Source organism: Aminobacter sp. Piv2-1 (assembly GCF_037625995.1).
GTDB lineage: Bacteria > Pseudomonadota > Alphaproteobacteria > Rhizobiales > Rhizobiaceae > Aminobacter.
This window is the reverse complement of the sequence record NZ_JARKMU010000004.1, coordinates 1-57,671: the sequence shown is the minus strand read 5'-3', so window position 1 is coordinate 57,671 and position 57,671 is coordinate 1. Positions and strand designations below refer to the sequence as shown.

At 64.8% G+C, this 57,671-nt stretch carries 49 protein-coding genes (1 of these 49 running past the window's edge); 24 read left to right on the top strand and 25 right to left on the bottom strand.

Annotated features, from left to right (window positions below):
• The 5 genes from AmiPiv_RS08580 to AmiPiv_RS08560 form a co-directional block, all read left to right on the top strand.
• On the top strand, window positions 1-336 hold the 3' portion of the coding sequence (locus AmiPiv_RS08580; protein WP_340036956.1) for an ABC transporter ATP-binding protein. The gene continues 1,263 nt to the left of window position 1, outside the view; 336 of the gene's 1,599 nt are visible here — the last part of the coding sequence; the start codon falls outside the window, past its left edge; its stop codon occupies window positions 334-336.
• Window positions 337-369: 33 nt separating this feature from the next.
• Window positions 370-1,959 carry an ABC transporter substrate-binding protein gene (locus AmiPiv_RS08575; protein WP_340036955.1) on the top strand — a complete coding sequence of 530 codons (1,590 nt, stop codon included), beginning with the start codon at window positions 370-372 and terminating at the stop codon, window positions 1,957-1,959.
• Between the two features lie 83 nt (window positions 1,960-2,042).
• Window positions 2,043-3,203: a M24 family metallopeptidase gene (locus AmiPiv_RS08570; RefSeq protein ID WP_340036954.1), complete on the top strand. Its 1,161-nt coding sequence runs from the start codon at window positions 2,043-2,045 to the stop codon at window positions 3,201-3,203.
• Between the two features lie 447 nt (window positions 3,204-3,650).
• Complete coding sequence (locus tag AmiPiv_RS08565; protein WP_340036953.1) at window positions 3,651-4,373, top strand: GntR family transcriptional regulator; 723 nt, start codon at window positions 3,651-3,653, stop codon at window positions 4,371-4,373.
• 518 nt (window positions 4,374-4,891) lie between these two features.
• A complete protein-coding gene (locus AmiPiv_RS08560) occupies window positions 4,892-5,443 on the top strand; it encodes a 2-oxo-4-hydroxy-4-carboxy-5-ureidoimidazoline decarboxylase (RefSeq protein ID WP_340036952.1) in 552 nt (183 codons plus the stop codon).
• Between the two features lie 122 nt (window positions 5,444-5,565).
• On the opposite strand, the gene AmiPiv_RS08555 is transcribed toward AmiPiv_RS08560, so the two are convergent.
• From AmiPiv_RS08555 to AmiPiv_RS08495, 13 genes are all read right to left on the bottom strand, one after another.
• Window positions 5,566-6,927, bottom strand: a complete 1,362-nt coding sequence (locus AmiPiv_RS08555; protein WP_340036951.1) for a serine hydrolase domain-containing protein — start codon at window positions 6,925-6,927, stop codon at window positions 5,566-5,568.
• A 39-nt stretch (window positions 6,928-6,966) separates the two neighbouring features.
• On the bottom strand, window positions 6,967-8,295 hold the full coding sequence (locus tag AmiPiv_RS08550) for an amidase family protein (protein WP_340036950.1): 1,329 nt from the start codon (window positions 8,293-8,295) through the stop codon (window positions 6,967-6,969).
• Complete coding sequence (locus tag AmiPiv_RS08545) at window positions 8,285-9,097, bottom strand: hypothetical protein (protein WP_340036949.1); 813 nt, start codon at window positions 9,095-9,097, stop codon at window positions 8,285-8,287. The genes AmiPiv_RS08550 and AmiPiv_RS08545 overlap by 11 nt, the downstream gene beginning before the upstream one ends.
• A 355-nt stretch (window positions 9,098-9,452) precedes the next feature.
• Entirely contained in the window at window positions 9,453-10,421 is a 969-nt protein-coding gene (locus AmiPiv_RS08540) for a transporter substrate-binding domain-containing protein (protein ID WP_340036948.1), read from the bottom strand.
• Window positions 10,418-11,185, bottom strand: coding sequence for an amino acid ABC transporter ATP-binding protein (locus AmiPiv_RS08535; RefSeq protein ID WP_340036947.1), 768 nt, complete (start codon window positions 11,183-11,185; stop codon window positions 10,418-10,420). Before AmiPiv_RS08535 ends, AmiPiv_RS08540 begins: the two co-directional genes overlap by 4 nt.
• A 4-nt stretch (window positions 11,186-11,189) precedes the next feature.
• A complete protein-coding gene (locus AmiPiv_RS08530; RefSeq protein WP_340036946.1) occupies window positions 11,190-12,188 on the bottom strand; it encodes an amino acid ABC transporter permease in 999 nt (332 codons plus the stop codon).
• Window positions 12,189-12,765: 577 nt separating this feature from the next.
• Complete coding sequence (locus tag AmiPiv_RS08525; RefSeq protein WP_340036945.1) at window positions 12,766-13,698, bottom strand: ABC transporter permease; 933 nt, start codon at window positions 13,696-13,698, stop codon at window positions 12,766-12,768.
• On the bottom strand, window positions 13,695-14,765 hold the full coding sequence (locus AmiPiv_RS08520) for an ABC transporter permease (RefSeq protein ID WP_340036944.1): 1,071 nt from the start codon (window positions 14,763-14,765) through the stop codon (window positions 13,695-13,697). The genes AmiPiv_RS08525 and AmiPiv_RS08520 overlap by 4 nt, the downstream gene beginning before the upstream one ends.
• Window positions 14,762-16,297 (bottom strand): ABC transporter ATP-binding protein, encoded by a 1,536-nt coding sequence (locus AmiPiv_RS08515; protein WP_340036943.1) that lies wholly within the window; start codon window positions 16,295-16,297, stop codon window positions 14,762-14,764. Before AmiPiv_RS08515 ends, AmiPiv_RS08520 begins: the two co-directional genes overlap by 4 nt.
• 77 nt (window positions 16,298-16,374) lie before the next feature.
• Window positions 16,375-17,406, bottom strand: coding sequence for a BMP family lipoprotein (locus tag AmiPiv_RS08510; RefSeq protein ID WP_340036942.1), 1,032 nt, complete (start codon window positions 17,404-17,406; stop codon window positions 16,375-16,377).
• A gap of 91 nt (window positions 17,407-17,497) precedes the next feature.
• Window positions 17,498-18,544 carry an adenosine deaminase gene (add, locus tag AmiPiv_RS08505; protein ID WP_340036940.1) on the bottom strand — a complete coding sequence of 349 codons (1,047 nt, stop codon included), beginning with the start codon at window positions 18,542-18,544 and terminating at the stop codon, window positions 17,498-17,500.
• Between the two features lie 96 nt (window positions 18,545-18,640).
• Entirely contained in the window at window positions 18,641-19,642 is a 1,002-nt protein-coding gene (locus AmiPiv_RS08500; protein ID WP_340037305.1) for a PDR/VanB family oxidoreductase, read from the bottom strand.
• Between the two features lie 145 nt (window positions 19,643-19,787).
• Entirely contained in the window at window positions 19,788-20,843 is a 1,056-nt protein-coding gene (locus tag AmiPiv_RS08495) for an aromatic ring-hydroxylating oxygenase subunit alpha (protein ID WP_340036939.1), read from the bottom strand.
• A gap of 214 nt (window positions 20,844-21,057) precedes the next feature.
• Here AmiPiv_RS08495 and AmiPiv_RS08490 point away from each other — a divergent pair, with 214 nt between their 5' ends.
• Window positions 21,058-21,960, top strand: a complete 903-nt coding sequence (locus AmiPiv_RS08490) for an AraC family transcriptional regulator (RefSeq protein WP_340036938.1) — start codon at window positions 21,058-21,060, stop codon at window positions 21,958-21,960.
• Window positions 21,961-22,076: 116 nt separating this feature from the next.
• On the opposite strand, the gene scpB is transcribed toward AmiPiv_RS08490, so the two are convergent.
• Window positions 22,077-22,793 (bottom strand): SMC-Scp complex subunit ScpB, encoded by a 717-nt coding sequence (gene scpB / locus AmiPiv_RS08485; RefSeq protein ID WP_445206929.1) that lies wholly within the window; start codon window positions 22,791-22,793, stop codon window positions 22,077-22,079.
• A gap of 35 nt (window positions 22,794-22,828) precedes the next feature.
• Complete coding sequence (locus AmiPiv_RS08480; RefSeq protein ID WP_340036936.1) at window positions 22,829-23,782, bottom strand: DUF1403 family protein; 954 nt, start codon at window positions 23,780-23,782, stop codon at window positions 22,829-22,831.
• Between the two features lie 125 nt (window positions 23,783-23,907).
• Between AmiPiv_RS08480 and AmiPiv_RS08475 the strand changes: the two genes are divergently transcribed.
• Both AmiPiv_RS08475 and AmiPiv_RS08470 read left to right on the top strand, forming a co-directional pair.
• Window positions 23,908-25,146: a site-specific integrase gene (locus tag AmiPiv_RS08475; protein ID WP_340036934.1), complete on the top strand. Its 1,239-nt coding sequence runs from the start codon at window positions 23,908-23,910 to the stop codon at window positions 25,144-25,146.
• Between the two features lie 197 nt (window positions 25,147-25,343).
• Entirely contained in the window at window positions 25,344-26,510 is a 1,167-nt protein-coding gene (locus AmiPiv_RS08470; protein WP_340036933.1) for an ATP-binding protein, read from the top strand.
• A 3-nt stretch (window positions 26,511-26,513) separates the two neighbouring features.
• Here AmiPiv_RS08470 and repC read toward each other — a convergent pair whose 3' ends face one another.
• The 4 genes from repC to AmiPiv_RS08450 all read right to left on the bottom strand — a co-directional run bounded on the left by repC (window position 26,514) and on the right by AmiPiv_RS08450 (window position 30,842).
• The gene (gene repC, locus AmiPiv_RS08465) at window positions 26,514-27,722 is read right to left on the bottom strand and encodes a plasmid replication protein RepC (RefSeq protein WP_340036932.1); all 1,209 of its coding nucleotides are present in this window, start codon (window positions 27,720-27,722) and stop codon (window positions 26,514-26,516) included.
• Between the two features lie 259 nt (window positions 27,723-27,981).
• On the bottom strand, window positions 27,982-29,037 hold the full coding sequence (repB, locus tag AmiPiv_RS08460) for a plasmid partitioning protein RepB (protein WP_340036931.1): 1,056 nt from the start codon (window positions 29,035-29,037) through the stop codon (window positions 27,982-27,984).
• A gap of 10 nt (window positions 29,038-29,047) precedes the next feature.
• Window positions 29,048-30,289 (bottom strand): plasmid partitioning protein RepA, encoded by a 1,242-nt coding sequence (gene repA / locus AmiPiv_RS08455; protein ID WP_445206928.1) that lies wholly within the window; start codon window positions 30,287-30,289, stop codon window positions 29,048-29,050.
• A gap of 313 nt (window positions 30,290-30,602) precedes the next feature.
• Window positions 30,603-30,842 (bottom strand): WGR domain-containing protein, encoded by a 240-nt coding sequence (locus tag AmiPiv_RS08450; RefSeq protein ID WP_340036928.1) that lies wholly within the window; start codon window positions 30,840-30,842, stop codon window positions 30,603-30,605.
• A gap of 188 nt (window positions 30,843-31,030) precedes the next feature.
• On the opposite strand from AmiPiv_RS08450, the gene AmiPiv_RS08445 reads away from it, so the two are divergent.
• Window positions 31,031-32,356: an NAD(P)/FAD-dependent oxidoreductase gene (locus AmiPiv_RS08445; RefSeq protein ID WP_340036927.1), complete on the top strand. Its 1,326-nt coding sequence runs from the start codon at window positions 31,031-31,033 to the stop codon at window positions 32,354-32,356.
• A gap of 23 nt (window positions 32,357-32,379) precedes the next feature.
• Here AmiPiv_RS08445 and AmiPiv_RS08440 read toward each other — a convergent pair whose 3' ends face one another.
• Window positions 32,380-33,624 carry a S41 family peptidase gene (locus AmiPiv_RS08440; RefSeq protein WP_340036926.1) on the bottom strand — a complete coding sequence of 415 codons (1,245 nt, stop codon included), beginning with the start codon at window positions 33,622-33,624 and terminating at the stop codon, window positions 32,380-32,382.
• A gap of 288 nt (window positions 33,625-33,912) precedes the next feature.
• Here AmiPiv_RS08440 and AmiPiv_RS08435 point away from each other — a divergent pair, with 288 nt between their 5' ends.
• The 15 genes from AmiPiv_RS08435 to AmiPiv_RS08365 all read left to right on the top strand — a co-directional run bounded on the left by AmiPiv_RS08435 (window position 33,913) and on the right by AmiPiv_RS08365 (window position 51,593).
• Window positions 33,913-35,103, top strand: coding sequence for an aminotransferase class V-fold PLP-dependent enzyme (locus AmiPiv_RS08435; protein WP_340036925.1), 1,191 nt, complete (start codon window positions 33,913-33,915; stop codon window positions 35,101-35,103).
• A 55-nt stretch (window positions 35,104-35,158) separates the two neighbouring features.
• A complete protein-coding gene (locus AmiPiv_RS08430) occupies window positions 35,159-36,124 on the top strand; it encodes an HpcH/HpaI aldolase/citrate lyase family protein (RefSeq protein WP_340036924.1) in 966 nt (321 codons plus the stop codon).
• Between the two features lie 13 nt (window positions 36,125-36,137).
• Complete coding sequence (locus AmiPiv_RS08425) at window positions 36,138-37,322, top strand: malate--CoA ligase subunit beta (RefSeq protein ID WP_340036923.1); 1,185 nt, start codon at window positions 36,138-36,140, stop codon at window positions 37,320-37,322.
• 11 nt (window positions 37,323-37,333) lie between these two features.
• Window positions 37,334-38,233 carry a succinate--CoA ligase subunit alpha gene (gene sucD, locus AmiPiv_RS08420; protein WP_340036922.1) on the top strand — a complete coding sequence of 300 codons (900 nt, stop codon included), beginning with the start codon at window positions 37,334-37,336 and terminating at the stop codon, window positions 38,231-38,233.
• 152 nt (window positions 38,234-38,385) lie between these two features.
• Window positions 38,386-39,354, top strand: coding sequence for a 2-hydroxyacid dehydrogenase (locus AmiPiv_RS08415; protein WP_340036921.1), 969 nt, complete (start codon window positions 38,386-38,388; stop codon window positions 39,352-39,354).
• 26 nt (window positions 39,355-39,380) lie between these two features.
• The gene (locus AmiPiv_RS08410) at window positions 39,381-40,652 is read left to right on the top strand and encodes a glycerate kinase type-2 family protein (protein ID WP_340036920.1); all 1,272 of its coding nucleotides are present in this window, start codon (window positions 39,381-39,383) and stop codon (window positions 40,650-40,652) included.
• A gap of 177 nt (window positions 40,653-40,829) precedes the next feature.
• The gene (locus AmiPiv_RS08405) at window positions 40,830-41,561 is read left to right on the top strand and encodes a helix-turn-helix domain-containing protein (protein WP_340036919.1); all 732 of its coding nucleotides are present in this window, start codon (window positions 40,830-40,832) and stop codon (window positions 41,559-41,561) included.
• A gap of 338 nt (window positions 41,562-41,899) precedes the next feature.
• Window positions 41,900-42,796, top strand: coding sequence for a class II glutamine amidotransferase (locus AmiPiv_RS08400; protein WP_340036918.1), 897 nt, complete (start codon window positions 41,900-41,902; stop codon window positions 42,794-42,796).
• Window positions 42,797-42,800: 4 nt separating this feature from the next.
• Complete coding sequence (locus tag AmiPiv_RS08395) at window positions 42,801-43,538, top strand: GXGXG domain-containing protein (RefSeq protein WP_340036917.1); 738 nt, start codon at window positions 42,801-42,803, stop codon at window positions 43,536-43,538.
• Window positions 43,539-43,546: 8 nt separating this feature from the next.
• Window positions 43,547-44,875, top strand: a complete 1,329-nt coding sequence (locus AmiPiv_RS08390; protein ID WP_340036916.1) for an FMN-binding glutamate synthase family protein — start codon at window positions 43,547-43,549, stop codon at window positions 44,873-44,875.
• 26 nt (window positions 44,876-44,901) lie between these two features.
• Window positions 44,902-46,245 carry a type III glutamate--ammonia ligase gene (gene glnT, locus AmiPiv_RS08385; protein ID WP_340036915.1) on the top strand — a complete coding sequence of 448 codons (1,344 nt, stop codon included), beginning with the start codon at window positions 44,902-44,904 and terminating at the stop codon, window positions 46,243-46,245.
• Between the two features lie 81 nt (window positions 46,246-46,326).
• A complete protein-coding gene (locus tag AmiPiv_RS08380; RefSeq protein ID WP_340036914.1) occupies window positions 46,327-47,580 on the top strand; it encodes a sarcosine oxidase subunit beta family protein in 1,254 nt (417 codons plus the stop codon).
• 17 nt (window positions 47,581-47,597) lie between these two features.
• Window positions 47,598-47,906 (top strand): sarcosine oxidase subunit delta, encoded by a 309-nt coding sequence (locus AmiPiv_RS08375; RefSeq protein WP_340036913.1) that lies wholly within the window; start codon window positions 47,598-47,600, stop codon window positions 47,904-47,906.
• Window positions 47,907-47,908: 2 nt separating this feature from the next.
• Window positions 47,909-50,968 carry a sarcosine oxidase subunit alpha family protein gene (locus AmiPiv_RS08370; protein ID WP_340036912.1) on the top strand — a complete coding sequence of 1,020 codons (3,060 nt, stop codon included), beginning with the start codon at window positions 47,909-47,911 and terminating at the stop codon, window positions 50,966-50,968.
• Window positions 50,961-51,593 carry a sarcosine oxidase subunit gamma gene (locus AmiPiv_RS08365; RefSeq protein WP_340036911.1) on the top strand — a complete coding sequence of 211 codons (633 nt, stop codon included), beginning with the start codon at window positions 50,961-50,963 and terminating at the stop codon, window positions 51,591-51,593. Before AmiPiv_RS08370 ends, AmiPiv_RS08365 begins: the two co-directional genes overlap by 8 nt.
• Before the next feature lie 85 nt (window positions 51,594-51,678).
• On the opposite strand, the gene AmiPiv_RS08360 is transcribed toward AmiPiv_RS08365, so the two are convergent.
• The 5 genes from AmiPiv_RS08360 to AmiPiv_RS08340 all read right to left on the bottom strand — a co-directional run.
• Window positions 51,679-52,119 carry a TetR/AcrR family transcriptional regulator gene (locus AmiPiv_RS08360; protein WP_340036910.1) on the bottom strand — a complete coding sequence of 147 codons (441 nt, stop codon included), beginning with the start codon at window positions 52,117-52,119 and terminating at the stop codon, window positions 51,679-51,681.
• A complete protein-coding gene (locus AmiPiv_RS08355; RefSeq protein ID WP_340036909.1) occupies window positions 52,116-55,256 on the bottom strand; it encodes an efflux RND transporter permease subunit in 3,141 nt (1,046 codons plus the stop codon). The genes AmiPiv_RS08360 and AmiPiv_RS08355 overlap by 4 nt, the downstream gene beginning before the upstream one ends.
• 11 nt (window positions 55,257-55,267) lie before the next feature.
• Entirely contained in the window at window positions 55,268-56,482 is a 1,215-nt protein-coding gene (locus AmiPiv_RS08350) for an efflux RND transporter periplasmic adaptor subunit (protein ID WP_340036908.1), read from the bottom strand.
• A gap of 82 nt (window positions 56,483-56,564) precedes the next feature.
• On the bottom strand, window positions 56,565-57,152 hold the full coding sequence (locus AmiPiv_RS08345; RefSeq protein WP_340036907.1) for a TetR/AcrR family transcriptional regulator: 588 nt from the start codon (window positions 57,150-57,152) through the stop codon (window positions 56,565-56,567).
• 398 nt (window positions 57,153-57,550) lie between these two features.
• The coding region (locus AmiPiv_RS08340) for a formate--tetrahydrofolate ligase (RefSeq protein WP_340037303.1) at window positions 57,551-57,671 on the bottom strand (121 nt) is incomplete at its 5' end.

Below are 57,671 nucleotides of genomic sequence, written 5' to 3'. Positions count from 1 at the left end.
GGAGGTCAACGGCAGCGCATTTCGATTGCACGCGCCCTTGCCATGGAACCGGAAATATTGGTGGCCGACGAGGCTGTCTCGGCGCTCGATGTCTCCGTCCAGGCGCAAGTGCTGAAACTGATCGACGACGTCCAGAAACGCTTCAATCTCGCCATCCTGTTCATCACCCACGACCTGCGCGTCGCGGCCCAGATCTGCGACCGCATCCTCGTGATGCACCGGGGAGAACTGGTCGAGGAAGGCAGCGTGCGGGCCGTCTTTGCTTCGCCGTCACACGACTATACGCGCCGCCTGCTGGATTCCATCCCCGGGAGGCAGGCTGCAGCAACCGCCTGAGGCGGCACAAGAATCCAATGGGAGGAACTGCACATGCTGACAACTTTGAAACGCACCGGCCGAGCGCTTCTGGCCTCGGCATTTCTGATCGCCGGAATGGGGATCGCCGCTGCGGAGACCACGCTCCGCTTCGTGCCACACGCCGATCTCCAGGCGCTCGATCCGATGGGCTCCACGGCCGACATCGTCAAGATGCACGGCTTCCTGATCTACGACACGCTCTACGGGCTCGACGAGAATTTTGTCCCGCAGCCGCAGATGGTCAAGGAGATGAAGCTGTCGGAGGACCGCAAGACCTACCGCTTCACGCTTCGCGACGGCCTGAAATGGCATGACGGTCAGCCGGTCAAGGCCGAGGACTGCGTCGCCTCGCTCAAGCGTTGGGCTGCGCGCGATGCTGCCGGCCAGCTGATGAACCGCGTGCTTCTGGAAATGAAGGTCGTTGACGACAAGACCTTCGAACTCGTCTTCAAGGAGCCCTATGGGCTCGTGTTGGAGTCGTTGAGCAAGGTCGCTTCCAACATCCCGTTCATGATGCCCAAGCGCATCGCCGAGACAGACCCTTTCAAGGAAATCCAGGAATATGTCGGCTCCGGACCGTATCGCTTCGTCAAGGAGCAGTGGGTTCCCGGAAACAAGGTCGTCTATGAGAAGTTCGCCGACTACGTCCCACGTTCGGAGCCGGCGAGCGCTTTTGCAGGCGGCAAGGTGACCAATGTCGACCGCATTGAATGGCTGGTCATCCGTGACCAGCAGACCGCACTCTCCGCCTTGCTCGGCGGCGAGGTCGACATCTGGGAAAACCCGTCGCTCGACCTCCTTCCCGTGCTGAAGAGCGCGCCGGGCATGGCGACCGAGACCGTCAACAAGACGGGCAGGCAGGCGCTGCTGTTCTTCAATCACCTGAACCCGCCCTTCGACAATCCGAAGGCACGGCAGGCGATGTTCTGGCTGACGAACCAGCAGGCATACCTGCAGGCCATCAACGGAAACCCGGACTTCTTCCGCACCTGCGCCTCCTTCTTCATCTGCGGCACGCCGATGGAGACCGAAGCAGGGCTTGATGCGCTGAAGGCTCCAAATCCGGAAAAGGCCAAGGAACTGTTCAAGGAGGCCGGCTGGGACTTCTCCAAGCCGATCGTCATTCTCGATCCGACGGACGAGTCGATCGCGCATCCGGCGACTGTGGTGACCGTGCAGGCAATGCGCGACATCGGGCTCAATGTCGATGTCCAGGCGATGGACTGGGCGACGGTGCTGAAGCGCCGCAACTCCAAGGAACCCACGAGCAAAGGCGGCTGGAACCTCGTCCATTCAAGTGCAGGCGGTCAGGTCGTCTCCACCCCTGTGTGGAGCATCACCTACTCCGCCGCATGCGAGAAGGGCATCTTCGGCTGGCCCTGCGACCAGCAGCTCGAGGACCTTCGCCTGAAGTGGGCGATGGCCGACGGCGTGGAGGCAAAGAAGGCGGTGGCTGCCGAATACTCGACCCGCGCCTTCGAGACCGGTCATCACGTGCCGCTCGGCCAATGGACGACCTATCTCGCGCATTCCGACAAGGTGTCGGGCATGCTGGTGACGCAGGACGTGCCGGTGTTCTGGAACCTGAAGAAGGCGGACTGAGACTTCGCCTTTACAGCAAACCCGATAGTGGCGGCGCCTGGCGCGCCGCCACTCCCTTCCCTGATTGATTTCGAGACAGACAGATGACCGAGAATTTCGACCGGCTCGCCTTCAGCCCCCAGGAATACCTGGCACGCCGCGATGCGTTGCGCGCGATCATGGCCGGGCGCGGCATCGACGTGGTGGTGCTGACGTCGACCGAAAACACTTACTATCTCACGGGTTTCGGTTCGCTGGCCTATGGCGCCACCGCGCTGGTCATGCGGGCTGACGGCAAGGCGATCTGGGTCATGCGGCGGACCGAGCTCAGCAATGTCCGAGCGCTCGCCGATCAGCTTTGGGTGAACGAAGGGCTTGGCGTGGTCGACGGCCAGGACTTCTCCAAGGTGCTCGACGGCGCCATCGCCGATGTTGGCGGTCCCAACGCCGTCCTGGCGGTGGAGTTCGCGGCAACACTGCCTTCACTGCGCGGTTTCCTCGGTCCGGTCGCAGGCGCCCGCAAGGTCGTGGACGCATCGGGCCTGGTGGAGCATCTGCGCCGCATCAAGAGCCCGGCCGAAATCGCCCTGCTGCGCAGGGCCGGCGCGATTGTCGCCCGGTCCTGCCGAGATGGCTTCGAGGCTCTTCACGAGGGCATGACCGACAGTGCGCTGGCCGCGGTCGTGACCGACAGCCTGCTGCGCAACGGCAGCGGGCGCGTCGCCCAGATGCCCAATGTCTGCGCCGGTCCGCGCACGGCACGTGCGCACGTTACCTGGTGCGGCGCGCCGATACGGCGAGGCGAGGTGATCAACGTCGAACCGGCAGCGTCGGTACATGACTACCATACGCCTTTGTACCGGATCTATTCGATCGGCGAGCCACAGGACCTCGTTCGCCGCATGTTCGATGTCTGCCGCGACGCGTTGAACGAAGGTTATGCGCGCGTGCGTCCCGGCATGACCTCGCACGAGGCGGCACGCGTCTTCGAAACCGTCGTCGAAAAGGCCGGCTTTGGCGAATACATGGTCACGCGACCGGCCTACAGCATCGGCGCGTCATTCCCCCCGGGTTGGGGAGAGGACAATGTCATGGCGATCCGCGCCGGCAACGAACAGGTGCTGGAGGAAGGCATGTGCTTCCACATCTGCTCCTGCCTCTACATGGACGGAATAGGTTGCGTCCCCGCAAGCATGCCGTCGGTGTTGACGAAGAACGGCTTCGAACCGCTCGCCGACGACGAGGTGGTGTTCGGTGTAAAGTAGCATCCAGGATGCGTGCCGCGATGCTCGAACTTGTTCTGTCGCGACGGCCAAGTTCTTGCCACGACCCGATGACGAGCCCCTTCGACGAGTTGTTCCCGCTTTGCCCATGTTTCGATAGGAACACCGCAGCTGGTTCCCCAAAACTGGTCTAGCGAGGGCTTTGGACGGCGATCTATTGGCGGAGTGCCTTGACGGCGCGATGGAACAGCGCATCGTCGATGCATTCGGCCTCGCGGCCAGTTCCCGGCACGCGCACGCCTGAACACGGTTCGCCCCCGCCCTCCCCCCGGCGCGGGGCCCGGGTATGGCGCCTGCAAAATGGGACCGGCGTCGTGACTGTGGACCGGATACGGGGCGCCTCCGAGCTTCGCCGGTTTGAGATGGTGCAGCTGTAAATAATACAATACAGAGCACAATCGATCCGTTCGAACCTCCTGGGGAGACCTCATGCCTTCATCTTCGGGCGCCGACGCCAAGCGGCCAGCTGCAAAGGCGCGCGCTGAAAGGGTCGATGTGCGGATCCATGATGAGATCTATGCCGCGATTGTCCATCATCAGCTCCAGCCCGGGACCCCATTGCAGGAAGACGCGCTGGCAAGTGCCTTTGGCATTAGTCGCACCATCATCAGAAAGGTGCTGCAGCAGATGTCTCATGAAAAGCTGGTCGAACTGATCCCCAACAAGGGCGCCATCGTTGCACGTCCGTCGGTGGAAGAGGCCAGGCAGGTATTTGATGCGCGGCGCGCGGTGGAGGGGCTGCTCGTCACGCGGCTCGCGCCGACCATCACCGAGCGGCGGATCGAACGGCTGCGCAGCGCCGTGGAGGCTGAACGCAAGGCGCAAGAGCGGGGCGACAAGCGAAGGCAACTGCAGCTTTCAGGGGATTTTCATCTCGAACTTGCCTCATTCGCCGGAAATGACGTTCTACACGACTTCGTGCAGGAATTGATATCGCGATCGTCCCTTATCATTGCGCTCTACGAGTCGCCCGGTGCCGTTCCGTGCTCCTGTGAAGAACACGAGCAAATTGTCGATGCTCTGGCGTCGCGCGATCCTGGCCTTGCTGCTCGGCAGATGGAGAACCACCTGCATCACATCGAGGCCCAGATGGGCCTTTCAGATGTCCCCGCGCGCGTTGACTTCAAGGCTCTTTTCAAGCCGCTCACCTAGTTGGCGTATCATGCCTGGTGCTAGGCAGCGGGCTTGACGGTGGAAGGCCTGGCAAGCGGATCACCCGGTTTGGATGTCCGTTGCCCCATCCCAGCCAATGCCTCGGCAACTCACGGCAGAAGGTTCGCCCCCGCGCCCGTAGACAACGGCACTCACCAGAAGGCGCCCATGGTCCTGAATGCCTATGCCCCCTCGGCGTAGCTGCAGAACCGCGTCGCTATATCCGTTCGGCTGGGTGGCCGACGCGAGCGCTCGGCAGCACTTCATTGTCTACTAAGGCGCGCAGCCTCGGGTCGACCGCGGACGACGACGCTGAAATTTTACGTCAGGATGGATGTCACAATCTGTATCCAAAACTTGCAATTTTCGTATTTCAAATAGCGTACCATTATGGTATCCACTTTTGTATACGATTTACGAGCCGAACCCAAGAGCTCTCCAATACGGAGCCAGCCTCTCCGCGTACAGGCAACGGCCAAGCCACTGGATGATCAAGCCCGTCCAGTGCCTGGCATTCAATGCAACGCATCGGCAACAGCGGTTTTCAGCCCTATAAACATCGGAAAAATGGAAAAATGAAGCGAGATGTACTTGCGTTTAACAGGGACGAATTTGTAGGAAGGTTCAGCAATTGCTTTCGCGATGGGAAGCTGCTGGCAGAGCGGGCATATGACCATGCGTATGCACCGGTGTTCGACAGTGCGGGCGTCTTCATAGCGCTCAGATCGCAGTTTCGCGCGGCAGGCAGCACCGAAAAGCTGGCAATTCTCAAGGCCTACACGCCACTCGATCCAGGAGTTCGGGCTGCGCGGATCGTCTCGGATGAAAGCCGATCGGCAGGCCTTGGCGCAATGACCGCCGACCAGCAAACCAGGCTGCTTTCATTGCTGGCCTCCTATGCCGGGAAGTTTGGTTTCGGCGCGATTTTCGTGGTTCGCAATTACACCACTGCCGAACTGCTGGCGTCCCTTGAAGTCCGCCTCGCGTCTGACAACGAAACAGAGATGCTGACCACCTATCGCGAAGTCGAACGGCTGGCGGAAATCCAGGTGGAGGCGTGTTTCTCATAGCGGTTCTGGAAATACAAAGCAGAGCAACACGGGATGCCGGCCCTTCGACGCGGCGCCTTTGCTTGGAACCGCGGCAACGGCCCGTCCCCGTTGCCACCAAAGTCCGCGAACAGATGAAGCCGTCATATCCACGGCCTCGGGGTCTTCACGCTGGCTCGCATCCCGTTGTGAATGTATTGGCGCGTGGAATCGTCAGGATGCCGAAGGAAATGGAACTCCTTGGTGGCTGACCTGAACGAATGCTGGTCAACCTTCTTGAAGGTGTCGGTGGTATTTGCGCCGCGTGGAGCGTTCCGCCCGAACCAGTTGGTTTCATCCTGGGGTGAGGATATCTCGCCGACGACGAGCTCGTCGTTTGAGGCTAGCCGCACCATGATGGTGGAGTTGAGGCGCACATAGCTGCCCGAAAGCTCTGCATTGGACGGCAAATGCCATGCACCATAGGCTTCCAGTGCGTCGCTGCGGCGCTCGATGGTCGGTCGGGTCTTGTCGCCGCATAGCCTGCTCGTGATCGACTCTGCCAACATGCCGACATCGGAGGCTGCCCAAACGGCATTCGTCGTGACAACAACCGTTTCAGGCCCCTCGTCGGAGAGGCGCACTGCGCAGGCCTGGCCAGATGTCGTGCCGTCATGCCCCCAGCAAAGGCTTCCATCCGCGAGCCGATAGCGGGCCATCCCCAGCCCCCAGCCCTCGTATCGCCAACCGATGGCTGGCACGACCTGACCGGAGCCATGGCCTGTACCCAGTTTGAGCCTCGACCGAACCGCTTTCATGAGCCTGGCAAGGTCTGATGCCGTTGCCACCAACCCCCCGCCCGGAGAAAGCGCCAGAGGCGCGTACCATCGAGACGCGGGCACCGGTGCATGACCCGGCACCGGATGCTTTTGGTATCCAGTCGCCGACGGCTGCAAGAGAATGTCTTCCGGTCGTGCTGAGACCGAATGGTCGCCCAGATATCGAGCGACCGTCTCGCGAACGGTTTCCTCCCAGTATGATTTAGCCAACAGGTCGACCAGATAGCCCGCCAGAACAAATGCCGGCCCTGAATATGAGAACAGTTCCCCCGGCCGGGCGATGAGAGGAGTCGCCGCTATTGCCCGGGCAGCCTGCCGGCGAGCGCCATCGCCTCGACCCAGATCCACCCACCACTGGGAATCGAGGCCACTTGTGTGGGAAAGCAGGTGTCGAATGGTGATGTCGTGAAACGCCCGCTCGTTGCTGGCCTCCAGATCCGGCGCGAGTTCCACCACAGGCGTATCGACGGAGGTTCCCTTCTCGGCCAGAGTTTCCAGCAGCACGAAGGCAGTAATGACCTTGGACACGGAGCCGAGCTGGAAGGCCGTTTCCTCACCCACCGGAGTTCGTGTGCGGAGGTCGGAGACGCCCTGGTTGAAACAGCGAATTTCATGGCCATCGTCGATTGCCACCGATACGCCGGGCGCCCCGGTCCGCTCCAGCCATGCCGTCAACTCATCAATCATAGCGCAGGGCCCTCCTCGAAATTTCCCGGGCAACATGGCTCACCTCGCACGCGCTTCGGGGTGCGGCAGTTCGAAGTCCCGGGCGCAGGACAACAGGCGCGCCAGCGGAACGGTAAGGCCGTGCAGCATGACGGAGCGCGTCCAACCCTCGGGCGATCGCTCCACCGGAACGGAAAGGCTATCCAGGTCGTAGATGTTCGATATGGCGGTGAAGCGCCCACCCTCCGCAGAGAGTTCACGCGGGCTGCCGGCATCCTTGCGAATGTCGGGCCATGGGATGCTGGGGGTCAGCAGGATATCAACCCGGGCGGTACGGGCCAGGTCGAAGATTCGTTTCCGTTGGCCGGCTAGCCGGCGCCGGGCCGCGGCGGCTTCTCGCGGTTCTATTGTCTCGCCCGCCCGCATCACGCGATAGACGGCCGGACTGTAGATTTCGGGATGCTCCGCCATCAGGGGCTTGTGGAACAGCCAATTTTCGAAGCTCATTACAAAGAAGAAATCGTCCTGGGCGTCCTGCGTCTGCCACATGGGTGTCGACACCACTTGGTAGCCCATTTTTCCAAGGCGAGACGCGCACGACCTCAAGGCCGCCGCCGCCGCCGGAGCGACATTGGCCCATGAGATGTCCGGAATGCCGATCGTCGGCCGATCCTTGTCGCAGGTAGCCCTGTCATTTGGCTCGGCATGCAAGGACGGGCATCTCGCCAGGATCAACGCGATGTCGGCCGCGCTGCGCGCGATCAGGCCGGTGCTTTGTCCCGACAATGAGCCGTTGATCTGGCCGTCATCGGAAATCGAGCCCTTTCTGGGCCGTAACCCGGCAACGCCTGCCAAGGCTGCGGGATGCCTGATGGAGCCTCCGGCGTCGCTTCCCAGTGCCAGCCGCGTGAAGCCGGCTGCAACGGCAACCGCACCACCGACCGTCGACCCGCCGGCGAAGTACTCCTTTCCACGAATGGCTTCCGTCGGTGCTGGCCCGGCGCTCGAACAGAACTGATTTGTCGCCTGTTTCGCCACTATGACCGCGCCGGCATCCTGAAGTGCGGTCACTGCCGGGCTCTGCGGCAACTGAAGGATTTGCCCGATATCTCCCAGCGTACCTGCCTTTGTCGGCAGTCCCGAAACGGCAATCGTATCCTTCACCCCTACAGGGAGTCCAAACAGGCCCGGCCTCGACTTGGGATCTGGCAGCGATCCGATGCGATCGAGCTCGGAGCTCAGCCATTCCCAACTTGGCTCGCACAAGGACTGATGGGTGGCATCCCGGCGTTCGATTTCAGCGAACAGCATCGCATAGCGCTCGCGCAGTCGTTCCGGTTGAGCGGCGGCCTGTTCCACAAGGGTTTGAAGCGGAGTGTCAAAGAACATCCAGATAATCCCCCAGTTGCTTGCCAGGCGCGATCAATCCGCCAAGCTCCAGCGCTTGCGACCATCGTTTCACCTGATCGAGTTGCAGGGCGCTGGAAGCGGCCCAGAGATCGAGGCTCTGGTGCAGCTCGACAACTGCTAGGAGCCGCTGGGGACTGGAATGCGGAAAGAAGGGGGCCACGGTGCGGGCGATCGTCGCCGCCGTCTCGCCCTGCAGCCATTTCTGGCTGCGGTCCAGCGCCGTGGTGAACCGCTCCACGAGTTCGCGCTTCCGTTCGAGGTTCTGCCGGTCCGCCATGTAGACGCTCCATGGCAGGCGGCCGGCCTTTCGGCTCACGGGCAAGGCTATCCGCAGGTCGTCACGCAGGGCTGTATCGCCATCAATGAAAAGGACATCGCCGACGCCACGAACGAACTCGCTGATCGCATCTTCCGCCGTGTAGCCGAAGATCAGCTTGACGTTTCCGAGGGAGAGGCCGCTCTTGGCCAGCGCATAGGTGAATGCGGCCCACGCCGTGGGTGCGTGGCCGGGATAGACGACGATGACCTTGTCCCGTAAATCGGACCATTGCAGATCGCATGGGCAGTTGGCCCGCTGGGCCAGCACGTGGCGCGTCTGCTGATTGCTCTGCGCCACGATGACGGGGGTCACACCCGTTTCGGCCAACCTGACGCCATACAGGCAGGTGCCCAGCAGAAGGTCGACGTCGCCGCGATTGATGGCCCCGACGGTGCCTTCGAAAGTGCCGTCGCTCTTGTAGAACTCAAGCTGAATCGACTGCTCCGAGAAGAGCCCAGTCAAGATCCCCGCATATTGCGGAGCATACATAACATCTTGGGCGCAAGATATCCTCAGGAGGTCCACGGCTCATCCCGTCTCGTTTGCTTTGAAGATTGCTTGGATGGCGCCAAGCAAGGTGCGCCTTGTGATCTCAGATCAGCAAAAGGCCGCGAGCGCCGATACCAGGGCGTCCGGTCCTGCCAACTGTCGCCACATCGGGTTGCCCCGATGTGGCGACAGTCGTCTTGCAGTCTCGGGAGAGAGACGCCTGTAAGCTGCAAGTTAGTTGACGCGAACACTCCACCGAGATCGTGCCCGGCCGTTACGGCGCTTGTCGGTTGGGACCGTGGTCATCGCCGCGATCTGACGCTTGACGTCAGTCGATCGCGCCCAGGTTGCCAGCCGGCTCCGGCTGGTTCACCACAATGTCATCGATGATGACGTCCGGGTAGCCATAGTGCTCGGCGATGGCATTGAGGGTTCCCTCTGCCTTCGTCGCCTTCAGGGCGACTTCAATCGCTTTGGTCAGTTCCGTTTCGGCCTTCAGTACGCCGAAACCGCCATTGGCCAGCTTCCATCCGCGCGGGCTGTTGTCAGGCTTGATGATGCGGAATTGACCGCCGTTCTCCTTGCTGTTGACGACGGTCGTTGCCGAAACGAGGCCGGTGATCTCGGTGTCCACAGACCCGCTCTTGACTGCAAGCAGAGCGGCATTGGGATCGGGGAATGTCCTGACCTCGATCTTGCCTTTCCCAGCCTGTTCGCATTTCGGCTGCAGCTTTTCCTCCACCCACGGACCGAACACATCGCCATTGATCCGGCTCACCGACTTGCCGCACAGATCCATGAGGCCATTGATCGACTTGTCGCTGTCGCGTGCGAGAATGACGAGGCCCAATGTCGTATAGTTGATGAAGTTGAGAATCTCTTCGCGCTTCTTGTTGTCGCCCATGCCAGCCGCGATCACGTCGGCCTTGCCGGCCTGGAGGCTGGGTATGACCCCTTCGAACTTGATGTTGTCGAAGGTGATTTTCACACCCATCTTGGCGGCGACGGTCTTGACCACGTCAATTTCAATGCCCGTCAGTTCGTTCTTGTCGTCGAAAAACATCCAAGGCGCATAGGGCGCCGATACGACGAGGCGAAGCGAGCCGTTGAACTTGGCCGGCACGAGCGCTGCGGCTTCCTTGTCCTTGGTGATCGTCTTGCCCAGAACGACTTGATCCGTGTCCGATTGGGCGAGTGCGGTGCCGCCATAGGCAGCGCACGCAAAGGCGGCAGCAGCGAACGAGGCAAGCAGTCTTCTCTTGATATGCATGCTTGTACCTTTCTGTTGGGCGTTCAAAGGAGCCTACGTAGAAATTCCCGGGTGCGTTCATGCTGCGGATCGAGCAGGACCTTCCCCGGTAGCCCCTGCTCGACAATCTCGCCGTCAGCCATGAAGACCACGCGGTCGCATACCTCCCGTGCGAACCCGATTTCATGGGTGACGACGATCATTGTCATTCCTTCCTGCGCCAGCGTGCGCATGACCTCGAGCACGTCGCCGACCAGTTCAGGATCGAGCGCGCTGGTCGGCTCATCGAAGAGCATCACGCGAGGCTTCATGGCCAGGGCACGAGCGATTGCTATGCGCTGTTGCTGACCGCCGGACAGTTGCAAAGGGTAGTGATCGGCCCAGTCGCCGAGGCCGACGAGGTTCAGCAAACGCCTGGCTTGCTGCTCCACCTCGGGACGAGGGAGCTTCAAGACGCGGATCGGTCCTTCCATGATGTTTTCGAGGGCGGTCATGTGCTGGAACAGGTTGAAGCCCTGAAACACCATTCCGATGCTGCGTCGCTGATGGGAGAGGATCTTGTCGGATGCCTCGTGCAACTCGCCATTCTTCAGGACGTAACCGACCGGCTCACCGGCAACCAGGACGCATCCGCTATCCTGGCCCTCCAGATGGTTCATGCAGCGGAGCAACGTGCTCTTTCCGGAGCCGCTCGGTCCGATCAGCGCAACAACCTCGCCCTCGGCGACGTCGAGATTGATGCGCTTGAGGACAACTTTGTTACCGTAGGACTTGGTGAGGGTCCTGACGCTGACGAGAGGCTGCGCAGCCATGGGGTCAACTCCTTCCGCCAGTTGGGGTCACGCTGCGCAGCCGCATGTTCCAAAGGCGGCTCTGCTGACGGCGGACACGCGGACGAGCCACGGACTGCCCGAACCGTCGCTCGAGCCATGATTGCGGGATGGTCAGGAGGGAGACCAGGATCAGGTACCAGATACTGGCCACGATCAGCAGGGGGATGATCTGGAACGTTTGCGAATAGACGTTCTGCAGATTGGTCATGAGGTCGTTGCCGGCTATGACGGAGACCAGCGACGTGCCCTTCAGCATGGCGATCACCTCATTGCCCATCGGGGGAATGATCACCCTCAGCGCCTGCGGCATCACGACTCGTCGAAATGCCTGGAACCGCGTCATGCCGACGGATCTCGCGGCCTCGACCTGCCCCCTCGGCACGGAGAGGATGCCGCTTCGGACGATTTCCGCCGAATAGGCGGCCGCGTTGAGCGACAATGCCAGTATTGCGGCGACCATCGGGGTGACTACGTCTGAGGTCGGAACCGAGAAGAGGGTGCCGATGCCCGGCAGGCTCAGCGAGATATCCGGCGTGAAGATGCCGAGATAGCCCCAGAAAATGAGCTGTACGAGAAGCGGCGTGCCTCTGAAGATGGAAATGTACAGCCGCGCCAGGCTTGACAGCACGATGTTGTCCGAAAGGTGCATGATGGCGAGCAGAATTGCACCGGCAATGCCGGCCACCATCGATACGGCCGTCAGGTAGAGTGTGACACCCACACCTCTGAGCGTCACATCCTTGAAGAGATATTCCAGGATGACCGCCCGATCGACGACCGGGTTCTCCAGGAACCGCCACAACAAGAATGCAAAAATGGCAACACAGAAGACTGCGGCCACCGGAGTCCACGGCTGGGGGCGAGGGATTAGCGGTGCATCGTCGGGCAAGGTTGGGATTTCCCACCCTTGCAGAGGCATGACGCCATCGACCGCTGCGGCCTCGGGACAATCTCTCATTGAGGGTTGCCGCCGCTTCGTCATGCGAAGCTCCACACGACCGCCGCAGGCGCTCCCGAAGATGTCGAGCTACTCAGCCCGTCATCCAGCGTTGTCGTCGACAGCTGGGCTATTTTTGCGCACCTGCATCGACCGCCCGACGATCGCCGGCCCGCCATTGCTTGCGCTCCGCCGACAGCTCCCAGGGAGCATTGCTGCATCACGACCCTCCCAGTCGATGTTGCAAGTTGTCGACCAGATTGGTAACGCGACATGTCTAGACATGTCAACGGTATTGTTCACAATGATGGATACAATGAATTGAATGCTGTGCAATTGATCCGGGCGCTGCAGGTCGCCGACCTGCCAGACCTCGCGTGAACTTGTCAGACTTTTAGCGCCAAAATCGCCACAATTGGCCTTTTTGCGGTTCTCTGCGGTCCGAGTCGAAATTGACGCCGAAGATGTATCGTATACATCGATGTACATCATAATGTGGAAATCCAGGTCATGAGCGCCTGATTTCCAACGTGCCCGCCGGTACCGGACAGATGAACTGCCGGTCGAAGGTCGGCACGGCTGACTAGGGGATCGGAGGCGCGCCCGAGCCGATGACCGGGAGCTACTCCCGCGCATATGGAACGCCGAGCCTGGCCGGCTGGCCCGACCTGAAGCGCAGGCCCATGAGCAAGCCGATCGATGCGATGTAGGGCAACGCCAGGAGCAGTTGGTGAGGCACCTGCGCTCCAACCACCTGCAGATGCGTGGCCAGCGATTCCAGGAATGCGAAGGCCGTCACCGCGATCAGAACGCCCCTCGGCTTCCAGTTGCCGGCTATCAGCGCGACGACGACGATCCAGCCACGCCCCGCGGTGAAGTCGGCGAGGAAGCGGTCGGAGAAACCGAGCATGAGAAAACCGCCGCCGAGACCGGTCATGGCACTACCTAGCATCACTGCGGCGTATTGCCTGGCCGAGACGCTCAATCCCTTGACATCGAGCGCCTTGGGGTTTTCCCCGAGGCAGCGCAGTTCCAGCCCGTAGCGGCTGCGGTAGAGCAGGAACCACACCGCCGGCACGGCAATCAGCGCGAGATAGGTGAGCGCCCGCTGCGAAAACAGCACCGGGCCGACGAAGGGGATGTCGGAAAGCAGTGGTATCGCCACATCCTGAAAGCCGGAAAAGGTCGGCTGGGCGCGGCCCTGGATGTAGCCCTGGAACCAGTAGAGCGTGAGACCGCCCGCAAGCAGGTTGAGGCCGAGGCCGGCAATGAAGTGGTCGACACGCAGCGTCGCCGTCATGAAGGCGATGACGATACCCATCAACGCCCCGGCGACGATGGCGGCAAGCACCGCCAGCCAGAGAGAGCCGGTCGCAGTGGCGACGAGATAGGCAGCAAAGGCGCCGGTCAGCATGGTGCCCTCCACGCCCATGTTCCAGATGCCGGCACGCTGGGTGATGAGTTCGCCCATCGAGGAGAACAACAGCGGCGTCATGATGCGGATTGTGGAGGCAAGGAGGCTGACGATGATCGCTTCCTGGAACAGCTGGCTCATTGGACGGCAACCTTCATCACGACACGGTAGCGCGCCATGACGCCGGCGCAGAGGAAGAAAAACAGAGTGATGCCCTGCATGGCGGGCACGAGCGAGGCCGGCACGTCGCCGAGCACACGCATGTAGACAGCGCCGCTCGCCAGCCCGCCAAAGAACAGGCCCGCGAACACAGTGCCTATTGGGCTCAGGCCGCCGATCATGCCCACGATGATGCCGGCATAGCCGAGGCCGAGCAGGTTGTCGGCGCGCAGCCGATGGGCAACGCCGAACAGTTCGATTGCACCGGCAAGAGCCGCGAGCGCGGCACTCGCCACCATGATCACGGTGACGGTGCGTCCGATATTGACGCCCTTGTGGCGCAACGCTTCGGGGTTGTAGCCGAGGCCACGGATCTCGTAGCCGAGCGGCGTGCGAGACATCACCAGCGCGCAGATGGCGGCGGCAAGGAGAGGCAGGAGCACGCCGGCATGCAGGCGGCTGCTGCCGAACAGCGCCGGCAGAAAGGCCTCCTCAGGCAGCATAGGCGACTGTTGATAGGAGATGGTGCCGCCCGTCTCGCCCCAGGGACCACCCTGCAGCAGCCAGGACAGCAGATAGACCACGAGATAGTTGAGCATCACCGTCGAGATGATCTCGTTCACAGCGAAGCGGTTCCTGAGCACCGCGGCGATCCATCCAAGCCCCATGCCCGCGGCCATGCCGAAGGCGAGCACGCCGGGGAAGAACAGCAGCGGCGGCAGGCCGGCAAGCAGCTGCGCCCCGAGATAGCCGCCCATGGCGCCGGCCAAGACCTGCCCCTCCTGGCCGATGCTCCATATCTGGGCGCGGAACGCGATGACGGTGGCAAGCCCGGTGAGGATCAGCGGCGTCGCCTTGACCAGGGTAGTCGCCAGAGCCTTGGGTGAACCCGCAGCGCCCTGCAGCAGGGCAGCGAAGACCTGCAGGACATCCGCGCCCGTTGTTGCAATCAGCGCTGCCGAGGCGGCAAGGCCGGCGGCGACGGCCATGGCGAAGGAGACTGCGGTCCAGAGCGCGTTCGCCTCTGTCCTGCGTTCGAAGCGGATCATGCCGAAACCCTTTCCTTGCTGGCCGCAGCCTCGTTGCGGCGGCCGGCCATCATGACGCCGACTTCGGCGACCGTGGTCGCCCTCGGATCGACGATGCCCATGATCTCGCCCTTGAACATCACGGCGATGCGGTCGGCGAGGTTGAACAGGTCGCTCAGTTCCTCCGACGCGAGCACGATGGCGAAGCCCTCGGCGCGCTTCTTCAGGAGTTGCGTCTGCACATATTCGATGACGCCGACATCAAGCCCGCGCGTCGGCTGGTTGGCGAGCACGAGGCCAGAGGCGTGCAGGAATTCGCGGGCGATGATGATCTTCTGGGCGTTGCCGCCGGAGAGCTTGCCGGCGGCCACCTGCTCGTCGCGGGTGGCGATCTGGTACTCGGCGATCATCTCCCGCGCCAGCCCGCCGATTGCCTGGCGGTCCATCAACGGGCCGTTGCGGTATTTGGGGCTGCGCTGCCAGCCGAGCACCACATTCTCGGCGACGCTGAATTCGGGCACCAGCCCTTCGCGGAACCGATCGTCGGGAATATGCCCGACGCCGCGATCCATCATAGAGCGGGGTGACATGCCCGCCACTTCCTCGCCCTTGAATCGGATCGAGCCTGCCGCTGGCCTGCGAACACCGCACAGCACCTCGAACAGTTCCTTCTGGCCGTTGCCGGCAACGCCTGCGATGCCAAGGATCTCGTGCCGCGCGACCGAGAACGACACGTCCTTCAGCACCGGATCGCCCCAGAAGCCGCGCGCAGACAGGCCTTCGACGGCCAGCACGGTCTCGCCCGGCTCCAGTTCGGGCTTGGTGACGGTGAAGGAAACGTCGCGGCCGACCATCAGCCTTGCCAGCTCATCCGGTGTCGTGTCCGGCGTATCGAGCGTCGCCACCACCTTGCCCTTGCGCAGCACGGTCACCCTGTCCGACTGCATGACCTCAACCAGCTTGTGGGTGATGAGGATGATCGACATGCCGCGGGCGCACATCTTGCGGACGATGTCGAACAGGATGCGCGACTCGCCCGGCGTCAGCACCGCCGTCGGCTCGTCGAGGATCAGGATCTGCGCATCGAGATAGAGCGTCTTGAGGATCTCGACCCATTGCTGCCGGCCGACCGGTAGCTCCCAGACATAGGCGTCGAGATCGAGGTCGATACCGTAGCCGTCACAGATCGCCTTGAGTTTCTGCCGCGCCTCGGCGGCATTCAGCCGCCAGCCCGAGCGCTGGGTGCCGACGATGATGTTCTCGAGCACGGTGAATTCCGGCACCAGCACGAAATGCTGGTGCACCATGCCGATGCCATGGCGGATCGCGTCCATGGGCGAGGCGATGTGAACCGGCTGGTCGCGGAGCAGAATCTCGCCCTTGTCGGGGCGATAGAAACCGAAGATGCAGGACGAAAGCGTCGACTTGCCGGCACCGTTTTCGCCGAACAGGCAGTGAATCTCGCCGGGGCGAAGGTCGAAGTCGACATTGTCGTTGGCGGTGACCCCGGCGAAACGCTTGGTCAGGCCCTCGACACGCAAGGCAGTGGACATGGCAGGCACCGATTATCGAGTGAGCTAAGGCCGCGGCAGGCGGAAACGCCCGTCGCGGCCGGGCTGTCAGGACCGAACTATTTGGCCTTGGGGTCGGAGGCGTCGATCGGCACTTCGAAGCTGCCGGCCATGATCTTGGCCTTGAGGTCCTCGATCTCGGCCTGGACATCCTCCGGCATCTTCGCCTGGAGTTCGGGATTAGGCGCGAGAGCCGAGCCGCCGTCCTTCATGCCAAACCAGCGCTTCTCAGTGTTGCCGGCATAGGGCTTGCCCTCGGCTTTGTGCGCCCACCATTCGTCGACGATCCAGCGGACATCGGGATCCCATTGCGCCACTGCGCTCGACAGCACCGTCGAAGGCGAAAATGCCTTCTGGTCCTGGAAATTGCCGAAGCACAGGATCTTGGCTTCCTCGCAGGGCTTGAAGTTGCCGGTGAGCTGGAAGATCAGGTCGGCGCCGGTGGCGATCTGCGCGTTGGTGTATTCGCCGGCCTTTGCCGGATCGTACCAGGACTCGATGAAGGCGACGCTGCGCTCGACCGCCGGGTTGGCCGCCTTGGCGCCGGCGAAGAAGGCATTGATCTCGTCATTGACGTCGTCGGCCGGAAAGGTTCCCACCGCGCCGAGCTTGTTCGACTTGGAGAGCTTTCCCGCAGCATAGCCGAGCAGATAGGCCGGCTCATGCACGCGCTTGTAGACCCAGTACTGGTTGCCCCCGAGCCCCTCGTTGCCGGACCCCACGACCACGAACAGGATTTCGGGAAACTCCTCGCGCAGCTTCTTGACCTGGTCGGAATAGGTGCTGTGGGCCCAGATGATGTCGTATTCGCCGCTTTCGGCGAACAGCCGCATGGCGTCGCCGGCATCGTCGCCCCACAGCGGATCGGTGTATTTCCAGGTGATTTCGAGCCCGTGCGGCTTAGCGGCCTTCGCACGTTCGAGCGCCTCGATCAGTGTGCCGTCCCAGGCATTGTCGATGCCGGCCGACAGGATGACTGCGATATTGAGCTTGTCCGGTTCGGCTGCCGCCGACCGTTCAGAGCTGCCTGCGATGGCAGCGACGGCGAGCATCGCCAGCACCGCCAGCCTTCTGGCGAGATATGCGAACATAGGATTGTACCTTTCCCTCTGGTGTCATTGTCTGGGTTGCATCCCGTCTGTTCTTGTTGTCAGCCAGCCGCCTCTCCCGGGCGGCTTCATTTCAGTTTCCGGCGTGCACCTCCTCCGGCTCGGCCAGCAGGCGGTCGATCTCCTTCGACCATTCCGCGCGCCAGTCGCGCCTGGTGCTGTCGTCGAGCCAGGCCGCATCGAGCGAGTTTAGCGCCAGCCTTGCCAGCGTCCCGCGATCGAGCGACATGGTTTCGGCAAGCAGCCGATATTCCTTGGCGAGGTCGGTCTGCAGCATCGGCGGATCGTCGGTGTCGACGACGAGCTTGAGACCGGCGTCGAGCATCGTCCTGATCGGATGGTCGACGTCCGTGAGGTCGCGCCAATGGGTCAGGATGACCGTGGAACTCGGGCAGACGGTGAAGGCGATGTCCTCGGCGACGCACCGCGCCACAAGCTTCGGGTCTTCCATCACGCGATAGCCGTGATCGATGCGCTCCACATGGAGCAGGTCGAGCGCGTCGCGCACATTGGCAGCGGGACCGCCTTCGCCTGCATGGGCGGTGAGCCGCATGCCGGCCTTCCTTGCCTTGTCGTAGACCGGCTTGAAGGGAGCCGGCGGGAACGGCTCCTCGTCATAGTCGAGGCCGATGCCTATCACCTTTTCCGAACGGAACGGCAGCACCAGATCGACAAATTCGAAACTGCGGTCGAGGCTGAGCTCTCGGTTAATCGCGGGGATCAGCCGCGACACCAGGCCGAAGTCCTTTTCGGCATCGTCCATCGCCTCGATGATGCCCGAAAACATCGTCTCGTAGCTGATGCCGGCATCCTGATGCACCTGAGGGCTGAAGAAGAACTCGACATAGCGGCCGCCGGCATTGGCGACATGCTCGAGCGCCTCGTAGGTTATGAGGTGGAAGTCGTCGGCATCGACGACCGAGCGCGCGACGAGATCGTAGATTTGCAGGAAGTCGACCAGGTTGTCGTAGCGATAGAGATCTTCGATGTCCTGGAAGGCAGGCAGCGGGACATTGTTCTTGCGCGCCAGCTTGAGAAAGGTCTGCGCCTTCACCGCGCCGGCGAGATGCAGATGCAGCTCGGCCTTGGGCAGTGCGCGCACGAATTGTTCCAGATCCATCTTGTTCCCCTTGGTGGCTTCTTCTTGTCCGGGGCACCTGCCCCGCCGGTCGCTGCCTGGTCGTCGCTTGGTCTCGCGTCCGCTTCCTCCCTGCCGCTAGAGATCCAGCACCAGTTCGGCGCTTCGCGCTCGCGAGCAGCACGGCGTCATGTGGTCGACACGCTGCTTGTCAGTCAGCACCAGGTCGCGATGATCGGGCTCCCCCAAGATGACCCGGGTCACGCATGTGCCGCAGATGCCTTGTTCGCAGGACACCGGTATGTCGATGCCGTTCTCGCTCAGCACCTCGACGATGCTGCGCCCCGGCGCCACCTCGAAGCTGCGGCCTTCGCGCGCGAGCCGGACGGTGAACGGCTGGTCGCCAGATGATGGCTTCGGGGCGGTGTTGGCGAAATACTCGCGATGCACCGCCTCCGCCGGCCACGCAGGCTTCGCCCTGGCGATGACGGCATCGAGGAAGCCGGACGGACCGCAGGCATAGAGATGCGCGCCCTCGGGCCGGCGTGCGAGCAACCTGTCCAGATCCAGCAGTTGCGCAGTCGGGCCATCGTCGAGGTGGAACCGCACCTTGTCGGCAAACAGCGTGGTCTCGATCTCATTGCGAAAAGCCATGCGGCCGGCGCTGCGCGCGCAGTAATGGAACTCAAAATCTTGCCCAAGGGCCGAAAGTCTGTGAGCCATGGCCAGGATCGGCGTGACGCCGATGCCTCCCGCCAGCAACAGCGAGAACGGCGCCGTCTCGTCGAGCGCGAAGGCGTTGCGCGGGAGGCTTGTCTCGATGAGGTCGCCGGCATTCAGCCGGTCGTGCACGCAGGCCGACCCGCCGCGTCCGCCGGGCTCGCGCAGAACCCCGATCGCGTAGCGGTGGCGCTCGCGCGGGTCGTTGCGCAGCGAATATTGCCGCGTGAACCTGCCGGGCAGGTAGAGGTCGATGTGCGAGCCGGCCGTGAAGGCCGGCAGTTCGGTACCGTCCGGCGAGACAAGGTCAAGGGCGGCGATACCCTCTGCGCAGATCCGCTTGCTTGCGATGTGCAGGCGCAGTCTCGCGTTGGCTTTTGCCGCAGGGGCGGGCACGAGCCCGGTCGTCGGAACGGCCATGGTCAAGACGCACGCTCCCACTGCTGCGTTGCCCGGCTTGGCTGCGCGCCGGATCGAACGGACGCCAGATAGCCGGGGAATGGGTTTTCAAACCGGACGGACATGGTCACTTCCTGATGTCTCCAGTTGCGATGGCGGCGCGCGATCAACTCGCAATGGGCGCGCCGAGGCCGAACCTGCGGACGAGCCCGCGGCGATATTCGAGCGACATCCGGTCCGACGGCACATGGATCTCCTCGGTGAGGTCGAGCGGCAGGTCCTCCGGGTGCTGCTCCTCCACCATCGGCTTGTCCTCGTCGTTGATGAGCAGGGCGTCCTTGATCCAGTAGTCTGCGTCCGGATCGCCGGTTGTGTCGGTCATCAGCTGGAAGATGCGTGTTTCACGCGCCGACACCGGGCAGACCGTGTCGGCGAAGTAGACGACATAGTCGGAACCCTGCGGCGCGATCTTGATCAGCGTCGAGAACGGATAGGTCAGCTCATAAGTGTAGACCACGTCACGCTCGTCACCCCCGACCCCGTCGTCGAAGCGGTTGAAGCCTTCGTGGTAGGGCAGTTCGAAGCGCAGGCCGTAATCGGTCTGCTCGACATCGTAGGGCGGGATCGGATCGGCCGTGCTGCCGCCGAAGCTCTGGGTATGCACCCAGGGGAAATGGGCGACATCGTTGAAATTCTCGACATGACGGCTCGCCGCCGCGTACCAGGTGCCCTCCGGTACATATACCTTCCTGAGATCGGGATTCGAAATGCCTTCCCATTCCGGGAGCTGCCATGTCGCCTTGCCCTTGAGGCATGCCCAGACGATGCCGTAGCGCTCGAGCGAGGCATAGGTTTCGAGCCTGAGCTTGGGCGGGATGCGGCCTTCGGAGTTAGCGATCGACGGGATCTTCGAGCAGGCGCCGTCATGTCCGAAATGCAGCCCGTGCATCGGGCAGACGATCTGGTCGTCGGCCATCCAGCCCGCACTGATGCGCGTGCCGCGATGCGGGCAGAGGTCGCGCGCCACCGTGATGCCGGCCGACGTCCGGTAGATCACCAGGTCGACGTCGAGCAGTTTTGCACGCACCGGCTTGTCGGCGATGTCGTGGGCGAAAGCGACGGGATGCCAGAAGGAAGCGAGGATGTGCCAGTCGCCGGCAGCGAAGGTGCAGCCGCGCGGAAGGTCGTTTCTGGTCTTGGAATGATCGGCTGGCAGAAACACGTTTTCCCTCCCGAAGATGCGTCTTGCTGGCTTGTCCGAGCTGAACCTCTCGGTCGTGCCCGGTGATGGAGAGAGTATTCCGCAGCCCCCATTTTCGCGGAATGCCTCCAGCGGCCGAATGCATATCTGCAATTAAGATCATGCTCATCTTGCCTTTGACCGGCGGTTCGAGCGTGCTAGGAAAGGACGTGGATCAGCAAGCGGGATCCCGGCTATGCACCCATTCATCGATAGTGGTCGCGGCTTCGCATTCGGCGAGGCGATTTACCCGGCAGGCGGCGTCTACGGTCCTTTGAAAGACCGCTACGTCACTCTGCTCATCATTCACGAAGGCAAGGCGCGCGTCTTCTCGGACGACAGCGAAACCATGCTGGGTCCGCGCAGCTGCGGCTTCTTCCGCAACGAACACCGCTTGTTCATCGAATATGCCGAGGGTCGCAACACCCGCGTAAGCTGGTGCGAAGGCTATGCCGGGGAAGTCGCAGAAGCTATCGCTATGCGGCTGCGCTCGCTGCCGTCGCGCATAGCGTTGTCGCAACGGATCGAAGCCCTCCAGCGACTTGGCGTGGAGCTCGGCGCTGGCTCAAGCTCCAACCTTAATCTTTTGCGCAATGCGCTGGGCGAAACGATCTTCCTTGCCTATTTCCACGAGGCCCAGATGTCCGAGCAGGAGCGGCTTACGCCGCGCTCGGTGCTGCGTGCGCGTTTCTACATGGACGAGAATTACGAGAAGGAGATCACCGTCGACCGCCTTGCGGCGCTCGTCGGGGTGACGCCCCAGCATCTGGTCTCGTCATTCCGAAAACATGTCGGTGTGACGCCCGTCCGCTACCTGTGGCAGGTGCGGGCGGCGCGCGGTCATTTCCTACTGTTGCAGACAGGGCTGCCCATCTCCGATATCGCCTACCAGTGCGGCTACAAGAACCCGTTCCACTTCTCCCGGCAGATATCGGAGCAATTCGGCATGTCGCCACGCCAGGTGCGTGCGAACAAGGGCTACCGCGTGGCGAGCGATGTCGCCGAGGGCGCCGGCGACACCGCCTATGGCATGGCGCTGTCAGGCACAAAGACGATCCTGCAGATCGCCGATGGCCAAAGTCATGAAATTCAGCGATGAGGTATCGCTGATCTCCGACCGCCGGCCCGGCAAGTTCAGCGTGAACGAAACCATGCTCAGCGGTGATGGATTGCACCTGCAGCTGCTCCGCACCTGATCGATAAATCTACCCGGCGTCATGTACGCTCTTGCAGATCTGCATCATCCGCCGTCTGCGACAGGTTGGAGGCAGTGTTCTCATCCACGTCGCCATCCGCCATCGCAACCGGCATCTCGCCGCCCGGCAGCCTGTCCCTCGAGAGCAGACCGGCATCCTCGAGAGCCTCGAAATCTGGCAGGTCGCGCAGCGTCTCGAGACCGAAGGCCGACAGGAAGTGCTTGGTCGTCACATAGGTGTAGGGCGCGCCGAGCTGCGGCGAGCGCGGGCCCGACGCGATAAGGTCCAGTGCCCGCAGGCTGGCGATCAGGTCGCGGCTGACCTCCTTGCCGAACAGGGTGGACAACTCGGCGCGGGTGATCGGCTGGAAGTAGCCGATCGCCGTCACCACCAGCGCCTCCAGCTGCGACAGCGGCCGGAAATCACGCGTCTGTCCGCTGGCGGCGCGGATGACGTCGGCAAACGCCTTCTTCGTCCGGTGCTGCCAGCCACCGGCCACCGCCACCAGTTCGTAAGGCCTGCCCGCAAGCTCGGCGCGAATGTCGTCGATGACGAGGTCGAGGTTGCAATCCTTGCCGACCACCCGCGCCAGCACCTCGCGCCCCACCGGTTCGCTCGATGCAAAGATCACCGCTTCGACCCGCCCCATCCATTCGCGCCAGCGCAGCTCCGCCGGAAGGTGCTCGAGCTCGTTGTCCAGGAGACGGCCATGTGATCCACGACCGCCCGGCCGCATGTGTTCCCCATTCTGTGTCGGGCGGTCGGACATCGTCAGAGCCCGTAGAGCTTGAACGCCGGTCGGCCAGAGAGCTCCCTGACCGCCTCGAATGCCGTGAGCCGCTCGAAGAGCCGACGCGCCGCAAATCGCGACAAGCTTTTGGTCGAAAACGTTCCGGGCACGGCATCATCGTCGAGCAGCCTCGCGATCGCGTCCGCGGCCCCCTTAGCGCGCAGTTTTGGCGCCACGCTTTGCAGCCGCTCGGCCCGTCGGGACATGTCTGCCGCCAGCCGGCCCGATTCGGCGGCCGCTTGTGCCAGCGCCAGGCACAGCGCTCGCTCGAAGTTCTCCTCGCCCGGCTTCAGCCGACTGCCACGCCCGTCGGCAGCGCGAAATGCCGGGGAAAAGGCCTGCGCCATCAACAGCGGCACCGGCCGCGGCCAGTGCAGCTTTGCCGCCACCATCACATCGCCCAGCCACCAGGCCAGCAACTCCGCCATGGGCGCGCTTTCCAACACGTGCCGCATCATCGCCGCCGCCGCAAACGGTGCCGCCGGTCCGGTCCGGGTCAATTTGGCGAAAGCCTTGGGGATGTTGGCGAAAGCGTCCTCCCAACGCAGGCCGAGGCGCTCCACCACCCAGGCCAGGCCGTCCACATCAATCGCCGCCGGCCGCGCCGCCAGCTGCCGAAAGGCAGCCAGGATGGAACCGCCGGGACCGGGATCGTCATTCCCCTTGCGCAGGTGCCAGGCATCGCGCAGGGCCGCCTCACCCTCGCCGCGGCCCGCAAGCCGGCAGGCGCTCGCGGCACTTTTCAGCGCCAGGCGCTGGCGCCAGCCACCGGCCCAGGCCGGCGCCGACCGCACCAGCTGATCGAGCGACGCCAGCGCAGCCCCGGCCAGGAACGCAACCTCCGCCGCATCGTCGACCGGCCCGCGCGGCGTCGCCCAGGCGGGCACGGCGGGTGGCTGGAGTGTTGCGACAGAGGCTGTAGAGGGCCGACTCATATGCGCAAGCGTATTTGGCTCGTGCGGTTTTGACCAGCACTTAGCAGCCAAAACGCACAGCTTGTCTTGTCCCTATAATGACTGATAATGTTGCCTTATCGTTCATTATTTGATTCATGCACGAAATGGCCGCTCCCATCGATCAGAACCCCGAAAACCGTCCCGTGCAAGGCTCGGCTCGACGACAGCGTGCTCCCGAAAACGCGTTTCGGGACGAGAAACCCGCCGTCGATCGTGCCACCGACCTTCCCGACATCGTCGACGTAGTGATGGCGATGGGCAGGGATCCGTTCGAAAGTGTCCCGGAGACGACGGCTCTTGATGCCCCCTCCCCTCCCCTGGTGGCAGGAGAAGCTGGAACGTCCGCCCGTATCCCGACCATGCCGGCCCATCTGGAAAGCCTTGCCGAGCGCGCCCGCGGCTACGTCGAAGCCGCAAGTTCGACCAATACCCGCCGTGCCTATGCCGCCGACTGGAAGCATTTCAGTGCCTGGGCCCGCCGTCAGGGCTTTGCCCCACTGCCGCCGGATCCCGAAATGATCGGGCTCTATGTCACCGCCTGTGCCTCGGGCGACGGCACCGGCCGCAAGGATGCCGTGTCGACCATCGAACGGCGCCTGTCGTCGCTGTCCTGGAACTATGGGCAGCGCGGCCTTGTCCTCGAACGCAAGCACCGCGCCATCGCGACGGTCATGGCCGGCATCCGCAACAGCCATGCCCGGCCACCCCGGCAAAAGGAAGCGATTCTGCCCGAGGACCTGATCGCCATGCTGGAGACCCTCGAGCGCGGCACTTTGCGAGGCCTGCGCGACCGCGCCATGCTTTTGATCGGCTTTGCCGGCGCCCTGCGCCGCTCCGAAATCGTCGGCCTCGACGTCGGCCGCGACCAGACCCAGGATGCTTCGGGCTGGATCGAGTTCTTCGAGAAGGGCATCCTGGCAACGCTGCGTGGGAAAACCGGCTGGCGCGAGGTCGAAATCGGCCGCGGCTCGTCCGACGCCACATGTCCCGTGGTGGCGCTGGAAACCTGGCTCAAATTCGCCCGCATCGGCCACGGCCCCCTATTTCGCCGTGTGACCGGCCAGGGGAAAAAGGTCGGCGCCGAGCGGCTCAACGACCAGGAAGTGGCGCGTTTGGTCAAGCGCACCGCCCTCGCCGCCGGCGTGCGTGGCGACCTGGCCGAGGGCGAGCGCGCCAAAAGTTTCGCCGGTCATTCGCTGCGCGCCGGCCTCGCCTCTTCGGCCGAGGTCGAAGAGCGCCACGTGCAGAAGCAGCTCGGCCACGCCAGTGCCGAAATGACCCGCAAGTACCAGCGCCGCCGCGACCGGTTCCGCGTCAACCTGACCAAGGCGAGCGGTCTCTAGACAGGAACTAACTCAAGCGGTTTCACTCGAGGAACTCTTCGGTGCCTCGGGAAGCAGTCTGTTCGGAATTTGCTGGCCGCCCTCCCCTGCCGGTTCGAATCCGACGGCTGAACCTGTTGTACCCGTCAACGGCCTGTTGACGACTCCGCAATCTGTTTTTCCTTGCAAATCTGGAACTACCTTCCATAAATGCAAGGATGATCACGCGCAGAATAGCCCCTGAAGTCCTCGAATTGCTCGACATCTCGCCCGCCGTGGCCCTGCTCGGCCCGCGCCAGGTCGGCAAGACCACGCTGGCGCTGCAGATCGCCGAGACACGACCGTCGATCTATCTGGACCTCGAATCCGATGCCGATCGCGCCAAGCTGGCCGAGCCGGAACTCTATCTGACCAGCCATGAGGACAAGCTCGTCATCCTCGACGAGGTCCACCGCCTTCCTGGCCTGTTCCAGAACCTGCGCGGACTGATCGACCGTGGCCGCCGCAGCGGCCTGCGGACAGGACGTTTCCTGCTGCTCGGTTCCGCCTCCATCGACCTGATGAAGCAGTCGAGCGAAACGCTGGCCGGCCGCATCGCCTATCTGGAAATGCATCCGCTCGACGGTCTCGAAGTCGTCCCGCAGGAGGTTTCCTCACTATGGGTGCGCGGCGGCTTTCCGGAAAGCTTTCTTGCGCCGAGCGACCGGGCCAGCCTGCGCTGGCGGCAGGATTTCATCCGCTCCTATCTCGAGCGCGACATCCCGATGCTCGGGCCGCGCATTCCGGCCGAAACCCTGCGCCGCTTCTGGACCATGCTCGCCCACCACCAGTCAGGCCTGCTCAATGCCGCCGAATTCGCCCGTGCGCTGGGCGTCGACGGCAAGACGGTCGCCGCCTATCTCGACCTTCTCGTCGACCTGCTGCTCGTCCGCCGGCTCGAACCCTGGCAAGCCAATGTTTCCAAGCGGCTGGTCAAGTCGCCCAAGATCTATGTCCGAGACAGCGGCCTCACCCATGCGCTTCTCGGGCTCGGCACGCAGGAACAGCTCCTCGGCCATCCCGTCGCCGGCGGCAGTTGGGAAGGCTTCGTCATCGAGACCCTGTCGGCCGCTGCCCCTGAAGGCACGCAGATAAATTTCTACCGGACCTCGGCCGGCGCCGAAATCGACGTCCTGCTCACCCTGCCCGGCTCGACCGTCTGGGCAATCGAAATCAAGCGCAGCCTAGCGCCAAAGGTCGAAAAAGGATTCCATCTAGCGGCCGAAGACATCAGGCCGGACCGGCGCATCCTCATCTATCCCGGCACGGAGAGCTACCCGCTGCCCCACGACGTCGAGACCATGCCGCTGACGGCAGTCGGCGCGGAGCTTGCAAGGCTACGCTGACGCCTATCCGGCCTTGGACTGGGCCCCTCCCCTGCCTCGCAGCAGCGCCATGAGCACCGGGCCGATCGAGAATTCGCCGGCGCGCGCCTTGGCAGTCAGGCTGCGCAGGTAGCCGCCGGGGCTGGAGATCGCCTCGCCCTTCTGCAGCATCGCCGCCACCATGATCGCGGCATCCACCGCCCCCATCGCCTCGCAGGCCTGGTTCCACGCATCCGGGCTGACGCCAAGCGCGCCGCGCACCAGATTTGCCGTTTCGACCAGCTCGCCCCAGCCGGAAATGCCGTTGCGGGCATAGTCGGCAATGTCCGGGCAGGCGCGCAGCACCATGCCAAGCGGATAACCCGTCGGCGGCTGGCTCTTCACCTCCGATTTTGGCGCGGCGGCCGGTCCGTGGCCTTTTTCTAGGCCGGGTTCAAGTTCATGGTGGTTTGGATTTGAATTCTGTATGTGGCGCTCAAAATGAGACTCATTGGCGCTTGTTTTTTCACTTTTCACGTGACTTTCCAGCGTCTTGCGCACCTCTTGGGCAAGTGCTGCGAGTTCGGCGGCGATCGGCTCCAGCTCAATGCGGCTTGCCGTGCGCGGAATCCCAACGACGATCTCGCGATAATGCAGGTGCAGCCGCTGCCAGTCGGCCGCTATGCCTTCCTCGAGGCCCAAGGCGATCATCTTGGCGATGTCGCGGCGCAGGATGGTGATGCGCTCCTTCACGAGCAGCAGCGCCCGCCTTTCGGCCCGCACGGTCTCGGCCATGCGCTCGAACTCCTGGGCACGCGCCAGAAGCGGCATGAGGTCGAAGCCGAAAGCCCGCTCGATCTCGCCGTCATGCCCCTTGCGGGCGTAACGCTTGCCATTGGGGCTGTCGCGGCGCACCACCAGGCCGCACTCGACGAGCACCGAAAGGTGTCGCCTGAGCGTCGCCGGCGCCATGCCGTGGGCACGCAGGGCCAGCTGTGCGTTGGATGGGAACACCACCAACCCCTCCCCTTCCATGAGATCCGTGTCGGGATGGAAGCTCAGCAGTGCATTCAGCACGGCAAGCGCGCGATCGCTGGCGCCAAGCATCGCCTTGGCTTCGCAGACGGCGCGGAAGACTTGCCATTTGTTGGCGCTGGCGCCAGGCGCGCAGCTGTCAGCCGCCATCTGTCCTGCCATCATGGCAAGCGACAGCGACCGCCGCCCGAAGGGCGTCGTCGAGATGTGCTCGATCATTCCTCGTCTACCTCACTCGGAGGCAAGCCAAAGGTACTCCGGAACGTGCCCGGTGGTTGACAAGTCGGCCCGGAAATGATTCTCTCACAATCGCTACATTGATGAGGGCTTCCGGAATGGCGACGTTTCGGGGGCCTTTTTCTTGCCGGTTATCCTGTTCTTTCCAATCCTCTACGCCTTCGACGCTTACGCACTACGCTCCACCTTTGCCGGGGCGCGGGCTCTAGGCACGCGCCCGCTTCGGCGGGAGTGGACAAAACTATTTTCCGCCGGCCGCGTTGCCGCGCTCCTGGCTGAACCTTTCCCAAAGCCTGGGCAGTTCCTCGCCCAGGAAATCCTCGAAACCGTCGGCAAGCTTCTCCACGAAATCGACACGCGCCTTGCCTTTCGACACGGTCAGATGGGCGACCGCCCTGCCCTGTCCGTCGAGGATGGCACGGGAGCCGCCGCCTGCCGCAACAGTCTTGCGCCGCAGCCGCGTGAACAGCAGGTTGAAGCGCTCGTCGCTATCCGCCTCGCGGAAGCGCGCGCTAGTGATCTCGTCCTGCGCCTTCACCCGCGCCGCCTCGCTCTTCAAGAGCTCCGCCAGCGCCATCCAGCGCGGGCGACCGATCTTGGGGGCGGCGCCGATGGCGCGGACGATGTGCTCGGGCACGGCGTCGGCGACCTGCAGGAAGCGTGTCATCTCGGCCTTGTGCAGCGACAGCGCGTCCTGGACGACGCCACGCTCGAAACCTCGGGCGATCAGCTCATGCGCAAAGAGCGCCCGCTCGATGAAGGAGAGGTCGCGCCGCTCGCTGTTTTCCTTGCCCTGGGCGAGCACCAGCTCGATGTCGGAGAGCGGCCGCACGATCGCCAGCACGGGGATGCCCAGGCGGCCCGCCGCGCGCACGCGGCGATGGCCATAAGCCGTCTGGTAGCGCCCCTGCTTCTCCGGATGCGGCCTGAGCAGCACCGGCACCTGCTGGCCGGTCTGCTCGATGCTCGCCACCAGCGCCTCGAAATCACCGTCGTGGCCGCCATGGTCGAGCCGGTCGGTGACGAAGGAGGTTTCGACGACCGCAGTGTCGATCTTGGCGACACGTTCGGCGCTGTCGAGGCTCTCCTTGAGCTTGCGCGCCTCCTCGATCTCCCTGGACAGCCCGCCGAGCGAAAGCCCCATCGCCTTGACGGCGCCCGAGGCGCTGCGCGGACGCGAAAATTCGGCTTCGGCCGACTTGGTTTCCGGCGCCTTCTCGGTCGGCGCAGCGGCCGCCGGCGCCGGGTCCATGGTGCCGAACAGAGCCTTGAGCTGGTCCTTGCGGTTCACTGCCATGCCAGCCTCCTCACGCCGCCCGGTTCCAGGCCTTGAGCATGAGGCCCTCGATTTCGCCGTTGACAGCTGTCAACGACTCCATGGCGCGATCGTAGGTGGCGCGGCTGAAGCTCTCGCGCGCCACCTCGTAGAGCGTCTGCTTGGTCAGGCCGGCATCGGAGAACGCGGTGGACTTGACCAGCGGCGCCGTCAGCACCCGGTCGCCGAACAGCGAACGTAGGAAACCGACGATCTGAGTCTGCGGGCCGTCATTGGGCTCGTAACGGGTGATCAGGTAGCGCATAAAGTCGAAATTGAGCTCGCCGCCGGCCTCGCGCACCACCGACAGAAGATCGGCGGTCATGAACAGGAACTGGCTCATCGACGCCACGTCGAGCATCTGCGGGTGGATGGTCACCAGCACAGAGGTTGCGGCGCACAGCGCCGACAGGGTCAGGAAGCCGAGCTGCGGCGGGCAGTCCATGACGACCACGTCGTAGTCGCCGGCGACCGTCTGCAGCGCCGCCTGCACGCGGGCGAAGAACATCGGCTTGCCGTCGCCGGCCTGGCGTCCTGCCAGCATCTGCGGAGTGGTGTGCTCGAACTCCTGCAGTTCGAGATTGCCCGGCACGAGGTCGAGGCCGTCGAAATAGGTGCGGCGGATGACGTCGGCGAGCGGCCGGCGCTCGTCGTCATAACGGATCGCGCCGTAGAGCGTATCGTTGCCGTTGAGGTCCAGCTCCGGCTGGTAGCCGAACAGCGCCGACATCGACGCCTGCGGATCGAGGTCGATGGCGAGCACGCGATAGCCCGCCAGCGCCAGGTGCTGGGCGAGATGGGTGCTCGTCGTGGTCTTGCCCGAACCACCCTTGAAGTTGGTGACGGCGATGACCTGCAGGTGCTCGCCGCGCGTCTCGTCGCGATGCGGGAGATAGTGCCTGCCCTTGGACGGATTCTGCTCCGCGAGGTGCCGGCGCAGCGCGTTGATGTCGCCGAGCGCGTAGTAGCGACGCCCCCCTGCCCCTGTCTCGGGCTGCGGGCCTTCGCCGGCGATGGAAAGCTGGCGCAGATAGCCGTCAGAGACGCCGATCATGCGCGCCGCCTCGCCGCTGGAGAACTTGCGCAGCACCTTCTTCGACGTTGGCGAAAACAACCTGTCGCGCATCGCCTGCAGTTGTGCCGACAACATCTCGGCATCGTGGGCTATGGCGCGGTCGGTCGCCACGGCCTCCTCGCCTACACTATCCACGCGTGTTTGAACTGCACCAGCCAAGTCTTGGTCCCCTCTCGGCGTTCCCGCACGCGCTTTCGCGACGTGCACCAAACGCCTTGCTACGATCTATGCGCCGATTCGCCGCCGAATCCGAATCCGGGTTACGCCCTCGCGGATTTTTACGTGGCGGAGCGTGGATAACGGAATGATGAAGCGGTTACGCCGGACGCATCGAATTACGATGAATTACCGTAACAAGGGTGCTGAAGAGCCCGAGTCGAGTCAACTTGTTTATAGTTAACGGAAGTTAACCATTGGGGCGGCGGCGCTCTTCTCGCAGTGAACAACGACCGCTCGGTCGCGTTGACAGCTGTCAACCCAGCTCGCGGTAGCCGCGCCGGATCTTGGCTGCGGACAGGACGCGCAATGCCCTATCGGCTTCATGGCCGTTCGTAAACAGGTCGAGCCTTCGCCGGCCGTGGGTCCCTATGCGCCCCCATTCACGCACCAGCGCGACGTCGCCGAACAAGGTCGGCTCGATCGACAGGCGGTAGAACCGCGCCATGTTGCGGGTCGGATCGCGACGCTGGAGATGGAGGGCGGGCTGCTGCATGCGCCGGAGAATCGCTTCCCAACATGCCCGTCGTCCAATGAAACTCCTGAATCGATCAGGTGTGAACGATTCACGCCGCTGATGGCCGAGGCGGCTTTTCCACGCCAACCTCGCCGCGGTATGTCTTGACGCAATTCGGCGGGAATCACCCACACGTCACGCCGACGCTGAGGCGAGGGAAGACGCAGATGGGGCCTCCGGTCGATCCGGTACCTGCAGGGGACATCCAGCCACCGATCGCCGATGTCGTCATCATCGGCGGCGGCATCATCGGCGTGAGCACGGCGCTGTTCCTGGCCAGACGGGGCGTCTCGGTCGTGCTCTGCGAAAAGGGCCATGTCGCGGGCGAGCAGTCGAGCCGCAACTGGGGCTGGTGCAGGCGCATGGGCCGCGACCCGCGCGAATTGCCGCTGATCGTCGAAGCCCTGGAGATCTGGGACGACATCGAAGAACTGGTCGGCGAGGACGTCGGCTTCCGCAAGACGGGCATCCTCTATCTCTGCCAGGATGAGAGCGACGTCGAGCATCACGCCGAGTGGGTGAGGAACGCCGGCGACTACGCCCTCGATTCGACGATGATCGAGGGGAGGGCACTGGCCGACCTGATGCCCGGCGCGCGGAAGACCTTCCGCGCTGCCCTGCATACGCCGAGCGACGGCCGCGCCGAGCCCCAGAAGGCGGCTCCCGCGATCGCCCGGGCGGCACAAAGGGCAGGGGCGTCGATCCTGCAGAACTGCGCCGTGCGCGGAATCGAGACGGCGGGCGGCCGCGTTTCCGGCGTCGTCACCGAACACGGCCTGATCCGCGCGAGCACGGTGGTGGTCGCAGGCGGCGCCTGGTCGAGCCGGCTGTGTCGCGACCTCGGAATCCGGCTGCCGCAGCTTTCCGTGCGGGCCTCGGTGATGCGGACGGCTCCCGTCGAGGGCGGGCCCGACGGCGCTGCCTGGACCGAGGGCTTTGCCTACCGCAAGCGGCTCGACGGCGGCTACACCATTGCCAATGGCATGATCAGCTACCACCACCTGATCCCGGACAGCTTCCGCTATCTAGGCGATTTCCTGCCGATATTGTCGCGCGAATGGCGATCGGTCAGTCTGCGCTTCGGCGATTTCGTCACCGGGCCCTGGGGCCTTACCCCCGCTTTGGCAGGGGAGGGGAGCGTCTACGAACGGCACCGCACGCTCGATCCGCCCCCGGCCGTCGCCCCGCTGGACGAGGCGCGCGCCAACATGGAAAAGGTCTTCCCGGTGCTCAAGGGCGTACCGACGGTGCAGCGCTGGGCGGGCTTCATCGACGCCATGCCGGACGCCATCCCGGTCATTGCCCCGGTGCAGTCGCTTCCGGGCCTGGTGCTGGCCACCGGCTTTTCCGGCCACGGCTTCGGCATCGGACCGGCAGCGGGCAGGCTGGCCGCCGACCTCGTCACCGGCGATGCGCCGATCGTCGATCCGACGGCCTTCCGTTACGAACGCTTTATCGACGGCACCAAACATCGCCCGACGACTGGCGTCTAGTTCCGGCCGGGCAGCCGGGCGCGTCAGCCGCCGGAGAGCATACGCCGCATCTCGGTGACGGCGGCGTCGCGCTGCGGATCCCGGCCGGCGGCGTAGGGCAGGGGGGCTGCCACAGCTATGTCGGGTTCGACGCCGATCCCTTCCAGGCGTAAGTCGTCGCCGATGACGGCGTCGGCAACGGCGATTTCCAGCAGGCTGTCGTCGGGCAAAAGATAGGCCCGCCCGGCCAGCAGCGCGCCCGCGGTGCGCGACCCCACGAGCGGAATGCCGTTTGCCTGCAGTGCATAGGCGAAGAGCTCGAGGCCGCTTCGGGCGCCCTCGTCGATGATGCCGACCACCGGCCGCCGCCAGCGCACATTGGCGAAGTCGTCTTCGCCGTTGCGGGGGATGAGACGGAACGTCGGCGTATCGCCGACAAATAGCTCGGCCGCATCGGAGGGGCCGCCGCCCCAGCGGCCGCGCAGGTCGACGATCAGTCCGTCCGCATTCTTGAGCCGGCCGTCGGCGATTTCCCGGGCCACGACGTCGAGACCGTCCGGCGCCGACAACGTCCAAAGCCTGACATAGCCGACCTTCCTGCCGTCGTACTCCTTGACGTCGATGCTGTCCCTGATCGCCGTCTCGAAGGTCCGCAGCGGCCGCAGCCGCTCGACCGCGACCTTGACGCTGATCGGCGCCGCACCGGCGCTCCGGCGCAGCCGGAGTTCGACATCCCGACCCACCCTGTCCGCGAAGGATGCAATCTCCCGGTAGGGCGTGCCATCGACCGACACGACCTCGTCGCCGACCAGGACGCCGGCCCGGTCGGCCGGCGAACCGTCATAGACATCGCTGACGAACAGCGCGCCGTCGACCGGCCGCACGATCATGCCGATGCCGGGATAGCTGACTTCCCCGTCGGGCGGAAACAGCCGCCGCAGGTCGTGGCGGATGGCAAAGCGGAATATGTCGGCAAGCTCGAAATAGGCGATCTGGTCCGGACGGAAGCGGCCGGTATGCGATCCGCCAAGGCTGGCCAACACGGCATCGATCGCCCGGTCGACCCGGACTTCGGAACTGCCGGCCGTCAGCGGTGCGTTGGCGTCCTCGACCTCCCGGGCGACGGCCGCCTTGAGGCGCTCGAGCGCCGAAGTGTCATGGTAGTTGTCGAGCACCAGCGCGACGGCGCGGTCGAACACCGGCTGGCCGGATTTCATCGCCTCGGCCGGCACGGCCTGCGCCGGTGCGAGCATCAGCAGAAACGCTAGTGCAACCGATCTGAGGGGCATGTCGATCCGTGTCCCGCGCCTTTCAGCCAGGCCTTTTCCGGCCGATCCTACGTCGGAATGCGTGGCCCGGATGACAACATTCCGTGAGGCCGGCGGAGTGGTCGCCGGGTAGGGTCCGTCCTATCCGAACGGTTGCCCGCACCTCTGAAAGTGTAGGCAGAGCCCAACGCCCAAAGGTCCGCGATTCTATCCCGACAGGTGTTGTGAGGGACTGGGGCAAAACCGATCATGCTCCCGAAAGCCATAGAAAGGGCACGGCGCCCTGAGCAATCTTCGGGAGGACATTACATGGCCGGCTTCAATCACCTCTTCGTTCCAGGACCGACCAATGTTCCGGAAATCGTCCGCCAGGCGATGAACATGCCCATGGAGGACATGCGCGCCCCGGACTATCCGACCTTCACTCGCGGCGTGTTCGCCGACCTGATGAAGGTGTTCCGCAACGAGACCGGCCGTGTCTTCATCTTCCCGTCCTCGGGCACCGGCGCCTGGGAATCGGCGATCACCAACACGCTCAGCCCTGGTGACCGCGTGCTGATGTCGCGCTTCGGCCAGTTCTCGCATCTCTGGGTCGACATGTGCGAGCGCTTCGGCCTCGACGTCGACGTGGTCGATGCCGAGTGGGGCACCGGCGTTCCGGTCGAGGTCTATGCCGACCGTCTCGCCAAGGACAAGGAACACCGCATCAAGGCGGTCTTCGTCACCCACAATGAGACCGCGACCGGCGTCACCAGCGATGTCGGTGCCGTGCGCGCCGCCCTGAATGCCGCCAAGCACCCCGCGCTGCTGTTCGCCGATGGCGTCTCGTCGGTTGGCTCGATCGACTTCCGCCAGGAGGAGTGGGGCGTCGACTGCGCCGTCTCCGGTTCGCAGAAGGGCTTCATGCTGCCGCCCGGCCTCGGCTTCCTGTCGGTCAGCCAGAAGGCGCTCGCCGCTGCCAAGACCGCCGGCCACAAGCGCTGCTACTTCTCCTTCGAAGACCAGATCCGCGCCAACGACACCGGCTACTTCCCCTACACGCCTGCAGTGCAGCTGCTGCGCGGCCTGCGCGCCGCCCTCGACCTGATCGAGGAAGAAGGGCTCGACAACATCTTCGAGCGCCACAACCGGCTGGCGACGGGCGTGCGCAAGGCGGTCGACGCCTGGGGCCTGAAGCTCTGCGCCAAGGAAGCCAAATGGCACTCCGACACGGTCAGCGCCATCCTGGTGCCCGAAGGCATCGACAGCGCCGAGGTCGTCCGCCGCGCCTACCACGGCTACCAGACCTCGCTGGGCGTGGGCCTCAACAAGGTAGCCGGCAAAGTTTTCCGCATCGGCCACCTCGGCTGGGTCAACGAAGTGATGATGTGCGGCGCGATCTCGGCGGCCGAAATGGCGCTGCGCGACGTCGGCGTGAAGATCCAGCCGGGCTCCGGCGTGGGTGCGGCCCTCGAACACTACCGCCTGTCGGCGCAGCCGGCCATCGCCAAAGCGGCCTGAGCGCCAGCGCCGCGCGTCCCCGAAGGACACGCGGCGCATCAAGGGAGGAGAACAGATGAGCCACACAATCCACCACCTGCGCAAGCTGCGCCTGCAGCGCAGCGAACTCGCCGTTCCGGGCTCCAATCCGGAAATGATCAAGAAGGCCGCCGAGGGTGCTGCCGACTACATCTTCCTCGACATCGAGGACGCGGTGGCCCCGCCGGACAAGGAGCGGGCGCGCAAGAACATCATCCAGGCGCTCAACGAGATCGACTGGCGCGCCAAGGGCAAGACCATCTCGGTACGCATCAACGGCCTCGACACCCACTACATGTACCGCGACGTGGTCGACGTGATGGAACAGGCGGGCGACCGGCTCGACACCATCCTGGTGCCGAAGGTGGGCGTGCCGGCCGACCTCTACATGGTCGAAGCGATGGTCAACCAGATCGAGACGGCCAAGGGCTTCAAGACCCGCGTCGGCCTGGAAGCTCTGATCGAAACCGCGCTCGGCATGGCCAATGTCGAGGCCATCGCCGCCTATGGCGGCAGGCTCGAGGCCATGCATTTCGGCGTCGCCGACTATGCCGCGAGCTGCAAGGCGCGCACCGTCAGCATCGGCGGCCTCAACCCCGACTATCCCGGCGACCAGTGGCACGCGGCCCTGTCGCGCATGACGGTCGCCTGCCGCGCCTATGGCCTGCGCGCCATCGACGGACCGTTCGGCGATTTCTCCGATCCGGAGGCCTACATCGCCGCGGCCAAGCGGGCGGCTGCGCTCGGCATCGAGGGCAAGTGGGCGATCCACCCCTCGCAGATCGAGCTGGCGAACACCGTGTTCTCGCCGCCGGAGAAGGAAGTCACCCGGGCGCGCCGCATCATCGAGGTGCTGAAGGAGGCCGAGGAGCAGGGCAAGGGTGCCGCCGCCCTCGACGGCAAGATGATCGACGCAGCATCCGAACGCATGGCCCGCAACGTCCTGGTCATGCACGAGGCAATCGAGCAGTCGGCGCGGTCGCGCACGAGCCTGCCAAACTGAGGAGGAACCTTACATGGACATCCATGAATACCAGGCGAAGGAGCTCCTCTCGCGCTACTCGGTGCAGATCCCGCGCGGCGGCCTTGCCTACAGCCCCGAGCAGGCGACCTACCGCGCCAGCGAGATCGGCGGCAACAAGTGGGTGGTGAAGGCGCAGATCCACTCCGGCGCCCGCGGCAAGGCCGGCGGCATCCGCATCTGCAGCTCCGACAACGAAGTGTCGGAGGCAGCCGAATCCATGCTCGGCCGCAAGCTGGTGACCCACCAGACCGGACCGAAGGGCAAGCTGGTGTCGCGCCTCTATGTCGAGGAAACCGTCGACATCCGCCAGGAGCTCTATCTCGGCATCGTGCTCGACCGTAAGTCGGAGCGCGTCATGATCGTGGCCTCGGCCTCGGGCGGCATGGAGATCGAGGAGATCGCCGAGAAGCAGCCCGACTCGATCATCCGCGCCATCGTCGACCCAGGCGCCGGCATGCAGCAGTTCCAGGCCCGCGAGATCGCCTTCGGCCTCGGGCTGGAGAACAACCTGATCGGCAAGGCCGTCGACACGCTGCTCGGCTGCTACCGGGTGTTCCGCGACTTCGACGCCTCGATGCTCGAGATCAACCCGCTGGTCGTCACCAAGGACGGCAACCTGATAGCGCTCGACGCCAAGATGTCTTTCGACGAGAACGCACTGTTCCGCCGCGCCGAGATCTCGGAGCTGCGCGACAAGTCGCAGGAAGACCCTCGCGAGACCTTCGCCAGCGACCGCGGCCTCTCCTATGTCGGCCTCGACGGCAACATCGGCTGCATCATCAACGGTGCGGGCCTCGCCATGGCGACGATGGACATGATCAAGATCGCCGGCGGCGAGCCGGCCAACTTCCTCGACATCGGCGGCGGCGCTTCGCCCGAGCGCGTGGCCAAGGCCTTCCGCGCCGTGCTTGCCGACAAGAACATCGACACCATCCTGGTCAACATCTTCGCCGGCATCAACCGCTGCGACTGGGTGGCCGAGGGCGTCATCAAGGCGATCCGCGAGGTCGGCGTGAAGGTGCCGCTGGTGGTTCGCCTGGCCGGCACCAACGTCGAGGAAGGCCGCCGCATCCTCGCCGAATCCGGCGAGAAGGTGATCGTCGCCGAGACCCTTGCTGAAGCCGCCGAGAAGTCGGTCGAGGCGATGCGCGCCTATTCCAAATCGAAGAAGAACTAAGGGAGGCAGAAATGGCAGTTCTCTTGAATCGCAGGACGCGCGTCATCGTCCAGGGCCTCACCGGCAAGATCGGCTCCTTCCATGCCGACGACATGAAGCGCTACGGCACCAACGTGGTCGGCGGCGTGACCCCCGGCAAAGGCGGCCAGGTGCACCAGGGCATCCCTGTGTTCAACACCGTCAGGGGCGCCGTGCGCGAGACCGGTGCCGAAGCTTCCATCGTGTTCGTGCCGCCGCCCTTCGCGGCTGATTCCATCATGGAAGCCGCCGAGGCCGGCCTGAAGCTCTGCGTCTGCATCACCGACGGCATCCCCTCCCAGGACATGATGCGGGTGAAGCGCTACATGCGCCGCTTCCGCTACGAAGACCGCATGCGGCTCGTCGGCCCCAACTGCGCCGGCGTCATCACGCCCGGCCAGGCGCTGATGGGCATCATGCCCGGCAACATCTACCTGCCGGGCCGCGTCGGGATCGTCGGCCGCTCCGGCACGCTCGGCTACGAGGCCGCCTCGCAGATGAAGGCGCTGGGCATCGGCGTCTCGACCTCGGTCGGCATCGGCGGCGACCCGATCAACGGCTCGTCCTTCAAGGACATCCTCAAGCTGTTCGAGGAAGATCCGGACACGGATGCCGTGGTCATGATCGGCGAGATCGGCGGCCCGCAGGAAGCGGAAGCCGCGGAATGGGCCAAGCACCACATGCGCAAGCCGCTGATAGCCTACATCGCCGGCCTGTCGGCGCCGAAGGGCAAGCGCATGGGCCATGCTGGCGCCATCATCTCCGCCTTCGGCGAATCGGCCCAGGAAAAGGTCGAGATTCTGCGCGATGCAGGCGTGACGATCGTGCCGACACCGGCAGCCTTCGGCCCGACCGTCGCCGGCGTGCTCGAGCAGCAGAGGAAGGCCGCCTGACCCGGCCTTTCGGGGGAGCCGGCGCCGACCGGCTCCCTTTCTCGGTCCGGTCCGAAGATCGGTCTCGATCTCGCGGAGATCGATGCGTAGTCTAAGGCTGCCGCAGCTCGCATGAGCGGCGCGGCGCTCCATGTCCATTCTAGGGAAATGCAATGAAACCTCGGGTTATTGTCACGCGGCGCTGGCCTCAGGCGGTCGAACAGATCCTTGCGGAACGGTTCGACACCACGTTCAATCAAGGCGACGCCCCGCTGAGCCCGACCCAGCTCAAGGCGGCATTCCTGAACTTCGACGCGATCCTGCCCACCGTCAGCGACAAGCTGCCGGCGGCGATCTTTCCGGATGCGGACAACCGCACCAAGCTGCTCGCCAATTTCGGCGTCGGCTTCAGCCACATCGACATCGAAGCGGCCAAGGCCCGCGGCATCACCGTCACCAACACGCCCGGCGTGCTGACCGACTGCACCGCCGACATCGGCATGAGTCTGCTGCTCTCCGTTGCCCGCCGCGCAGGCGAGGGCGAACGCCAGCTGCGCGCCGGCGAATGGGCAGGCTGGTGCCCGACCCACATGATCGGCACCAAGGTGACCGGCAAGACCATCGGCATCATCGGCATGGGCCGCATCGGCAAAGCCATGGCCAAGCGCGCCCATTTCGGCTTCGACATGGAAGTCGTCTTCTACAACCGCTCGAAGGTGGACGACGAAGAAACCCGCGCCATGGGCGCGCGCCAGCTCGCCAGCATCGAGGACGTCCTGGCGGAGGCCGATTTCGTCTCGCTGCATTGCCCGGGCGGGGCGGAAAACCGGCATCTCATCAATGCGGAACGGCTCGGCGCGATGAAGCGCGGCGCCTTCCTCATCAACACGGCACGGGGCGACGTGGTCGACCAGAAGGCGCTGGTGGCGGCGCTTCAGGCCGGCCAGATCGCCGGCGCCGGCCTCGACGTCTATGACGGCGAGCCCGACGTGCCTGCGGGACTGATCGAACTGGAGAATGTGGTGCTTCTGCCGCATCTTGGCAGCGCCACGGAGGAAACCCGGGTGGCCATGGGCATGAAGGCGGTCGCAAACCTCACCGCCTTCTTCGAGGGCCGCCCCTTACCCGACAAGGTGGTGTGATGACCCAGGACCGCTCGGCTCCGGCAATGACGAAGCTTCGCGAACAGGCGATCGCCCTGTTCCGCCAGGGCATCGCTGCTTCGGATCCCGAGCGGGCGGTCACTTCCGCGCTCGAAGGCCGTCGCGGCGACATCGCTGCGGCCAAGCGGGTGATCCTGATCGCCTTCGGCAAGGCCGCATGCCCGATGATGCGCGCTGCCCTGCCTTTCGTATCCGACAAGCTGCATCTCGCCTGCGCGGTCACCAACCGCGAGAACCTCGCGCCCATCGCCGGGGTGGATGTCATCGCCGGCGGCCATCCGCTGCCGGATGAAGGCAGTATAGCCGGCGCCTATGCCGTCGAAAGGGCCGCCCGGGCGGCCGAGCCGGGCGATCTCGTGCTGGTGCTGGTCAGCGGCGGCGGTTCGGCGCTGATCTGCGCGCCGGTGCCGGGCGTTTCGCTCGCCGACAAGATCGCACTCAACGACGCGCTGATCCGCTCGGGCGCGGAAATCAACGAAATCAACGCCGTGCGCCAGCAGTTCTCGCGCCTCAAGGGAGGGCGGCTGGCCCAGTTGGCCTCAAGCGCGAAGATGCTGTCGCTCATCCTGTCCGACGTGCCGGGCGACGACGTCGGCACCATCGCCAGCGGGCCGACGGCGCAGCCGTCGGCCTCTGCGGCCGACGCGCTCGAGATCATCGACCATTACGGATTGCGCGAAACCCTGCCCGCGGCGCTGCGCACGCATGTCGACCACCTTCTGGAGCGCGACGAGCCGATGCGCTTCGACCATGTCGAGAACATGGTGATCGGCTCCAACAGCATCAGCCTGCACCAGGTGATGGCGAGTGCCGAGGCGAGCTACCCTGTCGTGGTCAAGGCGGACGACTGGCTGAGCGGCGACGTTTCGGACGTGGCGGAAACGCTGCACCGCATGGCGATCTTTGCGGCAAGCCAGCGCGGTCCTGTCGCCATCGTCGCCGGCGGCGAACCGACCGTACGCGTCGCCGGCACCGGCATCGGCGGGCGCAACCAGGAACTGGCGCTGCGCTTTGCACTGCTCAACGAGTGGGCCGCCATCAAGCGGCCCTGGGTGTTCCTCAGCGGCGGCACCGACGGGCGCGACGGGCCGACCGACGCCGCGGGCGGCATCGTCGATCCGAGCTCAACGAGCTGGATGCGCAAGGTCGGCTGCAATCCGGTGGCGCTGCTGGAGAACAACGATTCCTACCATGCCCTGGAATCCTCCGGTGACCTGCTGATCACCGGCGCCACGGGCACCAATGTCGCCGACCTGCAGATCCTGCTGATGCAGTGACCGGGCAGCCGCCCGACCGGCCTGAGTTCCGGGCCGGCATGCATCCCGCAACTCTCCTCACTGCCCGTGCAGACGCCGGGCACAGGGGTCGCCGCAGCGTCAATGCAGGCGCCTACAACTGTTGTGTAATCCCTGGAAAATGTTTACTCTCGGTGAAATAAATTCAGCGAGGCAGGCATGTCCAAGGAAAAGGCAAACCACGGGTCCAGCAAGAAGAATGGCAAGACGGCGCATGTCGGCGTGGCTAGCGGCGCCGCCAAGGCGGCACTTGCCCGCGTCTCGCCGCTGACGCAGGATCCCCATGCCACGCGCGACACCCGGGAAAAGGTGCTCGAAGTTGCGATCGGCCATGAAGTGCGCGCCTTCCGCAAGAAGCTCGGCATCACCGTCGCCGACCTTGCCGCCACCACCGACATCTCGCTCGGCATGCTGTCGAAGATCGAGAACGGCATCACCTCGCCGTCGCTGACCACGCTGCAGGCACTTTCGCGGGCATTGGGCGTGCCGCTCACCTCCTTCTTCCGCCGCTTCGAGGAGGAGCGCAACGCCGTCTTCGTCAAGGCCGGCGAGGGGGTCGACGTCGAACGGCGCGGCACGCGCGCCGGCCACCAGTACACGCTGCTCGGCCATATCGGTTCCGACACCAGCGGCGTGACGGTCGAGCCCTACCTGATCACGCTGACCGAGGATTCGGACGTCTTCCCGACGTTCCAGCATGACGGCATGGAGTTCCTCTACATGCTGGAGGGCGAGGTCGTTTACCGCCACAGCAACAATCTCTACCGCATGACGCCCGGCGACAGCCTGTTCTTCGACGCCGACGCTCCACACGGGCCGGAAGAACTGACGCACCTGCCGATCAAGTATCTGTCGATCATCTCCTATCCGCGCAACCGCGGAAACGACTAAGCGCTCGGTTGGGCGCCGCACTCTCCCCAACCACAGACAAATCGGGCGACGACACACCGCTTGCGCTGCCGGCGCGAGCGAACGGGCATGTGCGTGCCGCATCCACCTGCAATTGGTCCCGCGCCGAAGGCCGCTCTTCCGGTCGAAAGCCCGCAAGAGGTGGGGATTTCCCGCAACCAAGTCGGGGGAGGGCGGTTCGGCCGCGGCCCGGTCGACCGCCTCGCGCCCCTCACGACCAAGATGTTTTTCTACAGGAATAAAAAATTCATCACAGTTGAATTCACTCCGGGAACCTGCTAGCTTTTGTCACAGGCAGCCAAAGAGGTGAGGAAACCCGGATGTGCGGAATTGTAGGACTCTTTCTGAAGGACAAGTCGCTGGAGCCCCAGCTGGGCGCGCTGCTGTCCGAAATGCTCGTGACCATGACGGACCGCGGCCCCGATAGTGCCGGCATCGCCATCTACGGCGCAGGCGCCAAGGGCCAAGGCAAGATCACCGTTCAGTCGGCCGCTGCGGAAGAGGACTTCAAGGGCCTCGACGCCGAGCTCGGCAAGAAGATCGGCGCCAAGGTCTCGGCGACCATCAAGTCGACCCACGCGGTCCTGGACGTGCCCGCCGACAAGATCGGGGAAGCCCGTGCCGCGATTGCCGAGCTGCGCCCGAACGTGCGGATCATGGGTGCTGGCGAAGCGATCGAAATCTACAAGGAAGTCGGCCTGCCGGTCGAAGTCGTGAAGCGCTTCGACGTCACCAAGATGAGCGGCAGCCACGGCATCGGCCACACCCGCATGGCCACCGAATCCGCCGTCACCACGCTGGGCGCGCACCCCTTCTCGACCGGTCCGGACCAATGCCTGGTGCACAACGGCTCGCTGTCGAACCACAACAACCTGCGCCGCGAACTGATCCGCGACGGCATGCGCTTCGAGACCGAGAACGATACCGAGGTCGCGGCCGCCTATCTCTCGTCCAAGATCGCCCACGGCCAGAATCTCGGCGAGGCACTGGAAAGCAGCCTCAACGACCTCGACGGCTTCTTCACCTTCGTGGTCGGCACCAAGAATGGCTTCGGCGTCGTCCGCGACCCGATCTCCTGCAAGCCGGCCGTCATGGCCGAGACCGATCAGTACGTCGCCTTCGGCTCCGAGTATCGCGCACTCGCAAACCTGCCCGGGATCGAGGAAGCCCGGGTCTGGGAGCCGGAACCGTCCACCGTCTATTTCTGGGAGCACTGAGACTATGCATTCAACGAATCTTGCGACGGCCCCCCTGCATGAGGTCAACTACGCGCCCAAGATCTTCGACTTGTCGAAGAACACCTTGCGCGAATTCAACCAAGCCCTCCATGAGGTCAAGGACGCGACCGGCGAGCCGAATTGGGAGGTTCTCAATCCGAAGGGCAGCCACGCGGTCGCCGTCGGCGCCGAGCACCCGATCTCCATCGATGTGCAGGGCAGTGTCGGCTACTATTGCGGCGGCATGAACCAGAACGCCACCATCACCGTGCACGGCTCGGCCGGCCCGGGCGTCGGCGAAAACATGATGTCGGGCACCATCGTCGTGAAGGGTGACGCCAGCCAGTATGCCGGCGCCACCGGCCGCGGCGGCCTGCTGGTCATCGAAGGCAACGCCTCGTCGCGCTGCGGCATCTCGATGAAGGGCATCAACATCGTCGTCCGCGGCAATATCGGCCACATGTCGGCCTTCATGGCCCAGTCGGGCAACCTGGTGGTGCTGGGCGATGCCGGCGATGCACTCGGCGACTCGATCTACGAAGCCCGCCTGTTCGTGCGCGGCTCGGTCAAGAGCCTCGGCGCGGACTGCATCAAGAAGGAGATGCGCCCCGAGCACATCGCCATCCTGAAGGATCTGCTCGACCGCGCCGGCATCAGCGACGTCAAGCCCGAAGAGTTCACGCGCTACGGTTCGGCGCGCACGCTCTACAACTTCAACATCGACAACGCCGACGCTTACTGAGGAACAAAATGAGCTATCACAATCCTCCGACGACGCCCCGCAAGTCGGCAACCTTCGATGAATACGCGATGTCCGAAATCCGTCGCGCCGCAGCGACGGGCATCTACGACATCCGCGGCTCGGGCGCCAAGCGCAAGGTTCCGCACTTCGACGACCTCCTGTTCCTCGGCGCCTCGATCTCGCGCTATCCGCTGGAGGGCTATCGCGAACGCTGCGATACTTCGGTGGTTCTCGGCACCCGCTATGCCAAGAAGCCGATCGAACTGAAGATCCCGGTCACGGTCGCCGGCATGAGCTTCGGCTCGCTGTCGGGCCCGGCCAAGGAAGCCCTCGGCCGCGGCGCCACCCTTTCGGGCACGTCGACCACCACCGGCGACGGCGGCATGACCGAGGAAGAGCGCGGTCACTCCAAGCAGCTGGTCTACCAGTACCTGCCGTCGCGCTACGGCATGAACCCGCGCGACCTGCGCCGTGCCGATGCCATTGAAATCGTGGTCGGCCAGGGCGCCAAGCCGGGCGGCGGCGGCATGCTGCTGGGCCAGAAGATCTCCGACCGCGTCGCCGAGATGCGCACCCTGCCCAAGGGCATCGACCAGCGCTCGGCCTGCCGCCACCCCGACTGGACAGGTCCGGACGATCTCGAGATCAAGATCCTCGAAATCCGCGAGATCACCGACTGGGAAAAGCCGATCTACGTCAAGGTGGGCGGCGCACGCCCCTACTACGACACGGCCCTCGCAGTGAAGGCTGGCGCCGACGTCGTCGTGCTCGACGGCATGCAGGGCGGTACCGCGGCGACGCAGGAAGTGTTCATCGAGCACGTCGGCCAGCCGACGCTCGCCTGCATCCGTCCGGCGGTGAAGGCGCTGCAGGACCTCGGCATGCATCGCAAGGTCCAGCTGATCGTCTCCGGTGGCATACGCAATGGCGCGGACGTGGCCAAAGCGCTGGCACTCGGCGCCGATGCAGTATCTATCGGAACCGCGGCTCTGGTCGCACTGGGTGACAACGATCCGCGTTGGGAGAGCGAATACCAGAAGCTTGGCACCACCTCCGGTGCTTACGACGACTGGCACGAGGGCAAGGACCCGGCCGGCATCACCACGCAGGATCCCGAGCTGATGAAGCGCGTCGATCCGATCGCGGCGGGCCGCCGTCTGGCAAATTACCTGAAGGTCATGACGCTCGAGGCACAGACCATTGCTCGCGCCTGCGGCAAGAATCACCTGCACAATCTCGAGCCTGAGGATCTCTGCGCTCTGACGATCGAGGCAGCCGCCATGGCCGGCGTGCCGCTTGCGGGGACAAACTGGGTACCGGGGAAGGGTGCCTTTTAAACCACAAGGATTGGGAGGAGCAATTCATGGGAACGGCCTTCGAAGCCAAAATCGACCAGTCCGAGGTGACTGATCTCAAGGAGTTCGCAAGGGCTCGCAACATCAAGTACTTCATGGTCTCCTACACGGACCTGTTCGGCGGTCAGCGCGCCAAGCTGGTGCCCGCCCAGGCCATCGGAGACATGCAGAAGGAGGGAGCCGGCTTCGCCGGCTTCGCCACGTGGCTGGACCTCACGCCGGCACATCCCGACATGCTGGCCGTGCCGGATCCGTCCTCGGTCATCCAGCTGCCCTGGCGCCCCGAAGTGGCCTGGCTCGCTTCGGACTGCCTGATGGAAGGCAAGGGGGTCTCGCAGGCTCCGCGCAACACGCTGAAGCGCCTCGTCGCCGAAGCCGCCAAGGAAGGCATGCGCGTAAAGACCGGTGTCGAGCCGGAGTTCTTCCTCACGACGCCTGACGGCAACCAAATCGCCGACGAGTACGACACGGCCGCCAAGTCCTGCTACGACCAGCAGGCGGTGATGCGCCGCTTCGACGTCATCGCCGAGATCTGCGACGCGATGCTCGACCTCGGCTGGAAGCCCTACCAGAACGACCATGAGGACGCGAACGGCCAGTTCGAAATGAACTGGGAGTATGACGACGTTCTGCAGACCGCCGACAAGCACTCCTTCTTCAAGTTCATGGTCCGCTCGATCGCCGAGAAGCACGGCCTGCGCGCCACCTTCATGCCGAAGCCCTTCCAGGGCCTGACCGGCTCCGGCTGCCATGCCCACATCTCGGTCTGGGATCTCGCCGGCAAGTCGAACGCCTTCGCCGACAAGAGCATGGAGCTCGGCCTCTCGGAGAAGGGCAGGCACTTCCTCGGCGGCATCATGAAGCACGCCTCGGCGCTCGCGGCGATCTGCAACCCGACCGTCAACTCCTACAAGCGCATCAACGCCCCGCGCACGCTCTCGGGTGCGACCTGGGCGCCGAACACAGTGACCTGGACCGGCAACAACCGCACCCACATGGTGCGCGTGCCCGGTCCGGGCCGCTTCGAACTGCGCCTGCCGGACGGCGCGGCCAACCCCTACCTGATGCAGGCTGTGATCATCGCCGCCGGCCTCAGCGGCATCCGCACCAAGGCCGATCCCGGCCCGCGCAGCGATGTCGACATGTACCGGGAAGGCCACACGGTCACCCACGGCGCCAAGCTGCCGCTCAACCTGCTCGATGCGCTTCGTGCCTATGACGAAGACGCCGAGCTCAAGGCCGCGATGGGCGAGGACTTCTCCTCCGCCTTCATCAAGCTGAAGACCCAGGAGTGGAACTCCTACGCCTCGCACTTCACCCAGTGGGAGCGCGACCACACGCTGGACGTCTGAGGCGCCAGCACCAGGCACAGCGCCCGGCCTTCGGGTCGGGCGCAGTCCAAGCACGTGTCAAATTTCGCCGGAACTCATGCGATGAAATATTCGATCTTCTCACTCGCCAAGGCCGCTTTGTCCGGTCACAAGGGCTGGACCCGGGCCTGGCGCGATCCGGCACCCAAGAGCCACTACGACGTGGTCATCATCGGCGGCGGCGGCCATGGCCTCGCGACCGCCTACTTCCTTGCCCACGAATACGGCATCCGCAACGTCGCGGTGCTGGAGAAGGGCTGGATCGGCTCCGGCAACGCCGGCCGCAACACCACCATCATCCGCTCCAACTACGGCCTGCCAGGCAATACCGGCTTCTACGAGCTGTCGATGAAGCTCTGGGAGCGCATGGAGCAGGACCTGAACTACAACGCGATGGTCAGCCAGCGCGGCATCATCAACCTCTATCACTCCGACGCGCAGCGCGACGCGTTTGCCCGCCGCGGCAACACCATGCGCATCAACGGCATCGACGCCGAGCTTTTGGACGCAGTGCAGATCCGCAAGGAGCTGCCGTTCCTGAATTACGACAGCCCGCGTTTCCCGATCATGGGCGGCCTGCTGCAGCGCCGCGCCGGCACGGCCCGCCACGACGCCGTCGTCTGGGGCTATGCGCGCGCCGCCGACCAGCGCGGCGTCGACATCATCCAGAATTGCGAGGTCACCGGCTTCGTGCGCGACCAGAACGGCAAAGTCACCGGCGTGGAGACGAGCCGCGGCAGGATCGGCGCCGGCAAGGTCGGCATGGCGGTCGCCGGCAACACCTCGCGGGTCGCGGCCATGGCCGGCATGAAGCTGCCGATCGAGAGCCACGTGCTGCAGGCCTTCGTCTCCGAGGCGATCAAGCCGCTGATCCCGGGCGTCATCACTTTCGGCGCCGGCCACTTCTACATCAGCCAGTCCGACAAGGGCGGCCTCGTCTTCGGCGGCGATCTCGACGGCTACAATTCCTACGCCCAGCGTGGCAACATGCCGGTGATCGAGGATGTCTGCGAAGGCGGCATGGCCGTGATGCCGATGATCGGCCGCGTCCGCATGCTGCGCCAGTGGGGCGGCATAATGGACATGTCGATGGACGGCACGCCGATCATCGACAAGACGCCCATCGACGGCCTCTATCTCAATGCCGGCTGGTGCTACGGCGGCTTCAAGGCGACGCCGGCCTCCGGCCTGGTCTTCGCGCATCTGCTCGCCCGCGACGAACCGCACCACGAGGCGGCGCGCTTCCGGCTCGACCGGTTCCGCCGCGGCGCGATGATCGACGAAAAGGGCCAGGGCGCCCAGCCAAACCTGCACTGAAAGCGAGATTCCCGGAAATGCGTATTGCATGTCCCTTCTGCGGCGAACGCGAGAACGGCGAGTTCACCTATCTCGGCGACGCCTCGCCCAAGCGGCCCACCTTTGCCATCGACGGCGGCGACAGCCCCGAACTCGTCGAGGACGCCTTCTACGACTACGTCTACCTGCGCGACAACGTGGCCGGCGTCATGCGCGAGTACTGGTACCACGGCGGCGGCTGCCGCTCCTGGCTCATCGCCGAGCGCAACACGGTCACCCATGAATTCATATCGGTGAAGGCAGCCCCAGGTGCAGGTGCTGCCAAGCCGGCGCAGGCAGGAGAGTGACCATGTCGGGCTATTCCCAATCAGAGTCGCTCGGCAGGACAGCCGCAGTGGAAAGCGCTTCCAGCGCCCGCAGCCAGGCCGCCTCGGCCAGCCAGTCGCACCGCCTGCGCAGCGGCGGCCTGATCGACCGCAAGGTGCCGCTGCAGTTCACCTTCGATGGCCAGGCCATGACCGGCTTTGCCGGCGATACGCTGGCCTCGGCGCTCGTCGCCAACGGCGTCAAGCTGGTGGCGCGCTCGTTCAAGTATCACCGCCCGCGCGGTATCATCACCGCCGGTTCCGAGGAGCCGAGCGCGCTGGTCGAGATGCGCACCGGGGCCCGCAAGGAGCCCAACACCCGCGCCACCACGCAGGAACTCTACGACGGGCTGGTCGCCAACAGCCAGAACCGCTGGCCGTCGCTGCGCCGCGACTTCATGTCGATCAACCAGTTGGCCGCGCCGATCTTCGTCGCCGGCTTCTACTACAAGACCTTCATGTGGCCGGCGAAGTTCTGGGAGAAGATCTACGAGCCGCTGATCCGCCGCGCCGCAGGCCTCGGCAAGAGCGCCGAACTGCCCGATCCCGACCACTACGACAAGGCCTGGGCGCATTGCGACGTGCTCGTCGTCGGCGCCGGTCCGGCCGGCCTTTCGGCGGCGCTCGCCGCCGGCCGCGCCGGTTCGCGCGTCATCCTGGTCGAGGAGGACAGCCATGTCGGCGGCCGCCTGCTCAGCGACGGCGGCGAGATCGACGGCATGCATGCCGAGGAGTGGGTGCGAAGCGCAAGCGAAGAACTCGCTGGCCTGCCCAATGTCCGCGTCTTGACCCGCACGGCCTTGTTCGGCGTCTATGACGGCGGCGTCCACGCGGCGCTCGAGCGCGTCAACGACCATGTGCCGGTTCCCGGTCCGCATCAGGTTCGCCAGCGCGTCTGGCGCATCGTCGCCAAGCGCTCGGTCGTCACCGCCGGCGCCATCGAACGGCCGATCGTCTTCCCGGGCAATGACCGTCCCGGCGTGATGATGGCTTCCGCGGTGCGCACCTATGTCAACCGCTTCGCCGCCATGCCCGGCCGCAAGGTGGCGCTGTTCACCAACAACGACGACGGCTGGCGCACGGTCGAGGCGATCCAGCAGGCCGGCGGCGACATCGCCGCGGTCATCGATCCGCGCGGCAAGGTGCCAGCCGAATACCAGGCCGTTGCCGAACTGTCGGATCTGCGGGTGATTTCCGGCGGTGTCTCCGACGTCAAGGGCGGCGTCGACGGCGTGCGTGCCGTCGTCGTCACCGACAGCAATGGCCGCACCCAGCAGATCGACGCCGATTGCCTGGCCGTCTCGGGCGGCTGGAACCCCAATGTCGGGCTCTCCTGCTTCCATCGCGGCAAGCCGGTGTGGCGCGAAGACATCGCCGCCTTCGTGCCGGGCGATGCCCCCAGGGGCATGCGCCTGACCGGCGCGGCCAATGGCGAGTTCTCGCTCGGTGCCTGCCTGCGCGACGGCCATGCGGCGGGCGCCGCGGCCGCCGCCGAATGCGGTGCTGCGGGCCATCCCGGCGAGGTATCGGAAGCCGGTGACGAGGCCTATGCGATCTCGCCGCTGTGGCAGGTCAGGGCCAAGGGCAAGGCCTTCGTCGACTTCCAGCACGACGTCACCGCCTCCGACGTGACGCTGGCGCAGCGCGAAGGCTTCGAGAGCGTCGAGCACCTCAAGCGCTACACCACGCTCGGCATGGCAACCGACCAGGGCAAGACCTCGAACATCACCGGTCTCGCCATCATGGCCGCAGCGACCGGCCGGACCATCCCGGAAACGGGGACGACGATCTACCGTCCGCCCTATGCGCCGGTTGCCATCGGCGCGCTCGCCGGCCACCACCGCGACGAGAATTTCCACGCCTGGCGGCTGACGCCGTCGCACCACTGGGCCGCCGCCCGTGGCGCCGTGTTCGTCGACACCGGCCTGTGGAAGCGGGCGCAATGGTATCCGCAGCCGGGCGAGAAGGACTGGCTGGAATCGGTGACGCGCGAAGTGCTCGCGGTGCGCAACGGCGTCGGCTTCTGCGACGTCTCGACGCTCGGCAAGGTCGACGTGCGCGGCGCTGACGCCGGCACCTTCCTCGACCGTGTCTACATCAATGCCTTCTCCGCGCTGGGTGTCGGTAAGGCCCGCTACGGCCTGATGCTGCGCGAGGACGGCATCGTCATGGACGATGGCACGACGTCGCGTCTCGCCGAGGACCACTACTTCCTCACCACCACCACGGCCAAGGCCGGCCCCGTGATGGCGCATCTCGAATTCTGCCGCCAGGTGCTCTGGCCCGAACTCGACGTGCAGCTGTCGTCGGCCTCCGACCAGTGGGCGCAGTTCTCCATCGCCGGCCCGAACACGCGCAAGCTCTTGCAGGCGCTGGTCGATCCGTCGGAGGACCTCAGCAACGAGGGCTTCCCCTTCATGGGCGCCCGCGAGGTCAAGCTGCGCGGCGGCGTTGTGGCACGACTGTTCCGCATCTCCTTCTCGGGTGAGATGGCTTTCGAGATCTCGGTGCCGGCGCGATATGGCGCGGCGATGGCCGAGAACCTGATGATCGCCGGCAAGCCCTATGGCGTCACCCCCTACGGCACGGAAGCGCTGGGCGTGATGCGCATCGAGAAGGGCCATGTCGCCGGCCCTGAACTCAACGGCACGACCACCGCCGACGATCTCGGGCTGGGCAAGATGATGTCCAAGAAGAAGGACTTCATCGGCCGCGTCATGGCCGGTCGGCCGGCTTTGACCGCACCCGACCGCCAGGTCGTCGTCGGCATCAAGCCGGTGGACGCCAAGCGCAGGCTTCGTTCGGGCGCCCATGTCATGCCGAAGGGTTCGATCGCCGGCCCCGAAACCGACCAGGGCTACGTCACCTCGGTCTGCTACTCGCCGATGTTGCAGCAATGGATCGGCCTCGGCCTGGTCGAGCGCGGCCGCGAGCGCATCGGCGAAATCGTCCGCATCTTCGATCCGCTGCGGAGCGAGGACTACGAGGCCGAAATCTGCAACCCTGTCTTCTACGATCCCGAGGGAGTGCGCCAGCGTGGCTGATTTTTCCTGGAACACCCAGACGCCGCTCGCTAAGGCGCTCGTCCCCGGCCGTCATGGCGCAGCGGGTGCTACGGCCGGCGTGACGCTCACCGAAGTCCGCGATCTCGTGCTGATGCAGGTAATGGCGCGCCGCGGCAAGGCCGCCGACACCGCCAAGGCGGCGAAGAAGCTGCTCGGCGCCGAGCCGCCGGCTACGCCCAAGGCGGTTGCCGGCAAGGGCGCGACGCTGATCTGGTCGGGTCCCGACCAGTTCACGGTCTTTGCGCCGCGCGGCGACGAGGCTGCCCAGCTCGACGCCATGAACAACGCGTTCGCGGGCGTGGCTTCGCTGTCGGACCAGTGCGACGGACGCTGCCTGATCCGTGTTTCGGGCCCACGGGCCCGCGACATGATCGCAAAATTCTCGTCGCTCGACCTCGATGACAGCGTTTTCCCTGTAGGCACTGCGGCCAACACATCGGTCGACCATACCGCCGTCAATTTCTGGCGCGCTGCTGACGGTGCTGACGGCCATCCGGTCTACAACATGCTGGTTTTCACCAGCTTCGCCGACAGCCTGTGGCACGTTATCGCCGACTCCTCGATGGAATACGGCTTCGAAGCGACAAGCGCCCGCGCCGCATAGCGACCGGCTACGGTCTTCAAGCGAAAAAAGCCCCGCTCTCGACGAGCGGGGCCTTCTTCTTGCTGCTGCGCGACGTCCCCCCTTGTCAGGCGCCGCGCAGCCGAAGCCGGTTGACCAGGCAGCGTGCGAGCTCCTGGCCCGTTTCCCCTGTGCAAGCCTTCGGCCTGTAAGCCGTAGCCACATCGAGGCTGCCGCTGATCGCCTCCAGCAGCGAGGTGTCCTCTGCCGCTGCGACGAGAGCTGCGACCGCGAGCGGGTCGACGCCGACGTCCCCTTGGTCCTGTCCGTTCGCCGGGTCGGCGTAGTGCGCCAGCATCGACCGGATCAGCTCGTTCTTGCTGGCGAAGTGATGCAGCAAGCCCCCCTTGCTGAAGCCCGCCTCGCGGGCGACGGCGTCGAGCGTGACCTTGCCGAAGCCGTGCTCCAGGGCGACGGCGACCGCCGCGCGATAGAGCCGGAGCTTCGGGTCGGCATCCAGCGACGGAGCCGGCAAGCGGGCGGCCGGCTCCCTGCCTCGCTCGTTCATTCGGCCGGAACCTGCACCGCTTCCGGTGCAGCTGCCTGTGCCTGGGTCTTGCCGCGTCCGAACAGCTTCATGATGAACACGAAGAAGACGGGCACGAAGAAGACCGCGAGCACTGTCGCCGAGATCATGCCGCCCAGCACGCCCGTGCCGATGGCGTTCTGGCTGGCAGCACTGGCGCCGGTGGCGATCGCCAGCGGCACGACGCCCAGGCTGAAGGCCAGCGAGGTCATGATGATCGGCCGGAAGCGCAGCTTGGCCGCCTCGATCGTCGCATCGACAAGGGACATGCCTTCCTTGCGCAGGTCCTTGGCGAACTCGATGATCAGGATCGCGTTCTTGGCCGAAAGTCCGATGATCGCGATCAGGCCCACCTTGAAGTAGACGTCGTTCGGCATGCCCATGTACATGACCGCGAGCACCGAGCCCAGCACGCCCAGCGGCACGACCAGGATGACCGACAGCGGAATCGACCAGCTTTCGTAGAGTGCCGCAAGCAAAAGGAACACGAACAGGATGCTGAGCCCGATCAGGGCAGGGGCCTGCGCACCTGATTGGATCTCCTGAAGCGACTGGCCGGTCCATTCGTAGCCGAAGCCGGCGGGCAACTCTCCGGCCAGGCGCTCCATCTCGGCGATGGCAGCGCCCGACGAGTAGCCGGCGGCGGCCTGACCGCTGATGCGCACCGATGGATAGCCGTTGTAGCCGACGATCTGGGCCGGCCCCTTCTGCCATTCGACGCTGGCAAAGGAAGACAGCGGAACCATGCCGCCATGGGCGTTGCGGACGTTGAGATTTAGGAGATCCTCGGTCTGCATGCGCCGGCCTGCGTCGGACTGCACCGTCACGCGCTGCATCCTGCCGGCGTTCGGGAAGTCGTTGACATAAGCCGAGCCGAGATTGGCCGAGATCGTCGAGTTGATGTCGGCAAAGGTCACACCGAAGGTGTTGGCCTTCTCGCGGTCGATCAGGAGATTGACCTGCGCGGCATCGGGCATGCCCTCGACGCGCACGCCGGTGACGATCTCGCTCTTGGCAGCGGCCGCCATCAACTGGTCTCGAGCCGCGAGCAACGCCTGCTGGCCGCTGCCCGATCTGTCCTGGAGACGGAAGGTGAAGCCGTTGGACGTGCCGAGGCCCTGGATCGGCGGCGGCGACAGCGCGAACGAGACCGCATCCTTCATCTGGAACAGCGCCTTGTTCGCCCGGCCCGCGATGGCCGCGGCCGAATTCTCATCGTCGCGCTCGCTCCAGTCGTCCAGCGTGACGAAGGCGAGACCGGCGTTCTGGCCCGCGCCGGAGAAGCTGTAGCCGCGCACTACGATCATGCGGTCGACCGCCTCCTCGTCCATGAACACCTTCTCGACCTGCTGGGCGATCGCACCGGTGCGGTTGCTGCTCGATTCCGGCGGCCCCTGGATGTCGACGATCAGGTAGCCCTGGTCCTCGTTGGGCAGGAAGGAGGTCGGAAGCTGCATGAAGGCCCAGCCGAGACCCGCGAGCAGCGCGAGGTAGATGACCATGAAGCGGCCGGCGCGCTTCACCACCCAGCCGACGCCCGAGGTGTAGCTGCGCGTCGTGCGGTCGAAGCCGCGGTTGAACCAGCCGAAGAAGCCCTTCTTCTCGTGATGGCCCTTGGTGATCGGCTTGAGGAAGCTGGCGCAGAGCGCCGGCGTGAGCGACAGCGCCAGGAAGCCGGAAAACAGGATCGACACCACCATCGTCAGACTGAACTGCCGGTAGATGACGCCGACCGCGCCCGGGAAGAATGCCATCGGCACGAACACGGCCGTCAGCACCACGGTGATGCCGATGATCGCACCCGAGATCTGCTTCATCGCCTTGCGAGTGGCCTCGCGTGGGGACAGGCCTTCCTCGGCCATGATGCGCTCGACGTTCTCGACCACGACGATGGCGTCGTCGACGAGGATGCCGATCGCCAGCACCATGGCGAACATGGTGAGCACATTGATCGAGAAGCCGGTGGCAAGCATGACCGCGCAGGTGCCGAGCAGCGCCACGGGCACCACGAGAGTGGGAATGACCGTGTAGCGGAAGTTCTGCAGGAACAGGAACATGACCGCAAAGACGAGCAGCACTGCCTCGACGAGCGTGCTGATCACCTTCTCGATCGAGACCTTCACGAAGGGCGAGGTGTCGTAGGGAATTGCGTATTCGATGCCCGAGGGGAAATAGCGCGAAAGCTCGTCCATCTTCGCCCGCACCGCATCGGAGGTGGCGAGTGCGTTGCCGGTCGGCGACAGCTGCACGGCGATTGCGGCGCTCGGCTTGCCGTTGAGGCGTGTGGAGAAATTGTAGTTCTCGGCACCGACTTCGATGCGCGCGACGTCCGACAGGCGGACGGAAGAGCCGTCGGGATTGGCGCGCAGCACGATCGAGCCGAATTCCTCCGCCGAGGTCAGCTGGCCCTTGACCAGGACGGTGGCCGAGATCTGCTGGGTGATCGGATTGGGGTCGGCGCCGATGCGGCCCGCGGCGACCTGGGCGTTTTGCGAGCGGATCGCGTTGGTGATGTCGTCCGTCGTGAGCTTGAGGCCGACCATCTTGTCGGGGTCGATCCAGATGCGCATCGCGCGCTGGGTCGCAAACAGCTGCGCACTGCCGACACCGTCGATGCGCCGGATTTCGCTGAGCACGTTGCGGCTGAGATAGTCGCCGAGGCCGACGACGTCGAGGGAATTGTCCGTCGAGGTCACGGCGACCATCATCAGGAAGCCGCTGCCGGCCTCGTCGATGCGGATGCCGACCTGCTGGACGATCTGCGGCAGGCGGGGCTCGGCGCGGCGGACCGCGTTCTGCACGTCGATGGACGCCTGGCCGCTGTCGGTCCCGGGCGCGAAGGTCGCCGTGATGCTGACCATGCCGGAGGAATCGGACGTCGACTCGAAATACATCAGCCCCTCGACGCCGTTCAGCTCTTCCTCGATCGGACGCGTCACGCTCTGGTAGATGTCTTCGGGGGCGGCACCCGCGTAATTCGCCGAAATGGTGACCTGCGGCGGCGCCACGTTGGGATATTGCGCCACGGGCAGGAACGGCAGGGCGATCACGCCGGCGAGCATGATGAAGATCGCCACGACCCATGCGAAGATGGGCCGATTGATGAAGAACTGGGGCATTTTTCGTTTCCTTAACCGGCCTTGGGCGCGCTGTTCGACCCGGTCGGGCGGCTCTCGCCGGTTGCGGGGGCGGAGGCCGCAGCCTTCCACGGCTGGGCGGCGACCGGAGCGCCCGGCCTGACCTTCTGGAAGCCCTCGACGATGACCTTGTCGCCGGCCTTGAGACCCTCCTCGACGACCCAGCGGTCGCCGACCACACGCCCGACCTGAACGGTGCGGAGTTCAGCCACGTTCTTGTCGTTGACGACGTAGACCTGCGCCCGGCCGCCGGTGTCGCGCTGGATCGCCTGCTGCGGAACGGCAACGGCGTTCTGCTGGACGCCCTGCTGGATCTGCACGCGCACATACATGCCGGGCAGAAGGTCGCCTTCCGGATTGGGGAACTCGCCGCGCAGCGTCACCTGTCCGGTGGTCGCGTCCACCGCGGCCTCGAGGAACAACAGCTTGCCGGGATGGGCATATTCACTGCCGTCGTCGAGCCGCAGCGTGACGCGCGCACCGCTTTCCTCGGCGTTCGACACCGCGCCGTTCTCGAGCGCGCGCCTGAGCCGCAGCAGCTCGTTCGAGGATTGCGTGAAGTCGGCATAGACCGGATCGATCTGCTGGATAGTGGCAAGGCTCTCGGGGCCGTTGGCGCTGACCAGCGCACCCTCTGTGACCATGGCGCGGCCGATGCGGCCGGAGATCGGCGCCTTGATCTCGGCATAGTCGAGATTAAGCTTGGCGGTCGCGAGGCCCGCGGTGGCGATCGCCACGTCTGCGTCGGCTTGCGCCAGTGCGGCAAGCGCATTGTCGAGCTGCTGGCCGCTGGAGACGTTGCGCTCGCGCAGCTCGCTCTGCCGGTCGGCCTGCTGGCGTGCCTGCAGCTGCACGGCCTGCGCGCGCTGCAGCGTCGCCTCGGCGCTCGCCACCTGGGCGCGGAACAAAGCCGGGTCGATGCGGTAGAGCACGTCGCCCTCCTTCACCATGCTGCCCTGCTCGAAGACGCGCTCGAGCACGATGCCGGACACGCGCGGCCGCACCTCGGCGATGCGGGTGGGGGCGATGCGGCCCGGCAGCTCGTTCAGTATCGGCAGGGTCTCGGGAACGACTTCGACAACGCTGACACCGGGCGGCGGCGGGGTGGGCCGGGACTCGGCCGAACTCTCTGCCTCGCCGCAACCGGCGACAAAGGCAAGGAGGGCGGCGGCCGCGACGAGCTTCAACGGCAAGGCGGTAATCTTCATTTGGGGGGAATCCAGAGAAAAGGTTGACGTTTGCCGAAACGGCGACTGCTTCGAAGTAGTGGTTTATGGGGACGACGGCCTGTCAGCCGGCGTCGGGCGGGCCGTCGCGAGGGGTACGCAGCTGCTCGGCGTCGACCAGCCAGCCGATGTCTTGAAGGATGCTTGCGCGCTGGACCTCGGACCAGGGATGCAGCTTGTGCAATTCCAGCCTCTTGAGGCCTTCGAGGGCGAGGAAGGCCAGGACGGCGCCGCGCGGGTTCGTCGATCCTTCGGTCAAAGTGGCGATCGTCCGCTCGTAGGCCTTTTCGATGATCCCGCGCGACTCGGCGTCATGCGCCAGCGCCGAGACGAGATTGACCGCCACCGCGCGCAGATCGTCTGGCGGGCCATCGGCCGCAGCGGCGACGAGGCCGTGGATCGCGGCATTGGGAGCGTTGCCGAATGCAGCCGTCGCGGCCTGCACCCGCTCGTTTTCCTTGTGGACGCGGCGCTGGATCACCGCCCGGATCAACTGCTGCTTGGACTTGTAGTCGTAGATGACGCTCGCCTTGCTGATGCCCGCCTGCATTGCCACGGCCTCGAGCGTCAGCTGCGCCGCGCCGTCGCGCACCACGACGGCCTCCGCCGCGTCGAGAATGTCGTCCTGATCGATCGTCCTCGGGCGTGCCACGGTCCCGCACCTCGCTGCTGGCGAATTAATTACCGACTGGTCGGTTATTATATGTGCAGCGCAACATTCCATGTCAATTTCTACCCTCGACGTGGGTGGAGGCGCCGGCCAGGCCGTCCGGCAGGTTCCCGTTTTACAAGCTGCCGGACACGCGAGCGGATCGATCACGTTCCAGCATGGGTAGCCTTTAAGGTCGTTTGCGGCTCACCTCATACACACAATGAAGTGAAGGCGTTTTGACCGGCGCACGTGACGGGTGCCGCGCGGGATCGCGTAGGCGGCGGAGGGTCGAACATGGGACCGGAAAGAAAGAAGGCCTGACACACGGTGTCAGGCCTTAAAGGGCGCTCCGGGCCTGGGGGACAGGAGGGTGGGATGGAGCGCCTGGGAGCGTCGTCTCAGAACAGGCCTTCGATCTGGCCCTGTTCGTTGAGGAAGATCTTCTCCGAGGAGGGTGCCTTGGGCAGGCCGGGCATGGTCATGATCTCGCCGCAGATGGCGACGACGAAGCCGGCGCCG

Coding starts and splice junctions, on each gene's coding strand:
- AmiPiv_RS08400 (WP_340036918.1), top strand. CDS start 41,900: ATGTGCGGAATTGTAGGACTCTTTCTGAAGGACAAGTCGCTGGAGCCC.
- AmiPiv_RS08440 (WP_340036926.1), bottom strand. CDS start 33,624: ATGCCCCTCAGATCGGTTGCACTAGCGTTTCTGCTGATGCTCGCACCG.
- AmiPiv_RS08410 (WP_340036920.1), top strand. CDS start 39,381: ATGACGAAGCTTCGCGAACAGGCGATCGCCCTGTTCCGCCAGGGCATC.
- AmiPiv_RS08520 (WP_340036944.1), bottom strand. CDS start 14,765: ATGATCCGCTTCGAACGCAGGACAGAGGCGAACGCGCTCTGGACCGCA.
- AmiPiv_RS08435 (WP_340036925.1), top strand. CDS start 33,913: ATGGCCGGCTTCAATCACCTCTTCGTTCCAGGACCGACCAATGTTCCG.
- AmiPiv_RS08430 (WP_340036924.1), top strand. CDS start 35,159: ATGAGCCACACAATCCACCACCTGCGCAAGCTGCGCCTGCAGCGCAGC.
- repC (WP_340036932.1), bottom strand. CDS start 27,722: ATGATCGAGCACATCTCGACGACGCCCTTCGGGCGGCGGTCGCTGTCG.
- AmiPiv_RS08470 (WP_340036933.1), top strand. CDS start 25,344: ATGATCACGCGCAGAATAGCCCCTGAAGTCCTCGAATTGCTCGACATC.
- AmiPiv_RS08565 (WP_340036953.1), top strand. CDS start 3,651: ATGCCTTCATCTTCGGGCGCCGACGCCAAGCGGCCAGCTGCAAAGGCG.
- AmiPiv_RS08475 (WP_340036934.1), top strand. CDS start 23,908: ATGGCCGCTCCCATCGATCAGAACCCCGAAAACCGTCCCGTGCAAGGC.
- AmiPiv_RS08375 (WP_340036913.1), top strand. CDS start 47,598: ATGCGTATTGCATGTCCCTTCTGCGGCGAACGCGAGAACGGCGAGTTC.
- AmiPiv_RS08570 (WP_340036954.1), top strand. CDS start 2,043: ATGACCGAGAATTTCGACCGGCTCGCCTTCAGCCCCCAGGAATACCTG.
- AmiPiv_RS08560 (WP_340036952.1), top strand. CDS start 4,892: ATGCAACGCATCGGCAACAGCGGTTTTCAGCCCTATAAACATCGGAAA.
- AmiPiv_RS08405 (WP_340036919.1), top strand. CDS start 40,830: ATGTCCAAGGAAAAGGCAAACCACGGGTCCAGCAAGAAGAATGGCAAG.
- AmiPiv_RS08360 (WP_340036910.1), bottom strand. CDS start 52,119: ATGAACGAGCGAGGCAGGGAGCCGGCCGCCCGCTTGCCGGCTCCGTCG.
- AmiPiv_RS08525 (WP_340036945.1), bottom strand. CDS start 13,698: ATGAGCCAGCTGTTCCAGGAAGCGATCATCGTCAGCCTCCTTGCCTCC.
- AmiPiv_RS08575 (WP_340036955.1), top strand. CDS start 370: ATGCTGACAACTTTGAAACGCACCGGCCGAGCGCTTCTGGCCTCGGCA.
- AmiPiv_RS08500 (WP_340037305.1), bottom strand. CDS start 19,642: ATGGCCGTTCCGACGACCGGGCTCGTGCCCGCCCCTGCGGCAAAAGCC.
- AmiPiv_RS08415 (WP_340036921.1), top strand. CDS start 38,386: ATGAAACCTCGGGTTATTGTCACGCGGCGCTGGCCTCAGGCGGTCGAA.
- sucD (WP_340036922.1), top strand. CDS start 37,334: ATGGCAGTTCTCTTGAATCGCAGGACGCGCGTCATCGTCCAGGGCCTC.
- AmiPiv_RS08390 (WP_340036916.1), top strand. CDS start 43,547: ATGAGCTATCACAATCCTCCGACGACGCCCCGCAAGTCGGCAACCTTC.
- AmiPiv_RS08480 (WP_340036936.1), bottom strand. CDS start 23,782: ATGAGTCGGCCCTCTACAGCCTCTGTCGCAACACTCCAGCCACCCGCC.
- repB (WP_340036931.1), bottom strand. CDS start 29,037: ATGGCAGTGAACCGCAAGGACCAGCTCAAGGCTCTGTTCGGCACCATG.
- AmiPiv_RS08425 (WP_340036923.1), top strand. CDS start 36,138: ATGGACATCCATGAATACCAGGCGAAGGAGCTCCTCTCGCGCTACTCG.
- AmiPiv_RS08530 (WP_340036946.1), bottom strand. CDS start 12,188: ATGACGAAGCGGCGGCAACCCTCAATGAGAGATTGTCCCGAGGCCGCA.
- AmiPiv_RS08555 (WP_340036951.1), bottom strand. CDS start 6,927: ATGATTGATGAGTTGACGGCATGGCTGGAGCGGACCGGGGCGCCCGGC.
- AmiPiv_RS08490 (WP_340036938.1), top strand. CDS start 21,058: ATGCACCCATTCATCGATAGTGGTCGCGGCTTCGCATTCGGCGAGGCG.
- glnT (WP_340036915.1), top strand. CDS start 44,902: ATGGGAACGGCCTTCGAAGCCAAAATCGACCAGTCCGAGGTGACTGAT.
- scpB (WP_445206929.1), bottom strand. CDS start 22,793: ATGCGGCCGGGCGGTCGTGGATCACATGGCCGTCTCCTGGACAACGAG.
- AmiPiv_RS08550 (WP_340036950.1), bottom strand. CDS start 8,295: ATGTTCTTTGACACTCCGCTTCAAACCCTTGTGGAACAGGCCGCCGCT.
- AmiPiv_RS08510 (WP_340036942.1), bottom strand. CDS start 17,406: ATGTTCGCATATCTCGCCAGAAGGCTGGCGGTGCTGGCGATGCTCGCC.
- AmiPiv_RS08370 (WP_340036912.1), top strand. CDS start 47,909: ATGTCGGGCTATTCCCAATCAGAGTCGCTCGGCAGGACAGCCGCAGTG.
- add (WP_340036940.1), bottom strand. CDS start 18,544: ATGGATCTGGAACAATTCGTGCGCGCACTGCCCAAGGCCGAGCTGCAT.
- AmiPiv_RS08515 (WP_340036943.1), bottom strand. CDS start 16,297: ATGTCCACTGCCTTGCGTGTCGAGGGCCTGACCAAGCGTTTCGCCGGG.
- AmiPiv_RS08445 (WP_340036927.1), top strand. CDS start 31,031: ATGGGGCCTCCGGTCGATCCGGTACCTGCAGGGGACATCCAGCCACCG.
- AmiPiv_RS08395 (WP_340036917.1), top strand. CDS start 42,801: ATGCATTCAACGAATCTTGCGACGGCCCCCCTGCATGAGGTCAACTAC.
- AmiPiv_RS08535 (WP_340036947.1), bottom strand. CDS start 11,185: ATGGCTGCGCAGCCTCTCGTCAGCGTCAGGACCCTCACCAAGTCCTAC.
- AmiPiv_RS08450 (WP_340036928.1), bottom strand. CDS start 30,842: ATGCAGCAGCCCGCCCTCCATCTCCAGCGTCGCGATCCGACCCGCAAC.
- AmiPiv_RS08380 (WP_340036914.1), top strand. CDS start 46,327: ATGAAATATTCGATCTTCTCACTCGCCAAGGCCGCTTTGTCCGGTCAC.
- AmiPiv_RS08355 (WP_340036909.1), bottom strand. CDS start 55,256: ATGCCCCAGTTCTTCATCAATCGGCCCATCTTCGCATGGGTCGTGGCG.
- AmiPiv_RS08350 (WP_340036908.1), bottom strand. CDS start 56,482: ATGAAGATTACCGCCTTGCCGTTGAAGCTCGTCGCGGCCGCCGCCCTC.